The sequence below is a fragment of the Nocardia sp. bgisy118 genome (assembly GCF_057708605.1).
Map to the genome: position 1 here is coordinate 1 of NZ_JBYISM010000004.1, position 55,712 is coordinate 55,712.

Genomic DNA, 55,712 nt, shown 5'->3' on the forward strand with positions numbered 1-55,712 from the left:
GTCCCGTTCGTCTCCCCCCCCCCCGACGTCCCGGATTTCCCGGCCGGTGCTCAGACGTGGGCGGCCGCGAAGTCCGCGGCGGGCCACATCGCCCAACCGTAGTTGCCGTGCGCCGCCGGATCGAAACCGCCGCCGCACACCGGGTCACCGCCGGTGCAGTAGTTGGCGGTGCGCCAGGCGTACAGCCCCGGCACGTTCCATCCGATCAGGCGGACCGGATCGCCGAACAGCAGCACCGCGGCGATCCTCGATTCCAGCTCGTACGGCAGGACGTACATGCCGGGCAGCACGGTCACGATGCCGGTGCCGAGCACGCCGTGCGTGACGACCGCGCCCTGCGAGTAACCGACCAGAATGAACCGCTGATCCGGGCACATCGCCGCCTGGGCCATGATGTGCGCGGTCATGTCCCGCGTGCCATCGCTCACCGAGGATGGAACGAGCAGGTCCGCCGGGTAGTTCACCGGATACGCGGTGGAGTCGACCGGAAGCGTTTGGAGCAGTGTGCCGTACAGCGGATCGCCGACCACACTCCCCAACCACCCCGGTTCCCCGGTACCTCGGGCCACGACCACGTCCACTGCCGCACACGCGTCGGCTGACGCCGGTGTGCCGAGACTTGTCGCCGCTCCGACCCCCGCTACGAGCAATAGCACTGCGAATGCCCTTGCCAGAGGCCTCTTTCGGAACAGATTTACCTTCCGGTTCGCCATGATGATCACCCACTCACGCCGTTGTGAGAACACCGAGTGATGGTTGTCAGTGACAATCACTCGGCTATATCCGCGAAGGTAAGAACGGCAGTGAGTTGCGTCAAGCAACTCAATCCAAGCGAGACCGAGTCATCGCACAATCGTTGTGCGAGTGGGTTGCCCGGCGCGGCGAGGACGCTACGGGACGAGAACCGCTGCGCCCGTGAACCGCCCGTGCGCCAGGTCGGCGAGCGCCCGATCCGCCCTGTCCAGGGAGTACCCCTGCGTCGTCACGGTTATCCGGTGTTTTTCGGCCAGGGCCAGGAACTCCCGCGCATCGGCGCGAGTGTTCGCCGTGACCGAGCGAATTTCCCGCTCCTGGAACAGGTGTCGCTGATAGTTCAAGGCCGGGATGTCGCTCAGGTGGATCCCGGCGATCGCGAGCACGCCGCCGCGGTCCAGCGCCTCCAGCGCGGGCAGTACCAGCTCGCCGACGGGCGCGAACAGAATCGCCGAATCCAACGGCGCCGGTGGCGGTTCCGCGGCGCCCTGCACCGAGGCGGCGCCGAGCTCGCGGGCCAGCTCGCGAGCGGCCGGATCGCGGGTCATGACGTGCACTTCGGCGCCGCGAGCCAGTGCGACCTGTGCCGCGATGTGCGCGCTGCCGCCGAAGCCGTAGATGCCGAGCCGCCCGCCCTCGGGAAGGGAGGCGCGTTGCAGCGCGCGGTAGCCGATGATGCCCGCGCACAGCAGCGGCGCGGTCTCGGCGTCGTGGTACCCGGAGGGCAAGTGGTGCGCGAAATCGGCGGGGACGGTGGCGAACTCGGCGTAACCGCCGTCGGCGTCCCAGCCGGTGTAGCGCGACTCCGGGCAGAGGTTCTCGGCGCCGCGCAGGCAGTAGCGGCAGGTTCCGCAGGTGTGGCGCAGCCAGGCGATGCCGACCCGGTCGCCCGGCGCGAACGCCCGCCCGGCCGACGCCGTCACCTCGGGACCCAGCGCGACGACTTCACCCACCACTTCGTGGCCGGGCGTCACACCGACCCGATGCACCGGGAGGTCGGCCTCGGCCACATGCAGATCCGTGCGACACACCCCGCAGGCGAGCACGCGCACCAGCAGTTCTCCCGCGCCCGGCTCGGGCGCGGGTTCGCGCACCAGATCGATCGGCCCGTCGTCGATCGGGCCGGGGCGGCGGACACGCCACGCGATCATCGGTTCACTCCGAATCACCTCTTCGCGATGTGACGGGCTCGGACCAGTCTGACACGATCTCGCCGCGGCGGGCGCACTCCCGGCTACTCCCCCGGCCGGACCGGCCACGTCGCGCGTCCATCGTCGCACCGAGCCAGAAACGAGCGGCTCGGCACCGGCTGGACGTCCGATCTCCCAGACGATGCCGCGATCGCGGCGAAGTCCACTCGCTCTCACCCGGCCAGGCCAACGGCCGGACAATTCCGCGGCGATGTGGCGTTCGCGGGGCTTCGTGCTAGCGAACGCAGAGCGACGGGGCGGCGATCGAATTCTGGGCGCGCATCGGCGAGGTGACGGGCACGACGATCGGCGCGGGGTCGGCGGCGGCCGAGTAGAGCCGCACGCCGGTCTGACGTTCGCCGGAATCGATTGTCACCCCGATGATCTCGGCTTCGTGCCCGTACGCGTCGGTGATCCGCGCGATGAACGGTCCCGTTCCGGCCCCGACGAGAGTCCAGTAGTTGTCCATGCCGCGCGTCAGCTCGCGCCACTGCTCGCCCGCCTCGTCGCGCAGCGCGACCTGGCGGATCGGGTTGCCGGTGCCGGTGATCAGCAGGGACAGCCACCCTCTCGTCGAATCCGGTTTCACCGCGTAGCCGAGTTCGGGGGCGGGCTCGGGATCCCGCACCAGCCGATAGCTGATCTGCGCGACGCCGTCGGCGCGGTCGGCGATCCGGTCGAACGCGGCGATGCTCAGATCCAGCTGCCCCGGAGCGCATCCCGGGCAACGATCGGCGACGAGCACGCGTACCGCTCCGTGCGGACCGCGGACGTCGAGGTGGCCGCCGCACAGGTCGGCCCGGCCGAACTCCGCGGTGGACAGCCCGGCGTAGAGTCCGTCGGCGGGGAGGTCCTCGAACGAGCACGCGACTGTCGACTTGGACGAGTAGTACCGCGCTTCACCCGGCATCGGCGGCAGCGGCGGCCAATGTCGCGCGGGCACACCGGAACTGCCTCCGGTCGCAGGCGACCACGTCGGGAGGGTCTGCACGCCGCCATCCGTTGCCGGCTCGCACGTGACCGCTTCGGGCCGCGTCGCCCACACCGCGACGCCGACCACCGCGATCACCGTGCCGACGACCGACCACACCCAGCCCATCCGAAAATTACGCTGCCGTATCGGTATTCGATGCACGGCCGTCCCCGGCTTCCAGCTCGCCCCGCTCGCGGACTGTCGATCCTGACTCGACAAGGAAACCAGCAGAATTCATACCGCGCGGCCCGAACGGAAATTCTTCAGTGTGCAAGGCTCGAACCAGGGCAAACCACAAGCAAATAGCCAGGATTCACGCGGGGGCGGGACCGCGGAACCGGAAAAGATCCGATGCCCCTCGGGCGTACCTCCGCGTCCGCTCCGGCCGCGCGACGAGCTGTCGACGAAATCGGCCCGACAGCGCCCCCTAGGAGCTGGCCCGCTCCAGCTCCGCGTCCATCTCGGACAGCTGGTGGTCCATCCGATCGCGCTTGGCGCGCAGATATCGGATGTTGTGCTCGGTCGGGGTCGATTGCAACGGCACCCTGCGCACCACCGCGATGCCGTGTTCCTCTAGCCCGGCCTGTTTGGCCGGGTTGTTGCTCAACAGGCGCACCGAGCGAACGCCGAGATCGGCGAGCACCTGCGCGCCCGCGGTGTAGCGGCGCGCGTCCACCGGCAGCCCGAGCGCCACGTTGGCCTCGACCGTGTCGGCGCCGAGGTCCTGGAGCTCGTAGGCGCGCAGCTTGTTCAGCAGTCCGATGCCGCGCCCCTCCTGGCCGCGCAGATACACCACCACGCCGCTGCCCTCGGCGGCGACCGCGTGCAGTGCGGCGTCGAGCTGGTCGCCGCAGTCGCAGCGCAGCGAGCCGAGCGCGTCGCCGGTTAGGCATTCCGAATGCAACCGCGCCAGCACGGCGTCCCGGCCGGGGTCGCCGAAAACCATGGCGAGCGCCTCGGTTCCGGTGAGCTCGTCGCGGTAGCCGACGAGGCGGAACTCGCCGTACTTGGTCGGCATCCTGGTCTGCACCACCCGGGTCACCGTCCGCTCGATCCGGCGGCGGTACTCGATCAGATCGGCGATCGAGATGATCGGCAGTCCGTGAGCGCGCGCGAACTCCCGCAGTTTCGGCAGCCTGGCCATGGCGCCGTCGTCGCGTACGACCTCCGCGATCACCCCGGCCGGGCGCAGTCCGGCGAGGCGGGCGAGGTCCACCGCCGCCTCGGTGTGCCCCGGCCTGCCGAGCACGCCGCTCGGGTGGGCGCGCAACGGGAAGACGTGACCGGGGCGGGTGAGTTCATGCGCCTCGGTGCGCGGGTCGGCGAGCGTGCGCAGCGTGTGGGCGCGGTCGGCGGCCGAGATGCCGGTGGCGACGCCGTGCGCCGCGTCGACCGACACGGTGTACGCGGTGCCTTTCGGATCCTCGTTGACCGCGGTCATGGGCGGCAGCAGCAGGCGATCCAGGTCGGGTCCCGCCATCGGGGCGCACAGCACGCCGCTGGTGTGGCGGACCAGGAACGCGATGGACTCCGTGGTCGCCAGTTCGGCGGCGAGGATCAGATCACCCTCGTTCTCGCGGTCCTCGTCGTCCACGACGACCGCCATCCCGCCCGCGGCGATCGCCGCGATCGCCGTCTCGACCGGATCCAATGTCCGCTGTCCTGCGAATTCGGTACGCATGACCACCTCCTCCTATATGACTAGTAGAAATATCCCTAATCGATATAGGAAGCGGCAGTCCCGCTCAGCGGGCCGCGATCAGGACGCGCGGCGCCCCTTGCCCTTGGCGGCACGCTTGGGGCGCCCGCCCTCGGCGAGCTTGTCGACATCGGCCAGCAGCTCCCGCGCGAAGTCCCGCTCGGCCTCGTAGTGGCGCACGCACCAGCGCAGCACCGCGCCGGGGTAGGCCCAGTCCGGGTTCTCCTCGGCGCCCTCGGCGTCCACCTCGGCGAGCTTGCGCATCCGCTCGGCGTAGCCGATGTGCTCGGTGAGGATCTCGCGCAGCCGGTCCGGTTCGGCGAGGTGGCCGAGCCAGGCCCGCAGCATCACGCTGTGCTTGAGGACGGGCGCCTCCACCGGGGCGTGGTTGACCCACTGCGCAGCCGCCGCGCGCCCTGCCTCGGTGATGGAGTACATCCGCTTGCCGCGCACGCCGTCGTCCTGCAGCACGGTGCGCGAGGTGGCGTAGCCGTGCTTCTCGAGCCGCTTGAGTTCGGCGTAGATCTGACTGAACGACGGGCTCCAGTAGAAGAACTGGAGGCTCCAGTCGGCCCATTTCTTGAGATCGTAGCCGGACAATTCCTCGGCGTGCGAGAGCATTCCGAGCACCGCCCAGCTCGTCGTCGGCAGGTCGGGCACCCCGGCGTCCACGGGAACAGACTTGGCATCGGTCACGCTAGGACTATATCGCCTAGGCATATGACAGGTGAGAAATCCCGTTGAGTGGGATTCACGCGGCATCGATCCGGGTCCGGTGTGACAGGTTTCACAACACGTATCACCAGAGCATCGGAGGGCGATCCATGTCCACCATTCCCCGCGACCCCGAGACCACCGAAAGTCCGGGCGTCGTATCCGAATCCGCCGACAACACCGGACGACTCGACGGCGCGCCGCGCGGCAGGATCTTCGCCGTGCTGGCGGTCATCGTGCTGTTCACCGAGGTCGCCCCGATGCAGTACACGATCGTGGCCGCCGCGCTGCAGAAGATCGCGCCGACCTTTCCCGGCGTCGGGGCGAACATCAACTGGGCGATCATCGTTTTCGGCCTCGTCGGCGCGGCCGCCTCGCCGCTGATCGGCAAGATGAGCGACGTCTGGGGCAAGAAGCGGATGTTCCTCGTCTGCGGCGTGCTGTTCATGCTCGGTTGCGCGCTAGACGCGATCACCTCGAGCTGGGCGCTGTTCCTGATCGGGCGCGGCCTCCAGGCGACCGCCATCGCGACCGCCGTGATCGCCTACGGCTTGATCCGGGATCTGATGCCGCGCAAGTACGTTCCGATCGGCCTCGGCATCACCGCGACGGGTCTCGGCCTCTCCGCCATCGCGGGTCCGCTGCTCGGCGGTTTCCTGGTCGACAACTACAGCTGGCGCGCGATCTTCTGGTGCCTCGCCGGGTTCACGCTGCTGATGCTGCCGCTGGTCTACTTCGTGGTGCCGGAGTCGAAGCTGCGCGTGCCCGAACGCATCGACGTCCTCGGCGCGGTGCTGCTGTCCGCTGGCGCCGGGCTCACCCTGATCTACCTGGACAAGGGCCAGGACTGGGGCTGGAGCAGGCCGACGACGCTGGGCTGGCTGGCCGCGGGTCTCGTGCTGCTGATGCTGTTCGTGGTGATCGAGAACCGGGTCAGCAGGCCGATCATGGACATGCGCCTGCTGTTCCACCCGAGGGTGGCGCTGGTGCTCGCGGGCGCGCTGTTCGCGTCGTTCCTGATCGGCGTGCAGTCCTACGCGCTCGGCTACATGACGCAGACGCCCGACCAGGCCACCGTCACCGCGGGCGTACAGCAGGCCACGCTGGCGCAGATCCAGCAGCAGACCGGGCAGCCGCTCCCGCCCGAGGCGGTGCAGGTGACCCTCGATCCGGGCTACACCTACGGAAACGGTTACACCCTTTTGGAATTCGCGGTGCGCATCGCGCTGCTGCAAGCCGTGCTCGCGATGCTGTGCGGCGCGCTGGCCGGCGCGCTGGCCCGCCGGATCGGCGCCCGGCTGCCGCTGATCACCGCGCTCGCGCTGTTCGTCGGCGCGGGGGTCTGCTACGCCGTGCTCCCGCACACCTGGGTGACCTTCCTCTGGGTGAGCGCCGCGTTCGGCATCGGCTTCGGGTTCTACTACGCGGCCATGCCGATCCTCATGGTCGAGGCCGTCCCGCAGGAACAACAGGGCATCAGCCTGGGCATGCTCGGGGTCATGCAGTCCATGGGCGTGGCGATCGGCCTGGCGATCGTCACCGCGTTCCTGAACGCCAGCCCGATGCGGGCGCTGGTCACCGTCGCCGGTCAGCCCGCGCCGCCCAGCCCGATCCCCGACATCTTCGGCGACCGCGGCTACGAACTGGGCTTCTGGGTCGCGGCGGGCGCCGCGGCGCTCGCCCTGCTCATCGCGCTGATCATGCGACACGGCCGCACACCGGCGACCGGCGGCACCGCCTACTGATGCCGACGCTCGTGGCGGGGCCGGTCACCGACCGGCCCCGCCCTGTGTCACTCCGGCGCGCTATTGCTCAGGTAGCGATACTCCGCCTCGGCGATGGTTCCGAAATCCACCGCGGTGAGCCGCGCGGTCAGAGCGAAGACGTCGTCCTCGGCGCCGAACCCGATCCCGTCCTCTTCGGGCAGCGGAACCCCTTCCTCGGCAACCGTTTCCCCTTCGACGACGAGCACGTCGCGCACAACCGCGCCGTCGACGTACCAGCCGATGCCGTAGGTGTCGGTCGCTCCGTTCAGGATGAACGTCAGCACCCGTCGTCCTTCGGCCAGGCGCGGCGTCAGCGTCTCGTCGTAGAGCGCGCTGATCCACGGATCGGCGAGCACGGTCCAGCCGCCGACCGTCGCGACCGCGTAATCGGCCGCAAAGCTGCTGCTGAAAACCTCGTCGCCCGAACCTGTTTCGCCCGATGCCAACGGCGCGCCCGGCAGCGCTGCCAGCACGTCGGAGCCGATCTCCCCCTCCACCAGCAATCCGGCGGCATTCCAGCCCATACTCTTCTCTCCTTGCCCTCGGTGACGGGGCGACAACCCCGGGAGTAGTGTGCTGCCCATGTCGCGGACGCGCATCATTCGCATCGCTACCCGATCCAGCCCCATGGCGCTCGCGCAGGCCGAGCACGTGGCGGCGCTACTCGCCGGGCTGGGGGTGGACAGCGAGCTGGTGAAGGTGACCACCGCGGGCGACCGCTGGATGGGGGATCTGTCGAAACTCGGCGGCAAGGGGGCGTTCGTCAAGGAGATCGACCTCGCGCTCCAGACCGACCAGGCCGACCTCGCGGTGCACTGCCTCAAGGATATCCCCGGCGACATCCCGGTGCCGGAAGGCTTGGCCTTCGCCGGATTCCTGGCCCGCGAGGACGTGCACGACGCGGTGATCACCGCGAGCGGCGCGCCGCTGGCGGAGCTGCCGGAGGGCACCGTGGTCGGCACCAGTTCGGTGCGCCGGACGGCGCAGCTGAAGCTGCATTTCCCGCATTTGACCGTGAAACCGTTGCGGGGCAACGTGAACACCCGGCTGGCGCGGCTCGAGGAGGGGCACGTCGACGTGCTCATCGCGGCGGTGGCCGGGCTGCATCGGGTCGGCCAGGAACACCGGATCACCGAGACCCTCGACCTGGACACCATGTGCCCACCGGTCGGCGCGGGCGTCATCGCGCTGGAGTGCCGCGCCGACGACGCGTGGCTGCTGGACGTCGGCGGCGAACTGGACCACCCGGAGACGCACCGGCATGCCGATGCCGAACGCGCCATGCTGCACGCCCTCCAGGGCCACTGCAACTCTCCCATCGCCGGGTACGCCACCACCGACGCCGCGGGACGACTCACCTTGCACGGCAAGGTCTTCGACAGCGACGGCAGCCGATGGCTGGACGCCAAACACTGGGGGGTGCCGGAGGACCCGAAGGCGCTCGGCTTCTTCGTCGGCGCCGACCTGCTCCGCCAGGGTGCTCGCGCGCTCATCGATTCCATCCCGCACTGATCCGGATCTGGTCATCTCAGCTACCTCTTCCACACGGCCTTTCGTGCCCGGCTCAGCGGTTGGCTCACTGATCAATACTCGTCGTCGGCACTCGTCCGCCCCCTGACGATGAGCGCCATTGCTTCAACCATCGCCTGTTCGTGACCGTCGAAGGTCAGGTTGTCGTGCGGATGTCGAGGCGCCGCGGAACTTTTCGCCGTGGTGTCTACGCAAGCACGGAATTCGAGGTTGGTATCGCAGAGCTTGTTTGTCGCCCAACGGCACGCCCGAGTCGGGGATGGTGCGGTCGATGAGGACGACGTCGGCGCGCTGACAGGCGGCGAGTTCGTCGCCGATGCCGCGTGTGACGAATCACAGCGTCGATGCACAACACGCTGAGGGTGCGGGTGGCGGGCCGGCTCGCGCGGGCGGCCGCGGTTGCGGGCGCGTTGGGAGGTGGCGCAGCCGCAGGTGCACGCGCTGGTAAACGCTGGCGCGCCGGTGAGCTTGCGGGTTGGAATCTGTTGCCGGGCAAGTCATCCGGCGGCCGGGGCGAGGAACTGCTGGCCTCAGGGGTGGAGGCGATAGTGTCTTCAACGCATTTGCGTGAGAGGAGTGGCGGTGGCGGACGAGTCGATCGAATCGTTGAGCGAGACCGGGCGTGTGGAGCAGGCGACGGAGGCGGATCTGGAGAAGATCCTCGACGAGGACATTCGCTCTTGCCTCGATGACGACACCAAGGTGCACCGTGGTGACTTGAGGATCGACGGTGATCTCGGCATCTACGACGGCGCGCTCATCGTATTGGGGAACCTGTCGGCGACGGGCTCGGTCGCCACCGATGAGACCGCCAGCCTCATCGTGACCGGCTCGGTCGAGTGCAGGCATCTGTACCTCGAGGGCAATCTCGAGATTCAGGGGAACGCAACGATGCGGGGCGTCGTCTACGGCTTCTACGAAGCGGGGATCTCCGGGGTGTACGGGACGACGAAAGCCAAGGTTGGCCTCATCGGGAATCACTGCTGGGAGTGCCGAAAGGAGGAGTATGAAGTCGGAGGCACGTTCTCGAACTTCCGCACGGGAAGCTTCACCGGCGATCCAGAAGCGCTCCGCCGGGTGGTCGGCGAGCGTGCCTTCCAGGGGCTTGGCATGTTGCTCGGCTTGACCCAGGTGGAACCGAAGGAACGAAACTCCGCGTGGGGGCTCTCGCTGTTTCGCGATATGTGACCCGAATCCTGCACGAGCAGGGGATTGATCGGCACCCTGCGGAACAGCATGAGCCCCGGCCCGGCGCTGGACGGCGACATGATCTCGTCGCCTGGGGCGGACTGCATTTGCAGTCCGGGCTGGCAGCGTCCGATCCACCGCGCGATCGGCTCATTCCACCGCGGCCTTGGCCCGCGGCCAGATGCGGGCCAGAGCGATCAGGTGCGCGAGCTCGGCGTCGAAATCATGCGCGACCACGGGCAATGGCGGTGCTGCTCCGGCACGGGTGGGCGGTAGACCCGTCTTCCTGGCCTGCGCCGCCCGCATCAGCCGGTGGGCGTAGTCGGCAAGCCCCCGGTCCGATTTCGGCTCTCGCACGGTATTGCGTTGCGTTGCGCCGGTTTCGGCCGGGAGGTAAGCGCCTAGGTGGAGCATTGCGTCGCGGATCTCCACGGTCATCCGCAGTAGACGGGTGGCTGGATCCGAGCCGTGCCGTACATCGACGGGCATGACGATCTCCGGGACCGCCGCGGTGAGATCACGCCACAGCGGCAACAGTCGACGGCAGGTTCTGGTGGCGCGATCCATACCCGCGCGCTGCACCAGCTCCCCGACCAGCGGTATCGCGAGCAGTGTCGAATCGATCGCGACCCACAGGGCGAACGCAGCCTGAACCAGCGACAGTTGTGGTCCCTCGAGCCATCCAGTGGCCGGCTGGGAAAGTGAGAGTGCCAGCGCACCCCAGAGAACGGCATTGCTGCCGATCAGGCCGATGCCTACGATCCGCGCCGCGGGCGGCGTCTCGGCATCGCGAAGTGTGCCCAGGCATCTGCGAGTGAACACGACCGTGTTGTAGGTGAATGGTATGGCGAAGGCGCAACCGATGCCCAGTGCATCCCGTATGAGGCGCAGGTCGACCGATCGTCCCGAGTATCGGGCCGATGCCGCGGTCAGGACTACCGAGGCCGTCGCGGCCAAGGCGAGCAGAGTGGCGGTGCGCTGGTGGCGCCTTACGGTATCCGGCTCGGCATCGGCGCTGACCAGCCGACCGATGACGTACAGGTATGTGGTGGTCATCAGAACGCAGCCCAGGGCAAGCTGATTCGCCGGGTCATCGAGGGTCGGCGACGACGCGCACCGGTACATCAGCAGGGCCGCGATGCTCCACAGGCCCATGTGGTTCACGAGCCGATCGACAACAGCGCCGCCGACGAGCCAGAACCGAACCGCCAGGAGAACCGAGACGTAGCCGATCACTGCCCAGGCCACGACCCCCGGCATCGGAGACGACATCGACACATCCTCTTGGTCCGGCGGAACTCGTTGAATGGCTGAGGCTATTGGGAGACATGGCCTCGGTCCAGTCGCGTGTATTTCGCCGAGTTCTGGCGAGGTCAGGCTGGGAATTGGGAGACCCACGTGTTCTGAAAAGTGGTGAACAACCAGGTTCCGTTGGCGCGCACCGCCACTCGAGTCTGGATGGACTGCTCATCGCGACCAGGTTGCACGCCGGGTGGGCTCGGGCGCAGGCCCTGGGTGATCATGACCGCCGTATCGGGCGTGGGGAATCGGATGATCAGGGTGTGCGGTTCGGACATGTGGGTGCCCTTCATGAAGCCGTCGAAGCCCTTCTGCATCTCGATCGTAAGTTCTTCACGGCCCCGGATGAATTCGCCGATCACCGAAACGAAGTCGGCGTCGTCGGTGAAGGTCGCGGCGAATGCTTTCCCGCTACCGGCCGCCCATGCGGCCATCTGCGCCCGCAGGAGTTCGCGCAGCGCGGTCTCCGGGGCTGCCATGTCGTTGGTCATGTTTCACCTATCGGCGCGGCGCAGGCCGACATATTCGAGGGTGGCGAAGATCGCGACGAACGAGGCTCCGATGTGCAGGAAGACAATGCCCCAGCCGGTCAGTGGCAGCAGATCGGTGAAGGTGAGCAGCACCATTCCGACCGCAGACAGGGCGTTGACCGTCACTACCGTGACCGCCAGGGGCGCCGGGATCTCCGGATATCCCGCGAGGAGCAGCAAGGCGGCCGCGCCGCCCAGCATGGCGACACCGAATGGGATCGACCAGGTGGTCGGCAGGCCCAGGGGTTCGCGCAGGCCCGGCGCGACCGCCAGCAGGATCGCGCCGAATGCGCCTGTGCTCCAACCATCCACGCGAAGGACTGCGCGAAGTAAATCGTGACCGGTGTCGAGGACCGGAACTGTCGTTGTCGTCATGACGGCAACGCTGCCAGCGGTCGATCATGGTCTCAATGACCTCGGAGGTCATGGAGGACTTGATCGGCGCTTGGATATCCTGCGCGAATGACGCGATCGGCACAGCACTCCCCGGTGGGCGCACTCCTCCGCGAGTGGCGGCAGCGGCGGCGATTGAGTCAGCTCGATCTGGCACTGGCCGCCGACAGCTCCGCGCGGCATCTCTCCTGCGTCGAGACCGGCAAGTCCCAACCCAGCCGGGCCATGGTGTTGAAACTCTGCGAAGTCATGGCAGTGCCTCTGCGAGAACGTAATACGGTGCTGTTGGCGGGTGGGTTCGCGCCGGAGTACCGGGAGAGCAGTCTCGACGATGTGGAACTGGCAGCCGCGCGAGCAGCCTTGGACACCATACTGGCCGCGCACGAGCCGTATCCCGCGGTGGCGGTGGACCGCTACTGGAATGTGGTCGCCACCAACCGCGCGATGAGTCTGCTCGAGGACGAGATCCCCGAACATCTGCTGGCCGAGCCACGGAATATGTACCGCCTCGCCCTGCACCCGGCCAGTGCGTCCGCTTCCACGCACCTGGTCAATCACCGCGAAGTCCGAGACTTCCTCCTGGAAAACCTGTTTCGTCAGGTCCAAGCCACAGACGACCCGATCCTGCGCAACCTGTACGAGGAGGTCTCCCAGTACCCGGTGCCACCGAAGACCGAATCGGAAACGGCCGCAATGCCACCGAGTCCGTTCGCGGTTCCCCTGCGCATTCGCACCCAAAGGGGTGAGCTACGAATCTTCACCACAATGGTCACCTTCGGCGCACCCTCCGACGTCACCCTCTCGGAGCTGGCGATCGAATTGTTCTATCCGCTGGACGAATTCACGGCCAACACCCTCCGCGGCCTCTTCGAGACCACCATCGGCGACGCCCTACCCGCTTGAAAGATACGACCTGAGCTCGGCTGGTCGGCGGCAGGAGGGCCGACCGGTCCCAGCCTGTGCGGGCCGCCCGATCCGGGCCGAATCTCAGGCGGCGCTGGTCGATCTGAGCAACGAAGACGTCAACACCGCGCCGAACAGGCCCACTACCAGCGAAGGCGGGCACAACATCTCGAACTGCCGCTGTGGAGTTCTAGGCGATACCACCATTGGTCGAGCCGGCCATCGCGGCGGCAAATCCCGGGTGCGCCTCGACAACAACAGTATCCTCAGCCACTATCGGACGAAACCAAATGAAGGTATTTGCCCGACGATGGAGCATGGAAGCGACCAAAAGACCTGCAGGAATCCAGCCCGGAAATACCACGACTGCCAAGGAAACCATAACAGCGCTCGTCAGGCCCAGAATTCTGGCTATTACCAATCCTGCGACACAAAGCAACCCGACAATGACAATACTTCGAGCAATCCTCCGACACCTGCGAGACGACCGGAGGCAACGGTGGCACACCGGCCATTCACCACGGAGACAGGTGTTGATCTCGAGACGGTTGGGCCCCAAGCTGAACATCTTGTAAGCCAAGGTGCGAAACGTCGAGTTCGGCGTGAGCTGTTCCCGCCCGCGGGTGCCCTCGTGAAAAAGAACCACTTCGGACCGGCGACCGATCGCGGGGAGGCCATGCCTGCTGCATACATCCGGCAGGGGCTCGCAAAGCTCCACCTCGAATCGAATGCCCGAATCTCGCCACCCCTTCGACAGAGGCCGAGTTGCGGTGACCACGGGGACTGCGACAGGAACCACATCCACATCCGGGTATCGAGCCATCATTCCAGCCAGCCCCGTTGCCGACGCTCACCGAATATTTCGTCGACCAATCCGTTTGCACTCACGTGAATTCGACCTTGCTCAGCGTTAATATTCCGATAGCTGCTGACACATTCTTTCGCCCTGCCCGCTTGGGCAGATAGGTCTTTCATTGTAGTGCGAACTCGTCCAGGTCGTCCGGCTCTACCTTGAATTCTTCGGACACTGTCCCCCTCCTGACCAGTAGTGAAACACTTCCGTGAAGGACATGACCGTAGCACGAACCTACGATGCCGACGATCGACCAAATTCCGAGGTTACATCGCAGAAGGGCTGTCCAACCATAGAGCAACTGCTACCCCGGCTTTGGCTGACTCACGCGATCTGTTCGTAGTAGCACTGACCGGACTGGAGGCAGCGGTGGAGCTGGCCTCGTTTGTCGAGTCGTTGATTCGGCATCGGTTGTGGTGGGTGCTGGCGCCGAGCCTGGGTCCCGGGTCGCGGAGATCGTGTCGACCGAGTCCGAACGCGCCGAGTTGGAGGGTTGAGTGCGTAGACCCGATACGGCCGCAGGTCTGGCGTCGCAGGCGAGGATCGTGTCGGCCGCGGCCGGGAGCGGATCGAATTCTGCTGGTCCCCAACGGATCGGGCCGGATCGCGGCACGGTCCGCACGTGGGGTGATCTGGATCGATCGACGAGAGATCTGGTCCGAGTGGCCGAGTGCGGTTGCAGGAGTCTGGCTTCACGGATCGCCCGCGGTGGTCGAAGCGACGACCTCCGTTGGCAAAGCCTTTGCTGCCCTCGAGTTGGCGGTGGCAGAGAAGCGTGTGGCCTCCATCGATGACTGGCGGGTGGCACGAACTCCGGTTCACGATGCCTTCGGCAAATTCATCGGCTCGGCGCGCAGGGACTTGGATTTGTCGCCTGTTTCAGCCACCTTCTTCGACCACTATCCACCGCCGCCGGAGGAAGGCTAGACGTTGCGGCAACCGGTAGTTCCGGTTGCCGTCGCAGTACTAGGGTCGCCGGGCCCAACGGTCACAGCGCCGCCGGGATCGAATTGCCCGGCGCCGAACATCTCAGCGCCAGCGCGCGTGCCGCGGGAACAGCGCCCGGCCCGCCTCGTGGGCGACCTCGACGAGAACGCGCGCCAGCCGGGCGGTGTCCAGCGCGGGTCGCTCACCGCTGACCTGCCCGGACAGCGACAGCGCGGCCACCGCGGCGCCGCGCCCGCGCACCGGCACGGCCACGCACGCGATGCCGCTGACCGATTCCTCGTTGTCGACGGCGACGCCCTGGCGGTGCCGGATCCGGTTCAGCTCCCGGTGCAGTTCGCCTCTGTCGCAAACGGTCCGGGCGGTCAGCTGGGGCAGCCGGTCACGGAACGACGCTTCGACGATGCTGGGTTCCAGCGTCGCGAGCAGCGCCTTGCCCAATGCCGTGCTGTGCGCGGGCATGCGGCCGCCGAGCCGGGTCGGGATGGTCGCGGCCAGGCGTCCACCCGCCTTGTCGAGATAGAGCACCTCGCGCCCGTCGAGCACGCCGAGGTGTCCGACCATCCCGGTGCGCTGACACAGATCGTGCAGCAGCGGGCTCACCACATCGCGAATCTCGTTGTGGTCGGCGGCGAGTCCGCCCAGCTCCAGGGTGCGCATGCCGAGGCGGTAGCCGCCGGGAGCGTGCGCGAGCCAGCGCAGCCGGATCATCTGATCCAGGATGCGGTGCACCGTGGAGCGGGGCAGCCCGGTGCGTTCGGCGAGACCTAGCAGGGTCAAAGTCGGTGTCGCGCCGTCGAACGCATCTAGGATCAGCGTCATTCGTTCGATCATCGACACCGGCGGCTGGGCCGGCTTGGCGGTCGCACGACCCGTACCCGTCCACTCGCCGGACTCGGGATGGGTCAGCATCTCGACCGTCATGGCTCACCTCCATTGTGTAGCGACTCAAAGCTTAGAAGTATTTCGATTAGGCATGTGCAATTTCGGCACATGTGTTTGTGTCTCCCATCACAGTGCCGCGCCCGCGTCGAGCCTGAATCCCGGAAACTACGGAGATCGGTACGGATCTTTCTCGGTAGCCGGAACCCGTGCTTGACACCTCCGACACCCCGCCGCCTACGGTCATGACGAAACGGAATATTTCTAGTCGAAACTAGGAGCACCATGGCCGTCGATCTCGACTTCAAGGCCGTCCTGGGCCGATTCTGCACCGGCATCACCGCGATCACGGCGCTCGAAGGCGATCAGCCGCTCGGCTTCGCCTGCCAGTCGTTCTCCGCGCTGTCGCTGAGCCCGCCCGCTGTCGCACTCTTCCCGGCCCGCACGTCCACCACCTGGCCGCGCATCCGCGAGGTGGGCCGATTCTGCGTCAACATCCTGGCCGACGATCAGGAAGACGTGTGCAGGCAGCTGGGCCGCAGCGGCCAGGACAAGTTCGCCGACCTGCGCTGGCGCCGCTCCCCCAACGGCTCGCCGCTGCTCGAGGGCTCCATCGCCTGGATCGACTGCACCCTCGAGCGAGAGGTCGACGGCGGCGACCACACCATCGTCGTCGCGCACGTCACCGAGCTGAGCGAGCAGCGCGAGGCCGCGCCGCTGCTGTTCTACCGGTCCGGCTACGAGCGGCTGGCGGTGGTCTGAGCGGCTCCCGATCAGTGGGACCACGCCTACCGGCGCAGCGAGCGCCGTCACAGCATCGAAATAGCCCGGAACGACATAGGCCTGAGCGAAATACCTCTGGAGGACCCGACATCATGAGCACGGCGAACACCGACGATCAGGTGCGCGTGATCGACACCGGCGCCCCGCCCGCCCGCTACGCGCGCGGCTGGCACTGCCTCGGCCTCGCCGACAGCTTCCGCGACGGCAAGCCGCACACCATCACCGCGTTCGGCACCGAACTGGTGGTCTTCGCGGGCACGGACGGCACGCTCAACGTCCTCGACGCCTACTGCAGGCACATGGGCGGCAACCTCGGCGACGGCACCATCAAGGGCGACACCATCGCCTGCCCCTTCCACGACTGGCGCTGGAAGGGCAGCGGCCGCTGTGCGGCGATCCCGTATGCGCGCCGAGTGCCGCCGCTGGCCCGCACCAAGGCGTGGACCACTCTCGAACAGAACCGGCAGTTGTTCGTCTGGCACGACCCCGAGGGCAACCCGCCGCCGGAGGACGTCACGATCCCCCGCATCGAGGGCGCGTTCAGCGACGAGTGGAGCGACTGGACCTGGAACCAGATCGTCATCGACGGCGCGAACTGCCGCGAGGTCATCGACAACGTGGTCGACATGGCGCACTTCTTCTACGTGCATTTCGCGTTCCCGACCTATTTCAAGAACGTCTTCGAGGGCCACGTCGCCAGCCAGTACATGACCTCCATCGGTCGCGAGGACATGCAGGGCGAGCTGGCCAAGGAAGCGGGCGGCAAGAACGTGCTGCACTCCGAGGCGCACTACTTCGGCCCCTCCTACATGATCGACAACCTGGTCAACGAGTCCAACGGCCAGACGGTGGAAGCGGTGCTGATCAACTGCCACTACCCGGTGACCCCGACCAAGTTCGTGCTCCAGTACGGCGCGATCGTCAAGAAGCTGCCTGGTCTCGCGCCCGAGGAGGCCGACGCGATGGCGGTGCGGTTCGCGGGCGGGCTCGGCCGCGGCTTCGAGCAGGACGTGGCGATCTGGAAGCGCAAGACCCGCATCGACAACCCGCTGCTGTGCGAAGAGGACGGGCCGGTGTACCAGCTGCGTCGCTGGTACGAGCAGTTCTACCGGGACGTCGCCGAGGTGGACGAGAAGATGACCGACCGTTTCGAATTCGAGGTCGACACCACCCGCGCGATCAGCGCGTGGGAGGCCGAGGTCGCCGAGAATCTCGCCGCGCAGCGCGCGAGCAGCGAGGCCTGAGCGCAGCAGCATGGACGCCGTCATCTGTCAGGCCTGCGGAAACCGGGTCGCCGTCGTCAAATTCAGCCCCGCGCACACGAGCGTGCAGTGGACCGCCGCCGCGGCGGGACGCTGCGCGGAGCTGCGCGGCAACGGCGGCGGGCCCATGCCGGGGTGTGCCGCGCTACGCCGCAGCATCGACAACGCGGTCATCGCGGGCGCGCTGGGTCTCAGTACCCGAGAGCAGGATCTGTTGTGAGCGAGCGAACCAAGTACGCAGCAGCTCTGCTCACGGCGGAACCGAGCGCCGGCGAGGTGGAGTCGTGAGCATCCGGTTGCGCGTCGCGCGCGTGATCGCCGAGACCCCCGACGCGGTGTCGCTGGAACTGGTCGCCGAGGGTGAACGCCCCGCGTATCGGCCCGGCCAGTTCCTCACCCTGCGAATCCCCAGCGACCGTACCGGGTCGGTGGCGCGCTCGTACTCGCTGTCGAGCGCACCGCACGAAGACGGTCCGCTGAAGGTGACCGTGAAGCGGACGGCATCCGGCTATGCCTCGAACTGGTTGTGCGACAACGCCACCGAGGGTATGGAGTTCGAAAGCCTGCCCCCGGCGGGGGTGTTCACCCCGGCCTCGCTCGACGACGATCTACTGCTGCTCGCGGCAGGCAGCGGGATCACGCCGGTGTTGTCCATCGCGAAATCGGCGCTGGCGCAGGGACGCGGGCGCTGCACCCTGGTCTACGCCAACCGGGACGAGGGCTCGGTGATCTTCGCGGCCGAATTGGCTCAGCTCGCGGCGGCCCACCCGGACCGTCTCACGGTGGTGCACTGGCTGGAGACCGTGCAGGGCCTGCCCTCCGCGCGGCAGCTGGAGTCGCTGTTGGCGCCGTGGGCCGATCGCGCCGTGTTCGTCTGCGGGCCGGAGCCTTTCATGGATGCGGTCGAGTCGGCCGCCGCCGGGCTCGGCGTCGACCGGGTGCACTCGGAGCGGTTCCTGTCTCTCACCGGCGACCCGTTCGCGCCCGTACCCGCGGCCGACGCCGGGCACGAGGACGCGGCGGCCGTCACCGTCGATATCGACGGCGAAACTCACGAACTGGGCTGGCCGCGCGAGACGGTGCTGCTCGACGTGCTGCTGGCCCGCGGTATCGAGGCGCCGTACTCGTGTCGCGAGGGCGCGTGCAGCGCGTGCGTGTGCCGCCTGAGCGACGGCGAGGTGAAGCTGCTGCGCAACGACGTATTGGAGAAAGACGACCTGGCCGACGGCTATGTGCTTGCCTGCCAGGCGATTCCGGTCACCGACACGGTCCGGATCACCTATGACTGAGGAGAACCACCCCATGGCTGTCATCAGCTCGCTCGGTTATGTGAAGGTCGCGGTCAGCGATCCGCATGCCTGGCGCACCTTCGCCTTCGACGTGATGGGTTTCGCGGAGGGCAGCGGTCCCGACCCGGACGCGATCTACCTGCGCATGGACGAGCGCGGCGCCCGCTTGGTGCTGGTGCCCGGCGATACCGACAAGGTGCTCGCGGTGGGCTGGGAGGTCCGCGACCACCGTGCGCTGGCCGCCGCGCGAGACGCGGTGCGCGCGGCGGGAATCGAGGTTGCCACGCTCTCCGTCGAGGAGGCCGACGCGCGCCGGGTCGAGGAGGCGATCGCCTTCGCCGACCCCGCGGGGACGCCCGTCGAGGTGTTCCACGGCCCGGTGCTCGACCACAGCCCGGTCGTCACCCAGCACGGAAACCGTTTCGTCACCGAGGGACTCGGCCTCGGCCACGTCGTGCTGCCGGTGCCGGACCTGGACGTCGCGTTCCGCTTCTACACCGAGGTACTCGGCTTCCTGCCGCGCGGCGCGTTCCGGCTGCCGACCCCGCCGGAATACGGCCCGATGCGGGTGCGGTTCCTCGGCGTCAACCAGCGGCACCACAGTCTTGCGCTGATCCCCTCCGGCGGCAAGGAAGGCTCCGGGCTGGTGCACATCATGGTCGAGGTCGACGCGCTCGACGACGTGGGCCGCGCACTGGACCGGGTCGGCAAGGCCGGCTACCACCTGTCCTCCACGCTGGGCAGGCACACCAACGACAAGATGATCTCCTTCTACGTCCGCACCCCGGGCGGCTGGGATCTGGAATTCGGCACCGAGGGGCTGCTGGTGGACGAATCCACCTACACCGCGGAGGAAATCACCGCGGACAGCTACTGGGGCCACGACTGGTCGCGCTGACGAGCTCGAACCCGAAGTCAGGACAACTGAATTGAGAGAGGGGCCGTGCGTCGGGCCCGCAACCCTCTGCCCAGGGCCCGCCGCACGCTCTCGTCCTTCGAGTAACACTGCCTGCGCGACAGGCGATTTCGGAGCATTGACATCCCGGCTCACTCGATTCGGAGGTTGGCTCGTGTTCGATCCGGTTGTTTCCGATCTCGCCCGTGACGTAGTCGGTGAAGTGGTTCCGGCCGAGCTACCGGTGTTCGATGCTGTGAGCCGAGCGTACTTCAAATCTCCGAAGGCTACCCTGCATGGCAGGAGCAAAGCCGGCCCCCTCGGGTTCGGGCTGGCTGAAACCGCGACAATGCTGACACCCGCGGTGTTGTTCGCAGCCACTACCCTGCTGAACGCGTTTATCGACCCACTCGCCCAACGGACCAGTAATGTGCTGGTGCGCAAGGTTTTTGGAGTTTTCCAACGCCGCCGCGTGCATTCGCGCGAAGAGATCAGCCGAGCATTTCGCGCGTTGACACCCGCCCAGGAGTCCACGCTTCGTCAACTCGCGGTGACCTCCGCACAGGAAGCACATGCCGACCCGGAGATGTCGGAACGGATCGCCGACTTGCTGATCGCCAATCTGCGCGGCGTCGGCGCGGATGAGAACCGGCATGAGCAGTGATGAACGTCCTCCGGCCGCCGGCGGGCACCTCGCTGCGATTCGCGCTCCTGATCCTGCTGGTCGGCGCAAGTGGCCTGTTCATCTTCTATCAACTCTTCTTCCTTGCACCAGTCAGTCACAACTATTTCTTCTCGGTCTTCGGTCGCTGCTTCGCGGATCCGAGAATCGCCCTGCCCGACACCTACGAGACCGGGCGGTCGTTGCTGATCGAATGTCAGGCTCCCGCCTTTTACGCGAAACTGAAGTGGATCGGATCAGGATTCTTAGTACTGATCTCGAGCACGGCGGTGCTCTATCTACTACATCCGGTGCGGACCACATTGTGGAACGGGTGGGTGCGATACGAACCGAGTGCCTACAACGCTCACGTGCTGACGCACCTGCAGGAACTGGTCGACCAGATGGGGTTGAGGCGCGCGCCCCAGTGGTACGTCGCCGGACGGGGCAGCGCCTCGGCCGGAGGCAGCGTCTTCGGACTTCCGCGGCGGCGGCGAATCCGTCTGGACGCGGCGCTCGTCCGCGACTTGCACGACAACCCCGACACATTCGATGCGACGGTCCTGCACGAGCTCGCCCACCTGCGCAACCGCGATGTCGATCTCACCCAAGTAACCATTGCTCTGTGGTGGGCATTCGTCGCGGTTGTCGCGATGCCATTGTTCGTGCTCGCCGCATTCTCCGCCACCGACAGTTTCGACCGGTCGGCCGCCGCATCGGAGCTCACTGCCCACCTCGTGGATCGGCCGTTGCTGGTCACCGAAACGCTGGTGCTGACCGCTCTGGTCTTTCTGACCCGCAACTCGGTGTTGCGCGCCCGTGAGCTGCACGCCGACGCGACCGCTGCTCAGCACGACGGTGCAGATGAAGTGGTCCTGCGTCGCCTCTACCCGAAACGTTCCCGTGGTCGACTCGGTCGCTGGACAGGTTTCGTGCAGCTGCTGGGGACACATCCGATGCCCGCTGCCAGGATCGCCGCGCGCAAGCATCCCCACCTGGTGTGGCGTCCATCGTTGGTACAACTGTGGGCGGCCGGACTGGCCCTCGGGCTTTTGGCGGCAAATCTCGACCAGCTGGTCCAGCAGCTGTTCCTCGATGTTCTCGGACGAATCAACACCTTCCAAGGCGTGGCCCTCACCGGCACGGGCATCGGTGCGTTGTCGACGACGGTGCTGTTGATCTCGCTCTGGCAAAGCCGGGGTCCGACGGTCGACTGTCGAGTGTCACCGCGGGCGTGCGCGCTGCAGCCAATCGTCCTGGTGACAGGTCTAGTCGCAGGTCTTGCCGTGCCGCTGCTGACTTACCACCTGCGCAGCACCCCGCACGTATGGGCGTCTTCTCGATGGTGGAACGGTGATTTCACTCCGCTGATCCTTTCTGCTATCCCCCTCACCATCGGATTGATACTGCTCGCGCTGTGGTTCCGCTCGGCGATCGAGCCCGCTTCGTCGTCTCGACGACGAACACTGGGCCTGCTCGTCGCCGGTGCGGTCATCGCGAGCCCGTGGTTCGCGGCATGGTATGTCTCAGCTGATTGGCGGCGCGAGGAACAGACCGCTGGACTCGGGTGCTGGTGGGATGGGATCTCGACTGCTCAATTCGGGCAGGCGTTACGTTGCCCACCTGCGTTTCCGGTCTTGAATCTGGTCGAGATCAATCCGTTGACGCTTCTCGGTATCGTGCTGGTGTTTCTGGTTCCCCTTGGTCCACGAGCATCACAACGGGGGCATGTTGCGGCTGGAACCATCGCGGGACTTTCGGTGGTGGGGTTCGGAATCTGCCTTGCCTTCTGGGCTCAGGACGCGGTCCCCGCATCCGATCGCCGCATCGGCACGCCCGCCGGAGACGCTTTCCTCGACACGTTCTGGCACGCCTATCTCACTGCGGCAGTCGCACTTCAGGTCGTCGCAGCCCTCGCCGTACTCGTCCGATCGCGTGCTTTCCGGATGCGCGGCGCCGTTCTCGCCGCGTCGATCGCCGCGATCATCGGGACGGTCGGTCAACTAGCGACGTGGGCAACGGCCCGCTGCATCGACCTGTGGGGAACGAACCCCGCAAGCTGTGTGCCACCCCTATCCATGCCTCGGCTGGCCGCCGACCTCCACACGGTCATGCTCTACGGATGTTTGGCCTGCGTCCCCATCGTCACCCTCGCCGCGCTTCGGCGCCCACTGGTGGGGAAGCCGAACCATTTGCCAGCACGAACAATCGCCGGCGACATCGTGGTGGCCGGTGTTGTCATAGTCGTCCTCGTCGCCGTCATCGCGAATCTGCCAACTGCCGAGCGAGTATGGGTCAGGTGGGGAGCATGATCGACAGTGCGGACGAACGTGGGATGGCGATTCTCGGAATTGGCCCTGCGGATCGTCTGGCGCACAGGGGCTCTGCCGATTCACATCAGCCCGGAGAAGGTGTGAGTTCTGACCGCTGCCCGGTGGGCCTATCGTGGTGCGCGTGGAGGCAGTAGCTGAACTCGTGGAGAGGTGGAAGCCGCTGTGTCATACGAGGACAAGAAGCAAGCAGCGCACCGCGCTCTGGTGGACCGCGTCCTGAACGGGGAGGGCAGGGCATCTCGGGACCAACGCTCCCGCGCCTTCCGCAATGCCGATGTTCCACCGCCTTTGCAGGCGCTGATCGGCAAGGTCGCTACGAAGCCTGCGCAGGTCACCGATGCCGACTTCGCCGCGGCCAAGGCAGCCGGCTTCAGTGAGGATCAGCTCTTCGAGTTGGTCGTCTCCGCCGCGGTCGGCCAGTCCGCCCGGCGGTACGCCGCCGGACTCGCAGCCTTGGCCGAAGCAACCGGCAGCGGGGAGGCCGGGTGATGCGACTCGACATCCTCAACCGCGGTTACCGTCCCGGGATCAAGTTGTTGTTCACGCTGATCCGGGCGTTCTCCGGGCAGCCGGTGCCGGACGCCGCCAAGCTGGTCTTCTACCGGCCCGACTTCTACGGCGCCCTGGCGAAGGCGTTCACCCACGAAGCGATGCGGGGGCCCTCCGCCTGGTCGGTAGCCGACCGAGAGCTGATGGCGGCCTTCGTGTCGAAGGTCAACGACAGCGCGTTCTGCATCGGCGCGCACACCGCGACCGCGGGGCAGGCGTACCAGGACGGCGCGAAGGTTCGAGCGGTGCTGGCCGACGTGGAATCGGCCCCCATCGAGGACGGACTGCGGGCCACGCTGCGCATGCTCGGCAAGCTGACCCGGGAAGGAACGGTGAACGTCGAGGACATGCGAGATGTGCTGTCCGCCGGTGTCACACGCCGGCAAGTCGCGGACGCGCTGGCGGTCTGCGCCGCGTTCGATACGACCGACCGCCTCGCCGATGCCTTCGGTTTCGAAGTGCTGAGCCCCGCGGGCTTCGAGGCAGGAGCCAAGTACCTGCTCAAACGGGGCTACCGATAGGACCGCGGCTCTGCGCACGCCCCAGCCGAAGTCGACTCGACGAGCGCTGAGCTGCGCCGGGATACGCCCGGGTCGAGGCGCCGGACTCGCCGGCTCAAGCCGGGGTGGCCTCCCACTCGAACCCGTCCGGGTCGGCGAAGGCCCCGAAACCGCCGCCGATGACGACCCGGTGCGACCCGGCGCCCTCCGGCTTGACGCCGGCGTCCTTGGCCGCGGCACGGCGTCCGTAGAGCGCCAGCTTGACCGAAGACGGCGGGGTGTCGAACTCGACGTACTTGCTGCCGAAGCTCTTTCCCACGGCCAGGCCGCGGTCGACGTAGAACTGCTTGGTCGCCTTGACGTTGTCGACCCCGAGGAGCACCACGAGATCGTCGATCTCCCGGATGGCAGGCCCGGTGTCCTTCTTCGCCGACGTCGCGATCTTCCAGATCGCCCCGTCCGGGGCCTGAATGACGCCGCCGTATCCCCAGAAGCTCTTCTTGGCCGGCTTCAGCGTCGTCGCGCCCGCCTCGATGGCGGTGCCGATGAAGCTGTCGACGGTGCTCGGCTGCGACACCACGAGCGACAGGATGAAGCCTCGAAAGCCGGTCGTCGGCGCCTCCGAGGCGCGGACGCGCACCTTGTCGCCGAGACCGAACGCGGCGTCGTAGAAGGCCGCGGCAGCCGTGGGGTCGGACACCTCGAGGATGACGTAGTCGATGGCGGTCTGATCAGTGGTGATGTTCATGGCGACAACGCTAATTGCGGCGCGGTGACCAGCGCTTCTCGATTCCTGATCGGTTCGGCCGCCCGCGTCGCCGGGCACGACGGGTATGTCGATTTCGTCGACAGCCGCGGCATCGACGGACCTACGCCGAGGTTTCGGCTTCGGCCAAGGCGTGCAGCCACTCACGCGTGTAGCGCTCGGCGAGGAGGGGAAGGAAGTGGTCGAAGGTGGCGTGGTCGGCCATGTGGTCGTAGGCGGCTTGCAGGAACTGTTCGATGGCGGTCTCGGGGGCGACGCCCTCGAACTCGTTCGCCAGCCGGGCGGCGGCGGTCTGCAAGGCATGCCGCTGGTCGACGGACGGCTCGGCGGGGCGGTCGGCGGGCACGGGCGTCTCGGTCACGGTTCCTCCTCGTGACGGGTATGTGCACGGCGGCGCGGAGGGGCGCTCCACACCCGCTCGTCGAGTACCCATTCGCCCGCGCCGCTGCACCCGGACGACATAAAATGAGAACACGTTCTTGTCGAGCGCGCCGCCTCGTGCCAGGCTGAGCGCATGGATCTCGCCGCCATCGAAGCCGTGCGCCAGCTGAAGTACCGCTACTTCCGAACCCTCGATCTCAAGCTCTGGGCGGAGTTCGCCGACACGCTCGCCGTCGACGCGGTCGGACGCTACGGCACGCACGCGCTGGGCGAACCGCTCGCGCTCGACGGCCGCGCCGCCATCACCGATTTCATGCGCCAGAATCTCGGCCCCGGCATTCTCACGGTGCACATCGCCAACCATCCGGAGATCACCGTCGACGGCGACACCGCGACCGGGTCGTGGGCCTTCGAGGACACCGTCATCGCCACCGAGTACGGCGTGCTGATCCGCGGCGCCGGGTACTACGACGACCGGTACCGGCGCGACGCCGACGGGCGGTGGCGCATCACCGAGACCAGCTATCGGCGGATCTACGAATCCAGCCGATCGCTCGCCGATACGCCGAGCCACCGGCTGCTCAGCAACATGTGGGCCGACAAGGTCTGAACGGTTCGGCCGCGCGAAGAATCGGCACGGAAAACGAGCCCCCGCCACCGCAATACGTCCCGGTAGCGGGGCAACCGCTTGCGGCGACGGCGATTACGCGGAATAGTCCGTTCGGATACCCACCAGAAAGGTCCTACGATGGCAAACCGGTTCCGGCGGCGATCGTCGCGCGCGTTGGCGCTCGCCGCGGTCGCCCTGTCGCTGCTCGCGCCGACCGCCGGGGCCGCCGATACCGGGCCGCTGGCCTACATCCCGGTGGCGGGCGAGGGCGCGGTGGTCGTGGTCGACACCGCGACCGACCAGATCGTCAGCCGGGTCGAGGGAGTCGGACCGCAGGCATCCGCGGTGACGGCCTCCCGGGACGGACGCCATCTCTATGTCCAGGCGTTCAATCCACCGTTCGTCGGCGCCGACGACATTGTTGTCATCGACCGCGCCACCGACAGCGTTACCACCCGCATTCCGATCAGCGGGACGGACGGCATGACGCGACCGATCACCGATCCGGTCCGGGACCTGGTCTACGTGGTCACCGCCCGCCCGTCCATCGACGTGCTCAGTACGACGTCCAACACGCTGGTCCGCTCGATGCCGCTGCCGTCGCTGGCGCTCGCCGCCGCCATCTCTCCCGACGGTGAACGCCTCTACGCCGTGTTCGCCGACTCGACCGCCGCCGTGTTCGACCCCGAGTCGGGATTCCAACTCGGCGAACGCATTCAGATCGACGGCTCGGTGCCCGCGTTCGCCGCGGTCTCCCCCGACGGTCACAAGCTCTACGCGATGAACGCGCTGGGCGACAACGTCTCGGTGATCGACACGGTGTCCTGGCGGCGGCTCGGCGCCATCCCGCTGCCGCCCGGCAGCGCACCGGTGTCGGGCGCGTTCAGCCCCGACGGGGATCGGCTCGTGGTGGCCACCCCGGGCGCGAACGCCGTCCAGGTGGTCGACGTGGCGGCCGACCGCGTGACGAGCTCGGTTCCGGTGGACGCGCCGGTCTCGGTCGGCTTCACCGCCGACGGCGCCAAGCTTTACGTGGGCAGTCTCGGCCCCCAGGCCGGTCCGGTCATCGCGCCGATCGCGGGCTTCGACGCGACCTCGCTGCTCCAGCCCCTGGTGCGGGCGAGCAGCAGGCCGAGTTCGGTGATCTCCCTCGACGCGGCGACACTGCGACCGAGCGGATCGCCGATCGGCATCGGCGCGGCGCCCGGCGCGGGAGCATTCACGAACTGAGTCCCGAGTCCGGCCGAGATCGGTCCACTTTCGGGCCGCTGGCGCTGTACGAATGGTCACCGAGGTCGCATGCTGCAAGGCATGTCCTCGCTAGCGCCCGATGAATTCCGTTCCGAGACCGCCTATCTCAACACCGCCTCCTACGGACTGCCCTCGAAACGGGCGCTGACCGCGACGGCCGAGGTCAACGCCCGCTGGGCGGCGGGAAGGGGCGGCCCGATGACTCACGATTCGATGGTGCCGGAGCTGCGTGCTGCGTTCGCGAGGCTGCTGACCGGCGCGCACCCCGATCACATTGCGCTCGGCAGCGGCGTCGCCGGTCTGGTGGGTCCGGTGGCGGCCGCGCTGCCGCCCGGCGCGGAGGTGCTGCTCGCGGCGGGCGAATTCGCCTCGGTGTCTATGCCTTTCGTGCATCGCGGCGATCTGGCGGTGCGGGTGGTTCCGCTGGCGGAGCTGGCCGCGCAGGTGCGGCCGGAGACCGCGTTGGTGGCCGTGAGCGTCGTGCAGTCCGCCGACGGGCGTATCACCGATTTGGCCGAGCTGCGCGCCGCCACCGCGGCCAACGGCGCCCGGCTGCTGGTCGACGCCACCCAGGCGGCGGGCTGGCTGCCGCTGCGCTTCGCCGACGCCGACTACTGGGTCTGCGCGACCTTCAAATGGCTGATCGGCGCGCGCAGCGTTGCGTTCTTCGCCGCAGCGTCCGAGTCCACCGCCGCGCTGCGCCCGATCGGACCGAGCTGGTACGCCGCCGAGGACCGCTGGACCGAGCTCTACGATCCGCGCGCCCTGCCGGTCACCACCCGCCGCTTCGACGCGACCCCGGACTGGCTGGGCGTCGTCGCCGCGTCGGCCGGTCTCGGCCTGATCGAGGAGCTGACTGTCGAGAAGATCAACGCGCACAATCTCGATCTGGCCGACCGCTTCCGCGCCGGTCTCGCCGAACTCGGCCGAGAGCCGGTGCCAGGGCGTTCGGCGATCGTCGTGGTTCCTGGCGCGGGCGAACTCGCACCGCAGCTGGAGGAGGCGGGCGTGATCGCCTCGGCCCGGGCGGGCTCACTGCGTTTCGCGTTCCACCTCTACAACGACGAGACAGACGTGGACCGCGCGCTCAACGCACTGGGTTCCTGAGCAGAACGGGGCGGACTTGGACCGGGTACGGCGGTCGATCGCCGACGTCGTGCGTGCCGTGCGGTCGAAGGCGCCGACCGCGACCGTCCGATCGCTGGACACGGCACCCGCGCTCAGCTCAGTGTGAACGTCGCCGTACCCGAGATCTGCTCCATCTCCCTGTCGTTCGAGTCCAGCGCGACGATCCGAGCCTCCACCCGGCCGACGCCCGGCGCCGTGCCGAAACCGACGATCACGCCGTCCACCGTGTTCTGGACGACACCGTTCACGACGCGGTGCTGCTGCCCGTCCGCGTACCCGGTATCCAGGTTCTTGAAGCGCACGGCGACCTTCCAGTCCGAGCAGCTGTCCCCGGTCTGGGTGACCTTCACCCGCACGCCGAACGTGCCAGGCTTCTCCTGCTGCACGGTGACCGCGTCGATGATCGCCGAGCAGCTGGTCGGAACCAGGCGCGTCAGGGTCGGCGAGAACGGAAAGCCTGGGTCGTGCGGAATGGCGGTAGATGGCGCTGCGAGCCCGACCACTCCGGCAGCGGCCACCGCTGCGATGACACCGACACGGACCGAAAACTGTTGTAGCTGTTTGCGATTGAGAGTCACGCCCGGTTTGTCGGGTCACCAACAGCCGTTGTTACCACAGTAGTTGCGTTAGTGAAATCACTGTAACATCTGGAAACGATGCTGTTGATGATCTCATCGGCCAGGTCCGAAAGCCGTTACAGCTCAGAAGATCTCAGCTTCACCGCTGATCCGGCGGCAACGGCGACTGTTCCAGCCCGCAGAGATCCCGTCCCTGGGCGAACTCTGGTGCATCAACCACACAGCGCCAGTCGGGTGAGAGCCCGAAGTGCGTCGTCGATGGGATGGGGCTGCGGTTTCCCCGAGGGGTCGAGTTGGTTCCATCGCTGCAGGTTGACCGCGATGGACATTTGCCGTCTGCCGTCAGCGCTGGTCATGGACATCGCGCCGCCGCCCCAGACCGAACCCTCATGGCCCCAGTAGATGCCGTGACCGGGCACCGTCATCTTCTGCAGGCCCAGACCGTAGTCGAGTGTCTTTCCCTCGAAGGAGATGACCGGAACGGTACGTTGCATCTGCGCCAGCGACGCTCGACTGATGATTTCGCCGGCCAGCAGCAGCCCGAAGAAGCGGTTCAGGTCCGCGACGGTCGATATCAGCGAAGCCGCCGGCCCCACCCACGACATGTCGTAGACGCTGTAGTCGCGCGGCGGGTCGATCATGCCGAACCACGCCTCGTAGTGCAGTGAGTGCGGTCCGTTGATATGCGGTCCGGCCGGGAGCTCGGTGTCCCGCAGCCCGGCGCGCTCGATGATGTTGCGGGTGATGTATTTCTCCGCCGAGGTACCGGCAATCGACTCCAGGAGTTGGCACAGGAGCAGATAATTGGTGTTCGAGTACACCCCGGGTGTGCCACCCGGGGTCCCGGTAGCGGGCACAGAGACCCCCATCTCGATCAGCTCGATCGCGTGAAACCTGGTGAACCGGCTGTCATCCAGGCTGGTCGGTGTCGTTTTCGCCAGGGCGGGGAAGGCTGCGAGGGAAGGGTAGGCATGCGGGAGGTATTCGGCGAGGCCGCTGGTGTGGTCGATCAACATCCGGACCGTGATCGCCGCGCCTCGTTCGCCGGGAACCAGCCGCGGCAGGTAGTGGCCGATGGGCGTGTCGAGCTCGATTTCACCATCGTCGACCAGCTGCAACACAGCGGCGGCGGTGAACGTCTTGGTGATGCTGCCGACACGGTGTCCCATATCGGCCGTGACGGGGCGGCCGGTGGCGACATCGGCGACTCCGGCGGCGCCACGCCAGACTTGGTCGTCGTCGCGCACCTCGGCGAAAACTCCGGGCATGCCGGCGCGATGAACGGTCTCCAGTGCTGTCTGTAGCTTCTCGGGATCGAATGTGCTGGTCACGGCACCACTATCGACCGACCGCTCCCGCCCGGTATTGGAAAAAACTTCCCCATGCCCGGTGCCTCTGCTGGGCGATGGTGGGCAGATAGTGCGCCCTCAGTGCCCCCGGCGTGCGGTTGGCGAATATCGACACGTCTCGGCACAGATGAGCCTGATCGGTGTATCCGCAGTCCACCGCGACGTCGGCGGCGGGCCGCCCCGCCAGCAGACCGTCGACCGCGTACCGGAACCGGACCAGCATCGCCGCCCGCTTGGGTGTCAGGCCGATCTGGGACTCGAACCGCGCCCACAGCCGCTTGGGGCTCCATCCGAGGGATTCGGCGAGCTCACCGATCTTCACCTGGCCACAGGAGGTGAGTATGCGATTCCAGCTGGCGAGCACCTCCGGGTCAGGCGTCCGCATCGGCCTTTCACATTGCGCCAGAAACGATTTCGTCACGGCGAAACGTTCGTCCCAGGTCCGGGTGGACGCGAGTTGCTCACGCAGTCGCCGAGCCCGCGATCCCCACAGGTCTTCCAGAGCGACCACGCCCCGGCCCAAATCAGTTGGGGAAACACCCAACAGCGAATACGCCTGTATCGGCGACAAGCGAACCTCGATGCACTCTGCCCGCTCGCCACGAACACGCATGGCCTCCACGGGAAGCCCGACAACGAAGCCACCGAGGGTCCGCCGCCCGACAGCATCGTCGACGATCAGCCCGCGATCCCCGAATTCGATCACCACGGTGATCGCCGCTGTCCCGGCAACCCGAAGATCCAACCCCGCGCCACCCGCGTCGCGATAACCGATGATCGCGGCACCCAGCGGCACGGCATCGGCCGGACCTGCGAAATCCCACCCCACATCAGGCTCGCGGCCGGAATCCACAGTTCCCACCCGTCCAGGCTACGGAAAGGTGAGGACACCGCCATCGCTCACGCAGGCCCGTCCGTGCCGACGATGTCGACGCCTACACCGACGATCATGCCGCTGGGCGCGCGGGCCCACTGTGCTGCACCGTAGTAGTCCGAGGCCGAGATCTGCTGTTGCTCAGGACATTCTGCTATGCGGATGAGCGGACGGTCCTGCGGATCCGCCGCACATCGAACACGGGCCCACCGGGCGCGGCGCGAATCGGTCCATCATCCAATGCAAGTCGATAATGCTGCGGCAGGTCGGCCTCACGGCACCACCCGAACACCTGGTCGACGTCGGCAGCGGAGTTGCCGAAGACGGGTAAGGCCATCGGTCCTTCGGGACCGCCGAAAGCAAGCGACAGGCAACCCGCATCTGCGGTGGTCATGGTCAGGGAGCCGCGCCGATGGAGCTCTTCGATGTGCGAGAAGCGATCGGCGACCACGGACGAGCGCTCACCCGATGTTGTGGGGTGCATCAGCAAACCGGGTCGGGTCTCCCAGATTTGGTTCCACGCCGCTTCGTAGGGATCGGCCGAATGCACGCTCGGCTCACCGAAGTTCGGTTCGTCGTTGTGGTTGTGCACGATGGTTGCGCCCGCGTCGACACAGGCGAGAGTCGTCGCGACGATCTCCTCGACCGTACGCGGCACGTTGGGATTGACCTCCTTCGACGTCGACCCATTGATGGCGGCCTCGATCACCAGCGGCTTACCCCAACTCATTCGACCCCCATAGGCGTGTGACGTACGGGCGCAAGCATCGCTGGAATCGATCCATTGCGCAATATCCGCATTCGACCAGCGGCAGGGGTCGTGGATCACTTGCCGCACAAGCGATTCCGACACGCACATCAGCTTCGCGATCAACCCGCCACCACGTGTGGCTGGTTACAGCATCAACTTTCCTGGACGCGGCACTAGCCCGTGAATGGATCGCGGGCACCCCTAGCCGGCTACTGCGCTGTCCGGAGCAGCCACACCGCGATCAGTAGGGCGCACGCCCATGCCGTCATGCGGCGTCGAGGACTTCCATCACCTCGTCAACCCGCCAACGGAATTCGGGCTATCGCTTTCCACCAGTACCCGTGTTGGCGGCGTTCGAGCAGGACCATGACAACCTCCGCTACCTTTACGTCAACCCTGCGGATCATGGTGCTTGCTCTTTCAGACGTCGCAGCAGCCATTGCCGAAAGATCTTCGCTGGCTGGGTAAGCCACCGTTACATGTGGATCAGATGCCGAGTCTTTTATTGGCGCCTCGGGGAAGACAGATAAGGTTGCCGAACGTAGCGCGTCGCGAAGGCCTCGCACCCGCTCGGCTGGCGACACCTTGAATCCGATTGCACCACGTAGGTTACTGAGCTGCTCAATCGTCATCATAAAGGGTGATTGATCCTGGCCGACGCGGCGAGCAGCGGTGACTATCGAATCAAGCTGCTTCGGTGCATGCACTCCGCTGTATGAGATTCGGTCCAGCGTTAGATGCAGACCCTCCCTGGAGACGGGATAGAAGTACGTAGTTCCTATCGCTTGTTGGCACTCTTCGGTCAGCGAGTGGAGGTCCGAGGCATGCTCGAAAGTGATGAACCAGTAGTAGCCCAGGGTTCCTGCGCGACGATCGCGCCGTTCATCGTCCGCACTATTCATTGGGTCCACCAAGGCTATTCATACTCGCCAACGCCTCGCGTACAGCACGCAATTGTGCCGATTCTCCCCACCTGGCCGCGGCATCTTTCACGAACTCGGAGCCTCGGCGGCGGACTTGCAGCATCGGCTTACCCGGCGACACGTGGAGGGCGTCGAGCATGATCCCCGCCGCAGAATCCAAGTCAGCGTCTTTCGCTAGAACTTGCGACCGAGCCAAGTCGATCATGACGAGCGAACGACCCCACGGCGAGTTCGTGTCATTCATCTCGGGCAAAGCAAGCTCCACATACTGTTCGACCTTGTCCGGCATCGCCAAAGAGAGATACGAGGTGGCTGCGTTGCCGGCCACTTGTGCCGAGCTGTAACTCTCGAGCGAGATGCTGGAGGGAACCCCCTCCGGCGCACCGCTGTTCGTCAAGTGTTCGTAGGCCTGATCGACCGCGCGATGCACACCCTCTATATCGCCGAGCTTTCCCATTGCCCGCGCGACGCCATTGATCGCGAGGCGGGCACGCTGTGGCCCGGATCCAGCATGAGTCAGGCCGTCTTGCGCGTAGTGCAGCGCCCTATCGTACTGTCCCGCGTAGTACTCGCAGAAACTTTGCAGGCCGCGTGCCCATGCTAAGAGAGTGTTGTCCTGCGCATGCTCGCCGAGCTGGAAGGACTCCAGGCAATAGGCGCGGGCGAGCGAGAAATTCCCGCACCCCACAGCGACATAGCCGAGCAGCCCTGAGGTTTCGCATGCGATCTCGAACAGTCGACCCCGCTGTCCCGGATGACCGCACTCGTCGATGAGTTGATCGAGCCAGACCCGCTGCTTCTCGAGTGCCGGAACAAGCTCGGAGGGATCAACCGTTTCGTACTGGGCGATGCTCTCGCACGTGATGCTTTGCAACTGCCGAATGATCTCGGGATTGATCGACCGGCTCAGCTTGTGGACACGAGCGAGTATGGTGATCAACTCTTCACTGATTCCCTGATATGAGGGCGACGACTCACTCGCTTCCTTGTCCCTGGTGCGCGGCATGCTGATCATGTCGTCATCTGCAGGCGTCGCGCTTCCATCCGTTGGCCGACGGGCTGGACGCTGGTGCCGGATACGCCAGGCAGCCTCCCCTTCAGCGACGATCTGTTCGAACCGTATCCGGTCTTCGGGTGTCGCTTTGAAGTCGAGCGTGGTGTCCAGGATGGCCTGCGTGTTCGAACGCGGTTTTACAGAGCTGAGGCCAGTCCGCCAGTTGTTTACGGTTGTCGTCTCCAGTCCTAGCGAAGCAGCGAAATCCCGAACCGATCGCCTCATAGCTTCTTGCAGAGCTACGGCTTCGAAGCCAGTCCATGCCCGCCCTCTGACCATTGCCTTACCTTACGATTTGCGTCCTGACCTGGAGAAATGCGTACGTTAGGCCAACAGTACCCGACCATCACGCGGTTCCGCGTACCAACCACCAACGGGCACTTTTGAACGGTGCCCGGTACCAAGCCGACGCCGCACCCCGTCGGTCGGCGCACCCGCCCCGGTGAGCCGGAGCAGGTGGCGAAAGCCCTTGGTACCGGGCGCCTTGACCGATCCATTTGTCCGCAGGGAAGGTACTCCCCAATGCCCGACGCGACGCCCGCTATCCATCAACTCGCCACCATGACCCCGCCTGAAACCCACCAGGCGCCCAGGCAGCCCTTTACGATCGACCAGGCCCATGCGGTGATGCAATTCCACGTTGCTTGTCGAGCCAAGAAATGCCAGCGCAAAGCCGCTGCACTCCGTACTCTGATCGCAGATGGCCGAGTTGTGCCTTCCGCCAGTAGGCCACGGTGATCAGCATTGAGATTCCTCGCCCATCCCGGCGTATTCGGCACATCCACATCGAATTCGGCACCCTGACGTTGGACTACCAGGCTGGCGCCGAACAGGCGCAGAACGTGGCAGATCAACTAGCACAGGGCTTTCCGGAGCTGATGGTCACCATCGATGACGACGTGCGTGCCGATCTACCTCCGTTACCGTGTGCCGCTCTATGGGATTGAGCCTCAGAGCCTTCCACTTCATTGCCCAACGCCACCAGGTCCTCGCGGCTGATTCGCGAGCACTTTGCGCGGTCGCCCTGGAACGCTGCCGATCAAGACCTCGTCGCGGGCGCCGTGATCAACGGTAGGTTCAGTGCGGTCAATATCCCCGGCGGGGCCGAAACCACCGCGGGCACCGCGTTCACGATCCGCATGGCCGTCGCCAGCAGCGTCGCGTAGTTGTGGTCGCCGCGCGGGCTCGAGGTCACCAGATCCATGGCGTAACAAGGATCGCCGGTGATTTCCACCCGGTAGGAGCCTTCGGGGTGGGCGGGCTGGGGCCAGTCCGGGCACAGGTCGGGGCGCAGCCGGGTGACGTGTTCCAGCACCGTGACGATGCGCTCGCCGACCATGCCGCGGACCTCGAAACGTAGTGCGGCGGCGGTGCCTTCGGCGATGTGGCCGGTGGCGATGTCGAACGATTCGGGTGCGGGGACGCGCTCGTAGGTCTCGGTGACCGCGTCCAGCGTCACGCCGATGCCCGCGGCGAGCTGGCGCACCACGCTCCCCCACGCCAGCGAGAGCACGCCGGGCTGCAACAGCATCGGCGTCTCGTCCAGCGGTTTGCCGAAGCCCATGATGTCGACCATGACCGCGCGGTTGTCGTAGCTGGCGTAGTCGACGATCTCCATGCACCGCAGCTGATCGATGCGCAGGCAGGTGCCTGCGAGCGCGAGCGGCAGTAGATCGTTGGCGAAACCGGGATCGATGCCGTTCACCCAGAGCGACGAATTACCTTGCGCCGCAGCTTCTTGCACCGGCTTCAGCAACTCGTCCGGCAGCACACCGAACGGGTACTGGAAGAACACCGGCGCGCACGCGACCACGTTGACGCCCGCCGCGAGCAGCATCCGCAGGTCCTCGATCGCCTCGGGCAGCCGGTTGTCGGTCATCGAGCAGTAGACGACGCAATCGGGCCGGTCGGCCAGGACGGCGTCGACGTCGTTGGTGGCGGCGACGCCGACGGCACGGTCCAGACCGGCGAGGATTCCCGCGTCCGTCCCGGCCTTCGCGCCGGATACCCACACACCGGTCAGTTCCAGGTCGGGGTTGGCGATGATGCCCGCCAACGCGTGGCGGCCGACATTGCCTGTGCCCCATTGCACTACGCGATAGGTCATGTCACAGATCCGGGATCGGGAGGTCGAGGTTGGGGGTGATCAGGCCGCCGTCGGGCTCGAGCACCTTGCCGGTGAGGTACTTGCCCGCCGGGGACACCAGGTAGAGCGCGGCGGCGGCGATGTCCTCCGGTTCGCCGATGCGGTGCAGCGGCGTCTTGGTCTCCAGCTGGGTGCGCATGGCGTCGTTCGCCGCGACCACTTCGAGCGCCGAGGTGCGGATCGAGCCCGGTGCGATGGCGTTGACGCGGATGCGCGGGTTCAGGTCCAGCGCGGCAAGCCGGGTGTAGTGCGCGAGAGCGGCTTTCGCGGTGCCGTAGGCGGCGAAGGCACGGCCGGGCAACCGGCCCATGGTCGAGGTGATGTTGAGAATCGAACCGCCGCCCGCGGTTTCCAGGATATGTGGCACCGCGGCGCGCACCAGGGCGTGCGCGTTGCCGACGTTGAACGCGAACGCCTCGGCCATCGCCTCGGGCGTGGTGTCCAGCAGCGGGCACGGCAGCGCGCCGCCGACATTGTTGACCACGATGTCGAGCCTGCCGAACCGGTCCACCGCCGTGGCGGCCAGGCCCGCGGCCGCGTCGGCGTCGCTCAGGTCGGCGGGCACCACGTGGGCTCGCCTGCCCACGGCCGCGATCTGTTCGGCGACCTCGTCGAGCTGGCTCTTGGTCCTGGCCGCGACGAGCACGTCCGCACCGGCCTCGGCGAACGCGAGGGCGATGGCCCTGCCCAGCCCGCGTCCGGCGCCGGTGACGACGGCGACCTGCCCGTCGATGCGAAACCGATCGAGAATCATGCGCGCTCCGATCCAGTGTCGAATATTCGACACTGATTGTCCTATATTCGTCATCGTAAGTTCGACGACCGGACCGGCACAAGGGGAAGACCGATGCAGCACACCGAGCCCGACGAAGTCGCGCCCCGATCGCCCTCGCCACCGACCCGTCGCGTGGTCGAGATCGTGTCGCTGCTGGCGAGCGCGACGGAGCCGCTGCCCGTCGCCGCCATCGCCGAACGCCTCGGCATCGCCAGGGCCACGGCGACCGCGGTGCTCGCCGAACTCGACGCCGCGGACTGGGCGGTGCGCGTGCCCGACCGCGGCTATCGCATCGGGCCCGCGCTCGTCGCGCTGACCACGGCCCGCCTGCCGCGCGGGATCGGCGAGGTTCTCACCGAGCTGACCGCGAAGACGGGCTGTGGTGCGACGCTGAGCCGCATCGAACCCGATCACCTCACCGTGCTCGACGTCCGGCACGGACTGGACCGCACGGTGCCGGGAATCCCTGTCGGCCACCGGATTCCGCTCCAGTTCCCGGCGGGCGCGGCGGTCATGCCGTGGCGTTCGGCGGCCGAGCAGAACACCTGGCTGGCCACCACGGCCGAACCGGACCGGCGCACCGCGAGCGCCTTGCTCACGCTGGTGCGCGAGCGCGGCGTCGCGCTGTTCCGGCCGCGCGCCGACGACGCGGGCCTGGTCGACCTGCTCGCCGATCTGCTCACGGCCGTGGGAAGCGAACTGCTGCAACCGAATCTGCGCGCGCGGGCGCTGCGCCAGCTGGCCGCGCTCACCGCGCGCCCGTTCACCAGGAGCGAGCTGGACTCCGACGCCGACCTACCGCTGAGCTATCTCGCCGCGCCGGTGTTCGACGCGAACGGATCGGCGGCGTTCGAAGTGCAGCTCGGTCCGCTGCGGACCGGCACGACCAAACCACAGCGCGACGACTACATCGCCGCGACACTGGCCGCCGCACGAGCGCTGACGGCGGCCATCGCGGCGCGGTGAACGATCACGCGCGGTGAACGATCAGGCGCGGCGAGGACTCAGCAGCGGTGACCGACAGGCGCTGTGAGCGCTCAGCGGCAGTAACCGATCAGCGGAGCGAGGATCAGCGACAGTGAACGATCAGACGCGGCGAGCGCTCAGTTGGTCAGCGCGTGCTCGGCGCCGCGGTGCAGCGGCACCGGCGTGGTCTCGCGCGCGGTGTCCCTGCTGATGCCTTTGGCGGCCGAGTTCGCCTGTTCCAGTTGCGGTTTGCGATCGAAGAGGGTCTTGGTGAGCACGCACGCCAGGTCGGCGTCGAGGTCGTCGCGGACCAACAGGACGTTCGGGACGACGATGGTCGCCGCGTCGGCGGGCAAGCCGTAGGTGGCGGCGGGAATGGTGCCCGGTTCGTACACCGGGTTCACGGTGCGCAGGCGTGGGGCGAGGTCGGCGATGTCGAGGAAGCGGACCTTGTCGCGCGCCGAGGTGAACAGGTCGGTGATGCCGGGGGTGGGCAGGCCGCCGGAGAAGAACATGGCGTCGATCGAGCCGTCTTTCATGCCGTCGACGGTCTTGGTGAGATCGAGCCGCTGCGCGGAGATGTCGCGGTCGGGGTCGATGCCCGCGGCGGTCAGCACCCGCTGCGCGATGACCTCGGTGCCGGACTTCGGCGATCCGGTGGAGACGCGTTTGCCGCGCAGGTCCGCGACCGAATCGATGCCGGCCCCGGTACGCACGATCACCTGCGTGTAGTTCGGGTAGAGCCGCGAAAGCGCCTGCACCGGTTGCTTTTTGCCGTCGAAGCTGCCCGTGCCGAGCACGGCGTCGGCGGCGGTGTCGGCGAGCGAGAAGGCCACCTGGTAGGTGCCCGCCACCAGCTGCTGGATGTTCTGCACCGACGCGCCGGTCTCCGCCGCGGTGGCCTTCACCGTGCCGCCGGTGGCCTGCGCGACCTGCTCGGCGTAGGCGTTGCCGAGCGCGAAGTAGACGCCGGTGGCGTTTCCGGTCGCGATGCCGACGCGCGAATCCCGCGTCACCTCGCAGGTCACCGTGCCGCCCGCGTCGGTGCGCGGCGCGTCCTGGCGGCCACCGCAGCCCGCCAGCAGTCCGGCCGTCACGGTGGCGACGGCGACAATCGTTGCGACTCTTCTCACTTCGTCCTCCTTCGGGAGAGCATGGTGTACCCGGCGGCGGCCGCGAGCGCGGCGAGCCCGGCGATCAGCGCGGCGGGTTCCAGGTACAGCAGCGCCAGTCCGCCCGCCCCGGCGAGCACGCGCGCGGGCGCCGGGGCCGGGCCGATCCCCAGCAGCCAGCCGCCGCTCGCGGCGGCCAGGGCGGCGACGCCTGCACAGGCCACGACGCTCGTCCACAGCACGTCCAGCGCGGGGCCGGTGCCGAGCAGGTGTTCACCGGATTCGGTGAGCACGAACACGATCGGCACCAAGAACGCGGGCAGCGCGTACTTCAGCGCCTGCCACATGGTCGGCACCGTGCGGCCGCCGGTGACGGCCGACGCGCCGACCGCGGCCAGTGCGGTCGGCGGGGTGACCTCGGAGAGCACCGAGTAGTAGAAGACGAACATGGCCGCCGCGGGCGCGGGCACCTCCAGCGCGAGCAGCGCGGGCCCGATGATCGCCCAGCCGATGATGAACGAGGCGGTGACCGGCACCGCCAGACCGAGCAGCGCGAGGGCGATCGCGGCGAAGGCCACGGTGCACGCGAGCACGACGGTCTGGTTGTCCGACAGCGCCGAGGCGAATCGCACCAGCAGCGCGGCCAATTGGGCGCCGAGCCCGGTCTTGGTGGTCATCGCGGTGATCACGCCCGCGGCGGTGCACACCGCGACCACCGGAAGCGCGGAGCGGACGCCGTTGCCGAGCGCGTGGAAGACCGCTCGCGGCGAACGGGCCAGGCGGCGGGTGCGCGCGTCGAGGAACGACAGGGAGAAGGCCAGCGCGGTGGCGTAGACGACGGCCCGCGTCGCGCTGACGTCGAGGAGCAGCAGCACCACGATCACGATCAGCGACAGGAAGTGATAGCCGAAGCGGGCCAGCAACTTCCAGGCCGACGCGCCGCCGATCTCGACCGGACGCGTGCCGAGCCGCCTGGCGTCGATCTCCACCGCGAGCAGGATGCCCAGGTAGTAGAGCACGGTCGGGATCAGCGCCCACCCGAGCACGGTCACATAGGAGACCTCGAGATACTCGGCGACGATGAAGGCCGCCGCGCCGAGGGTGGGCGGCGACAGGATCGCGCCGACGCCCGCGGCGGCCAGCATGCCGCCCGCCTGCTCCGGCGGATACCCCGCGCGCCGCAGAATCGGCCAGGTCACCGCGCCCACGCTCACCGCCGTGGCGGTGCCGGAGCCGGACACCGTGCCGAGCAGGAAGCCGGAGGCCACCGCCGTGCGCCCGGCCGCGCCGCGCGAGCGGCGGAACGCCGCGACCGACAGATCGACGAAGAACTGCGCGGCGCCGGAGAATTCGAGCACTGCGCCGTACAGGGTGAAGAGCACGATGTAGGTGGCCGCGACGTCGAGCGGGGTGCCATAGAAGCCGCTGCCCGAGTTGTACAGCGCGTCGACGATCTGCGCGAAGTCCAGCCCCGCGTGCGCGATGGTCCACTGCTGCGGCAGCAGTCCGCCGTAGTAGCCGTAGGCGAGGAACGTCAGGCAGACCACGGGTAGCACCCACCCGGTGGTCCGGCGACAGGCCTCGAGCACCAGCACCAGCAGCACCGCGCCCATGGCGACGTCCACGGGATCGAGCAAGCCCTGCCGATCCAGGAACGCGTCGTATCCGCCACCGCCGGAACCGATGTCGAACGGCAGCACCGGATACAGGCAGACCGCCAGCGCCAGCGCCGCCAGCGCCCAGTCCAGCGCGCCCGGCCCGGAGGACCGGTCGAGCAGCCGCAGGCCCGAGCGATAGGCCAGGAACACCAGCGGCAGCGTGCCCGCGAGGAACACCACCAGGTAGTACTGGCTCCCCTGGGGCAGCGGCCGAAACACCTGCCACACCGCGAGGATCGCGATCGCGAAGGCCGCGACCGCGACCACCCGCTCGGGCCACCCGCTCAGTTCGCGGGCGGGACGCTCGGCGTCGTCCACCTCGAGCGTGTCGAGTGACGGCCGCTGCCGATCATCAGGCAGCTCCTCGTCGAGCTGCGGGTCCCGCGTGTCGGACATCGTGCGACGATATCAACGCGTCCCGTCCGATTCGCCCGATTTCACGACGGAGATTCGCTCGCGGCGCGCTCACCCCGAAATCTTTGCAGAATCATAAGGTTCGTACAGCACGACCGACCACGGCGTGCCCGGCGTCGCTTCGAGCGCGGCGCGGCGCTCGTGCGGCCCGGCGACGGGGTCCGCGAGCGCGACGCCCGCGCCGCGCAGCGCGGTGACGGTGGCGTCGAGGTCGGCGACCTTGACCGACAGCGCGGCCGCGTCCCCTTCCCGGTCGGACCCGGCCACCATGATTCGCGACGGCCCGACGTCGAACTGCGCCCACCGATCGCCGTCGACGAAGGTGGGCGCGACGCCGAACAGCGCGGTGAGCAGCGCGACGGTGGCGGGCAGATCGTCGGTGGGCAGGATCGTCCCGATCCGTTCGATGCTCATTCGTCGCTCCCGAAGGCTCGTCGGACGGCCGAAAACGCCGCGGCGGCAGCCGCTTCGGCGTCCGGCAGGTGATCGGCCATACTCACGAAACCGTGAAACTCCCCGTCGTAGCGAACCGTCTCGGTGGGGACACCCGCCGCGTGTAACCGGGCGGCGTAGGCCTCCCCCTCGTCGCGCAGCGGATCGAACTCCGCCGTGACGACGTGGGCGGGCGGTAGTCCGGACAGGTCGGCGGCGCGCGGCGGCGCGGCGTAGGGGTGATCCCGGTCGCCGCCATCGCCGAGGTACTGCTCCCAGTACCACCGCAGGTGCGCGGCCGTGGTGAAGTACCCGTCCGCGTTGTCCCGGTACGAGACGGTGTCGCAGGCCGGATCCAGCATCGGGTAGATCAGCAGCTGATGCGCCAGCGCGGGCCCGCCGCGGTCGCGGGACATCAGCGTCGCCACAGCGGCCAGATTGCCGCCGGAACTGTCGCCCGCCACGGAGATTCGGGCGGGATCGCCGCCGAGCTCGTCCGCGTGGCCGGCGACCCAGCGCACCACCGCGTAGGCGTCCTCGGCGGCCGCGGGGAACCGATGCTCGGGCGCCTGGCGGTAGTCGACCGACACCACGATCGCACCGACGCCGTTGGTCATCGTCCGGCAGAACCGGTCATGGCTGTCCAGGCTGCAAATCGTGAATCCGCCGCCGTGGCAGAAGACCACCACGGGCAGGCCGGGCCCGGCGTCGACGGGCCAGTAGATCCGCACCCGCACCTCGGGCGCCCCGTCCGGCCCCGGCACCGTCCGCTCCTCGACCCGGCCGACCGGGAGCGGCTCGACCGCCGCCGCGGGCCGCGCCGCCAGCAGGCGACGGGCCTCGGCAGCATCGAAGACCTCGGTGCCGAGCTTCGGGAAGCCGGCCGAGGCCAGCTCCACGATGGCGCGGGCTTCGGGTTTCAACGGCACGATCCGCTCCTTACTCCATGCCCGGCAGCTGCGCGCCGGGTGGAATGAACTGTCCGGCGGACAGGCCGCCATCGATCGCGAGTTCCGCGCCGGTGACGAAGGCCGAGGCATCCGAGGCCAGGAAGGCGACCAGATCGGCGACCTCGCCGGGCAGGCCGACGCGCCCGAGCGGAAGCGCCGGGAAGCTCCCCGGACCGGTGTTCAATCCGAGGTGACCGATCATCGGCGTGTGGATCGGACCCGGATGCACCGAGTTCACCCGGATGCCCGCGGGGCCGAGCTCGAGCGCCGCGGTCTTCGTCAGTCCGCGCAGACCCCACTTCGAGGCGCCGTACGCGGCGTGCCCCATCAGGCCCTGCAAACCGGCCTGCGAGGAGATGTTCACGATGGACCCGCCGCCCGCGGCGGCCAGCGGACCGGCCACGGCCTTGATGCCGAGGAAGGAGCCGACCAGGTTGACCCGCAGAATCCGTTCCAGCTCTTCGGCGCTGGTGTCGGTCAGCGCCTTGGTGGTGTAGATCGCGGCGTTGTTCACCAGCACGTCGAGGCGGCCGAAATCGCGTTCGGCGGTCTGCACCGCCGCCGCCCACTCGGCTTCGCTGCTCACGTCGTGCGCCACGAAACGCGCCGCGTCGCCGAGGGATTCGGCTACGGCCTTGCCTTCGTCGGCCAGCACGTCGGTGATCACCACGCGGGCGCCGAGCTCGACGAACAGCCGAGCCTCGGCCTCGCCCTGCCCGCGCGCCGCGCCCGTGATGATCGCGACTTTCCCGTCGAGGGAGGTCATCTCACTCCTCGTTCTTCCGGCTGTAGTGTCCGTTCCGGCTCGCTGCGCTCGCTCGGAAGTGCGGAATCACCGTCTCGCCCCAGTGCCGGATGGTCTCCAGGCAGGCTTCCTGCGGCACGGTGCCCATCTGGATCAGGCACAGGATCTCGTCGGCGCCCGCCGCCTTCAACCGTTCGACGTAGGCGATGGCGTCCTCCGGCGAGCCGTAGGCGTGCTCGGCGTTGAACACCGAGGTCGCGCCGGTCTTCACCGGGATCTTGGCCTCGTGCAGGTAGGCGACGTGGTCGTCGGCGGCCTGCTTGATGGCGGCCAGCTCGTCGGCGTTGGGGTCGACGGCCTCGTCCGGCACGGGGCCCGCGCCGTACCAGTGCTTGATCGACTGCGCGAAGAACCGCTGGCCGCGCGCGCCGATCTGCTGCGCCTTCTCGCGATCCTCCAGCACGATCGTCGGGCACAGCGCCGCGAAGTGATCGTTGACGACGGTGGAGACGAACTTCTCGCCGGTCCGTTCGGCGATGGCCTGGTCGTAGGTGCGGCGCAGCTCGGCGATCTCCTCGACGCCCGCGAAACCGAGGACCAGCGCGCCGATTCCGTAGTCGGCGGCCAGCTTCAGGGTGTCCTTCTTGGTGCACGCCATGAACAGCGGCGGGTGCGGTAGCTGGACCGGGCGCGGCAGCATCGGGTGCGGGTCGATGTCGAGCAACTCACCGTGCCACTCGAATTCGCCCTCGGGGTCCTGCCAGGCCTTGCCGATGATGCGCAGCGACTCCTCGACCTCCTGGTAGGTGCGGTCGGGGTCGACGCCGCACATGGAGGTCTCCTGCGGGGTCGCGCCGCGGCCCGCGCCCAGGTTCACCCGGCCGTTGGAGAGCACGTCGAGCATGGCGGCGCGTTCGGCGGCGCGCACCGGGTGGTTGAAGTTGAACGGCATGCAGACCACGCCGTGCCCGATCCTGATGCGTTCGGTCTGCGCGGCCACCCAGGTGAGAAAGATCTCCGGGGCGCTCATGTGCGCGTACCACTTCAACCCGTGATGCTCCACGGCCCAGACGGTGTCGAAGCCCATCTCCTCGGCGAGCACGGCCTGCTCAACGCAGTCGCGCAGCACCTGCCGTTCGTGCTCGGCCGACGGGTCGGTCATCTGCGCCTCGAAGATCATCGAGAACTTCATGCATTGCCTCCACTTCTCAATATGCCTAGTAGGAATATTTCCGATGCTGCCGTGGAGGTCAGGTGCATGTCTCGCTGGCTGAGACTGCGCACCCCCGCGCCGATGCCGGAGACCTAGCTTCGAAGCGAGGCAGCAGAAAGGAAGGACCGCAGTGGGTCGACTCGAAGGCAAGGTCGCGCTGATCACCGGTGGCGCGCGCGGGATGGGCGCCGAACACGTGCGCCGCTTCGTCGCCGAAGGCGCGCGGGTGGTGTTCGGCGATGTGCTCGACGAGCAGGGCGAGCAGCTGGCGGCCGAGCTCGGCGCGGCCGCGCGCTACGTGCACCACGACGTGACCAGCGAAGCCGGCTGGACCGCGGCGGTGACCGCCGCGACCGAGACGTTCGGCAAGCTCGACGTGCTGGTGAACAACGCGGGCATCTTGCGCTTCCAGAGCATCGCGGACATGAGCCTCGCCGATTTCAGCACCATCCTGAACGTCAACGTGACCGGCACCTGGCTGGGCATCAAGACCGCAGCCCCCGCGCTCACCGCGGCGGGCGGCGGCTCCATCGTCAACATCTCCTCGGTCGAGGGTTTCATCGGCGCGGCGGGGCTCTCCGCCTACAGCGCGAGCAAATTCGCGCTGCGCGGCGTCACCAAATCGGCCTCCCGCGAGCTGGGCAAGGCGGGCATCAGGGTGAATTCCGTGCACCCCGGCGGCATCGCCACGCCGATGACCGCCAACGCCTCCTCCGGCGTGGACGGCGACAAGTTCTTCGCCGGACTGCCGATCCCGCGCTGGGGCAGGCCGGAGGAGGTCACCGAGGCGGTGGTCTTCCTGGCCTCCGACGCCGCGGGCTACTGCACCGGCACCGAGGTCGTCGTCGACGGCGGCATGCTCACAGGCGCAGGCTACTGAACGAGAAAGGCAGACCGATGTCTCAGCAGAAGACCACCGAGGCCGCCTACGACGTGGTGGTCGTCGGTTCCGGCGCGGCGGGCATGACCGCCGCGCTCACCGCCGCCTACCGCGGCCTTTCGGTGGTGCTGATCGAGAAGAGCCGCAGCTTCGGCGGTTCCACGGCGCGCTCCGGCGGCGGGGTGTGGATCCCGAACAACCCCGTGCTGGTGCGCGAGGGCGTGCCGGACAGCCCCGATCTGGCCCGCGTCTATCTGAAATCCGTGGTGGGCGACCGGGTTCCGCAGGCCAAGCAGGACGCCTTCCTGGACAACGGCCCGCGGATGATGACGTACCTGAGCGGCCGCACCCCGCATCTGGAATTCGTCTACGACCGCGGCTACTCCGACTACCACCCGGAACTGCCCGGCGGCCTGGCCCAGGGGCGCAGCATCGAGCCCGCCATCGTCGACGGCCGCCTGCTCGGCGACGACCTGGCGCTGATCAACCAACCGACGATGTCCGGCCCCAAGGGAATCGCCTTCACCGTCAGCGACTTCCACGATCTCAACATGATCGCGCGCACCTGGAAGGGCAAGCGCACGGCCATGAAGGTCGGCGCCAAGGCGGTCGCGAACAAGCTGCGCGGGCGCCTGCCGCTCAGCCTCGGCAAGGCGCTCGTCGCCCGGCTGTGGCTGGCGCTGCGCGACGCGGGGGTGCCGGTGTGGCTGAACACGCCGCTCACCGAGTTGCTCACCGAGGACGGCGCGGTGGTCGGCGTGCGCGCCGAGCGCGACGGCGCGCCGATCGTGCTGCGGGCCCGGCGCGGTGTGGTGCTCGCCGCGGGCGGCTTCGAGCACAACCTGGAGATGCGCAAGCAGTTCTTCGCCGAGCCGGTGAGCACGGACTGGACCGTCGGCGCCACCGAGAACGTCGGCGACGGCATCCGCGCAGGCGAAGAGGTCGGCGCCGCACTCGATCTCATGGACGACGCGTGGTGGGGCCCTTCGGTGCGCAACCCCGACGGCCCGCCGTTCTTCTGCCTGGCCGAACGCTCGCAGCCCGGCGCCATCATGGTCAACGACGCGGGCGAGCGGTTCACCAACGAATCGGCCAGCTACGTCGACGTGGTGCACACCATGTACGAGCGGAATGCGTCCGGAATCGGCCACGTGCCAGCGCATTTCATTATGGATCAGCGCTTCCGCGACCGGTACCTGTTCCTCGGCACCTTCCCGAAGCAACCCATTCCGCAGAAGTACTTCGACGCGGGCATCATCAAGAAGGCCTACACCCTCGCCGAACTCGCGGCGCAGATCGGCGTTCCGGCCGACGCCCTCACCGCCACCGTCCAGCGGTTCAACGGCTTCGCGGCGGCCGGGCGCGACGAGGACTTCCACCGCGGCGAATCCGCCTACGACCGCTACTACGGCGACCCCACCGTCACGCCGAACCCGTGTCTGGCGCCGATCGATAAGGGGCCCTTCTACGCCGTGGAGATGGTGCCGGGCGATCTCGGCACCAAGGGCGGCCTGGTCACCGACGAGCACTCCCGGGTGCTGCGCGCCGACGGTGCGCCGATCGCGGGACTGTATGCGGCGGGCAACAATTCGGCCGCCGTCATGGGCAACAGCTACGCGGGCGCCGGCGCCACCATCGGCCCGGCCATGGTGTTCGGCTACATCGCGGCCAACCACCTGGCCGATCTCGACCAGGCCCAGGCGTGAAAGGACACGACATGGACAGAGTCAGCGGTAAGACGGTCATCGTGACCGGCGGGGCGCGGGGCATGGGCGCGGCGTTCGCGCGCAAGCTCGCGAGCCAGGGCGCGTCGGTGGTGATCACCGACGTGCTCGCCGAGGAGGGCAAGGCGGTCGCCGCCGAACTGGGCGAGCGGGGGCTGTTCCTGCCGCTGGACGTGACCGACGAAAGCGCTTGGCAGTCGGTGGTCGCCGAGGCCGAGCGGGCCTTCGGCCCCGTCTGGGGCCTGGTCAACAACGCGGGCATCGTGCACGTCGACCCGATCGAGAAGCTCGCCGAAGCGGACTACCGCAAGGTGATCGACGTCAACCAGGTGGGCGTGTTCCTCGGCATGAAAGCCGTTGTGCCATCGATGCGCCGGGCGGGCGGCGGCTCCATCGTGAACATCTCCTCCATCGGCGGCATCATCGCCTTCTCCAACATCCTCGGCTACGTCGCGTCCAAATGGGCGGTGCGCGGCATGAGCAAGGCGGCGGCGCAGGAGTTCGGGGCGGACGGAATCCGGGTCAACTCGGTGCATCCCGGCGTCGTCGCCACCGAGATGACCGCCGCGTCGGATCGCTCGAACTCGATGGTGCACGATCAGCCGCTGCCCCGCGCCGCCACGCCCGACGAGCTGGCCAACGTGGTGCTGTTCCTGATCTCCGACGAGTCGGCGTACTGCACCGGCGCGGAATTCGTCGCCGACGGCGGCTTCACGACCAAATGACACGAGGACAACTGCTGTGAAGAACTTCCAGGACAAGGTCGCCGTCATCACCGGCGCCGGTGCGGGGATCGGGCGGGCGCTCGCGCTCGAATTGGCGCGCAACGGTGCGCGTCTCGCGCTGTCCGGGCGCGACCTGGCCAATGTCAGCGAGACCGCCGCGCTGTGCGAGCGGGAGGGGGCGAAGGCGCGCGCCTACAAGCTCGACGTCACCGACCGCGCCGCGTTCTACGCGCACGCGGAGGAAGTGCAGGCCGAATTCGGTCCGGCCAACCTGCTGGTCAACAACGCGGGCGTCTCGCTGACGGCCACCGTCGAGGAACTCAGCTGGGAGGACTTCGAATGGATCGTGAACATCAACTTCTGGGGCGTCATGCACGGCACCAAGGCGTTCCTGCCGCAGGTAATCGCCTCCGGTGACGGCCACATCGCCAATGTCTCCAGTATGTTCGGCCTGGCCGCCTGCCCGAGCCAAGGCGCCTACAACGCAACGAAATTCGGTATCCGCGGCTTCACCGACGCGCTGCGCCAGGAGATGAAGATCGCCGGACACCCGGTCGGGGTGAGCAGTGTGCACCCGGGCATGGTGAAGACCGAGATCGCATGGAAGGCCCGCGCGGGCGGCGACCGTGACCGCGATGCCCTGGCCGCCAACTTCGATCGGCTCGCCAAGACCACCCCCGAGGCCGCGGCGAAGATCATCCTGCGCGGCATCCAGAAGGACAAGGCCAAGATCCTCGTCGGCGCAGACGCCCGCGTCATCGATCTGCTCCCCCGCCTCTTCGGGTCCGGCTATCAGCGAATCATCACGGCTCAGATGAAGAACGAGGTCAACTGAGCAAACAGGGCGTTACGGGCGCGGCAACCGGTGGCAAGCTGGAATTGTGCGTGCTCAGGATGTCCGAATCGGGGAACTCTACGTAATCGAAGTGCCCCATCGGTTGCCCGCGCGCGCCGCCAGGGTGCGCGCCGGTGAGTGGGAACTGTGGCGGCTGCGCGGTTGTCGCTTCCGCGCGGTCGTCACCGCGCTCGACACCACCGTGCGGCCCGCCGTCGTCGAAGCGCTCCGGGTGACGCGCCACAGCGTCACCCGGGTCGACCTGTCCGCCGACCAAGCCGCCGCCCTCGGTCTCCCCGACGGCCGATTCCACTTGCTGGGCATGATCTTCGACGACGACGGCCACCCCATCGAACTGCCCGACCTCGAGCCGATCCACGCGTGCGTCCGCTGGCTCTACCCTCTCGCCGAACAACGCCCGCCCGGCACACACCGTGACATCGACTTCCACCCCGCGCTGTGAAGCACATCGAAAACGTTGTGCCCGTGGATCATTCATATCAGCAGCGGCCCACACCGGATGATTTCGCGCTGGACAGGAACTCGGCCACGGGCGGGAGCACGTCGCGGGAGCGGTCCCAGCAGCCTTGGTGGTCGGCGTCGGCGACGGAGAAGAAGCGCGCCTCGTCGGTGCGCTCGGCGAATTCTCGCATCGGCTCGTGCCAGGGATCGGCCGTACCGGCGTACATGAGTACCGGTATCCCGGCTGTGGCAACGCCGATATGCAGGCCGGGTTCACGAGAGAACATCGCGTAATTGGCGCGGAACGCATCTCGCACGCCGGACGCGATCAATGCGGCCTGGTACGGATCGGCAGCGGCGGCCTGCTCCATTACCGGGTAGGCATCGGTGTCCGGCGGCAGACCCAGTTCGGCGAGGGTGGGCTCGACCGCGGACCGGAATCCGCCGACGGGATCGAAACCGCCCGCCACCAGGCACGTCAACCGCTCCGGTGCGTGGGAGGCGACCGCGTACCCGGTCATGGCGCCGAGCGAGTATCCCCAGAACGCGGCACGGTCGACACCCACGTCATCGAGAACGGCCGTCACCGACTCCACTCGGCGTTCCAGTCGATAGTCCTCGGCACGCGTGGGCGCGTCACTGTCGCCCAGACCCAGCGGATCGACCGATATCACCGTGAAATCGGAGACGAGAGCTCTGGTGTACCCGCTGATCTGGAACGCAACGGACTTGTCACCCGCACCGTCCATCCGGACTCACCACCCCGCGTCGAATACGCCACCACGCAACTGGTCGAAGACATCCGAGAACCGCTCGAAGCGCTGACCGACTGGGCCAGGATCGCAGCCCCCGCTATCAGCGCGGCACGCAGCAGCTTCGACAACCGAGAAAGAAACAGCTCCAACCCATTACAGGACACGACTTAGGCCGGATCGCCTGCGGCGCGCAGGAGTTTGGCGGCGAGGGTGCGCAGGTGGTCGGCCATCTCCGGCGGGTCGCGGACTTCGAAGGGGAGGTCGAGGTGGGCGATGCGCAGGGCGGTCCATTCCAGGGAGTCCGCGGTGGTGCGCAGCAGGCAGGTGTTCTCGTCGAGGGGCTGGACTTCGGCGGTGCGGACCCGGAAGCGGTCGGCGAGCTCGGCGGCGGAGGCGTGCACGAGTAATTCGACGTGCTGGACCGGGCGAGCCAGGGCGAGCGAGCGGATGACGAAGGCGGCGGGCAGGTCTCGCGGCGGGCAGCGGAGGCCGATGGGCAGCGGGGACGCGATGCGATCGACGCGGAAGGTGCGCCAATCAGCGCGGTCGACGTCCCAGGCGACGAAGTACCACCGGCGCCCGGCCGACACCAGGCTGTGCGGCTCGCCAGCCTGCGTGACTCGGCGTCGTCTTTGTCGCGGTAGGGCAATGAGGACCGGAACCGTCCTCATTGCCGCCTACCGTGGCGCCGGTGAACGCAGAGACCATGGAGATCATCGGCGCCAGGGTGCACGTGGACGGCGGCAATACGGTGATCGTCATCGAGCACGACCTCGAGGTGGTCGAACGGGCCGACTGGGTCATCGACCTGGGGCCCGAGGCGGCAAGCACGGTGGCGAGATCGTTTTCGCGGGGACTACGTGGAGCGCGCGCCCCGAGCCGGCGGACGACGCGCGGCGGGTTCGGCTCACCGAGAGCGGCGCTCGTCCTGCTGAACGGGACGACGGGTACGCACCTCCGACGCGCACGGGCAGGCTGAAAGGCGCGTCGATGCTGTGCCATTCGCCCGGCACGCCGGTGTGCCGTTCATCGGGCACGCCGGTCGTCGGCCCGCGTCCCCGCCGACCGCGGTGGTGAGTCGAGAACGTGAACCCGAAGGAGTGACATGACGATCGGAGTGGAGCCCGTGGAGCGACCCGAACGCGCCGCCCTGGAGAGCACCGCACCGTCCGTTGCCGAACTCGACGGCACCTGCGCGCTGGGCCGTGACCGCATCGGCGGCAAGGCATGGAGCGTCGACCACATGCGGGCGCTCGGCCTGCCGGTGCCGCCCGCGTTCGCCGTCACCACCGAGGGCTGGGCCGACTTCCGCGCGCGGGGTGCGCTGAGCGAGGAGATCTGGCTCCAGGTGCGGGCAGGCGTCGCGGCGCTGGAGCGCGGCACCGGGCGACGCTTCGGCGACGCCCAGCGCCCGCTGCTGGTGTCGGTGCGTTCCGGCGCCGCGGTGAGCATGCCCGGCATGATGGACACCGTCCTCAACCTCGGCATCAACGACGAGGTGGAGCGGGCGCTCGCCGCCGAGACGCGCAACCCGGGGTATGCCGCGGACACCCACCGCCGATTCCGCTCGCAGTACCGCGAGATCGTGCTCGGCGACCCGCAGGGCGCGGTCCCGAGCGACCCGTGGGAGCAGCTGCGCGGCGCGGTCGCCGCGGTCTTCCGGTCCTGGGATTCCGCGCGGGCCAAGACCTATCGCCGCAGCCGCGGCGTCTCCGACGACCTCGGCACCGCGGTGACGGTGCAGGCCATGGTGTTCGGCAATCTCGACGCGCTCTCCGGCACCGGCGTGCTGTTCAGCCGCAACCCGAACACCGGCGAGCGCGTCGTGTTCGGCGAATGGCTGGTCGGCGGTCAGGGTGAGGACGTGGTCTCCGGCCGCACCACCCCGCGCCCGCTCGACGAGCTCGCGGTCACCATGCCCGACGTGCACGAGCAGCTGCTCGCCGCCGCCGACCTGCTGGAACGCGACGGCCGCGACATTCAGGACATCGAATTCACCGTGGAATCCGGCAGGCTCTGGCTGCTGCAATCGCGGCCCGCGAAGCGCTCGGCCCGCGCCGCGGTGCGCGCCGCGGTCGCCATGGCGAGCGAAGGGCTCATCGATCCGGCGACGGCGCTGCGCCGCGTCGACGCCGAGCAGGTGCGCACGGTGCTGCGACCGGCCTCCGGCGCGGAGACCGATCGGCCGCCGCTGGCCCGCGGCGAGTCGGCCTGCCCCGGCCTGGCCTCCGGCGTCGTCGTCACCGATCCCGACGAGGCCGAAACCCGCGCCGCGGCAGGCGAAGACGTTGTTCTCGCACGGCCGACCACCAGCCCCGACGATCTGCACGGCATGATCGCGGCGCGGGCCATCGTCACCGAACTCGGCGGCGCCACTTCGCATGCCGCGCTGGTGAGCCGGGAACTGGGCAGGCCGTGCGTGGTCGGCTGCGGCCCTGGCGTGGTGGCGGCGCTCGCCGGACGCGTGGTCACCGTGGACGGTGGCGCGGGCGCGGTGTGGCTGGGCGAGATCACCGGAAAGGCCGTGGAGCAGAGCGTGATCGAGGACGTGGCGCAGCTCGCCCGCTGGGCCGCGGTGGCTCCTGACGAACTGGTCGGCCTGCTCGCCGAACGGTCCGCCGACGCCGAAAACCCCTCTTCGGCAACGCATTCGACCGAGAATGGACGAATGACAGCAGGGACCTCGCCTGCGTCCGATCACGCTCTGCCGCACACCACCCCGCGCGACGGCCGGACGCAGCAGCACGCCACCCCCGTTCACCTCCCCGCCTCCGACCTCGACCTGCTCCGCCTGATCGGCATCAAGGGCCGGGTCAACCCCGACGCCGTGGCCGACAGCCTCGCGGACGCTGCGGCCGAGACCGCCTGTGCGGATCTCGTCGTCCGCGGACTGTGCGCGGCCACCCCGGTCGGCGTGCGGCTCACACCCGAGGGCCGCGGCGAGCTCGCCCGCCTGCTCACCGCGGAGCGCGAAACGGTGGATGCCACCGTGATCGCGGCGGCCTACGACGAATTCTGCGTGTACAACGCCGAACTCAAGGAGATCATCACCGCCTGGCAGATGAAGGACGCCGCGACCGTCAACGACCACGCCGACATCGCCTACGACACCGCGGTGCTGGACCGGCTGCGCGCCGCGCACGGCCAGGTCGCGCCGCTGGTGCGCCGGATCGGCGAGATCGCGCCGCGGTTGTCGCGCTACGCGGGCCGCCTCGAACGCGCGGTGGAGCGCATCGACGGCGGCGATCACACCTGGGTGGCGCGTCCGATCATGGACAGCTACCACACCGTGTGGTTCGAGCTGCACGAAGATCTCATCGGCCTGTGCGGGCTCAATCGCGCCGACGAGGCCGCGGCGGGCCGGGCCCACTGACGCCATGCACACCGACAGTTCCCCGCGGCGATGGGTCGAGTTCGCCGAGATCGACAACGTTCGCGACCTCGGCGGGCTGCCCGTGCCCGGTGGCGGCGTCACCCGCTTCGGCGCGGTGTACCGCGCCAGCACCCCGCAGCACCTGACCGAGGACGATCTGGTCCTGCTGACCGGCCGGGTGGGTCTGCGCACCCTGATCGACCTGCGCAACCCCGACGAGGTCGAGCGGGAAGGCTATGGCCTGCTCACCGGCGCCGACGTCCGGCTGGTCAACCTGCCCGTGCGCAAGGCGGCGGCGACCACCGTCACCCCCGCCGATCTCGTACCCGACGCCAAGCACTACGACCTGGTGTCGCTCTACCGCGAACTCCTCGACGGCAGCGTCGCATCCGTGCTCGCCGCCGCGCGGCTGATCACCGACACCGATCGGCATTCGGTGGTCTTCCACTGCGCCGCGGGCAAGGACCGCACCGGCGTCCTGGCCGCGGTGCTGCTGGACGCCGTCGGCGTGCCCGCGGAGGTGATCGCGGCGGACTACGCCCTGTCCGGCGAGCGGATGGCGCGGGTCCGCGCCCGCCTCGACGCGCTGCCGTCGTATCACGGGCTGCCCCCGGTGCGCACCGGGATCCTGGCGGTGCAACCCGATGTGATGATCGCGTTCCTCGAACGGCTCCGGGCCGACCACGGCGGCGCGGAGGGTTGGCTGCGCGCGCACGGCCTCGGTGACCGTGAGCTGGCGGATCTGCGCCGGGTGCTCGTCGAGAACTGACCGCTCGCTGGTTCCGCGCGGTCCGCGGCTCGGGCCAACCCGGCCCGCCGCGGCCCGCGCGGCGGGATCATGGTCATATGGCGACGCGCGAAGTGGTGCGAGCGGGCCGGTTCACCAGGATCTACGACCCCAGCGCGGGCGAGGCACACCCGTGGTACATCAACGACCACACGATCGTCCAGGACCGGGACGGCGGCTGGCACCTGTTCGGTATCACCCACCGCGAACCCGCCGATCCGTTCCACGAGATCGAGTTCGCGCACGCCACCGCGCCGGACCTGCACGGTCCATGGACCAAACGGGAGCCCGCGCTCCGGGTCGATCCCGGCTACCACGGCGAAACCCACCTCTGGGCGCCATACGTGATCCGTTCCGGCGCAACGTATTTCATGTACTACGCCGCGGGCGGCGCCGACCGGACCAGGGCGGCGATCAATCTGGCCACCTCCACCGACCTGGCCCACTGGGAGCGCGCGCCGGGCGGGCCGCTGTTCCGCGACGGCTACGACGCCCGCGATCCGATGGTGCTGCGCATCGGCGAGAAGTGGGCGATGTACTACTGCGCGACCGGCACGCCCGCGGGCGGTCATCACGTCGTCGCCTACCGGCTCGGCACCGACCTGTGGCACTGGGGCGAGCGGCACATCGCCTACGCCGATCCGACGATCGGCACCGAGGCGGGCAACACGGAGTCGCCGTTCGTGGTGCGGCACGAAGACCGCTGGTACCTGTTCGTCGGTCCGCGGCCCGGCTACGTCGGCACCGATGTCTTCCGCAGCGACAACCCTTTTCGCTTCCGCATCGGTGACAAGATCGGCCACGTGGCCGCGCACGCCGCCGAGGTCGTCCGCGACGCGGGTCGCTGGTGGGTCACCAGCGCCGGATGGGGGCAGGGCGGTGTGCATCTCGCGCCGCTGACGTTCCCGCCGCCGCCCGCGGGCGTCGCCGTGCCGCGCTGACCGAGACGCGCCGCGCAGGCTCCCCGCTCGGTGACGATCCCGGCTCCGATTCGCCGAAAGAGGCCGATTCGGCTGGGTGGCCTGGTATCTGTTGAGCGAGTCGACTATCCGCCCACCCACCGCGGGGAGGTAACGGCATGGCCCGTATCGGCGTGATCAGTGTTTCCGACGGCCGCGACTATGTGCACACCGGCATCGCGGACTTCATCCGGACCACCGAGGACCGCCTCGTCGACGCCCTGACGGCGGCGGGGCACGAGGTGGTGCGCGGCACGGAGATCATCAGCGACAACGCGCTGGCCGGATCGGTGGCGCGCGAGGTGTCCGCGGCGGGCGTCGATCTCACCGTGCTGCACTACGCGGTCTGGGCGTTCCCGCACTTCAGCATGCTCGCCGCGGGCGCGATTCCCGGACCGCTGCTGTTGCTGTCGAACATCGATCCGGTGCAGCCCGGCATGGTGGGGATGCTCGCCGCGGGCGGCGCGCTGGACCAGATCGGCCGCGCGCACACCCGGCTGTGGGGCGATCCAGCGGATGCCGCGCTGATCGAGGCGATCGGGGTGCGGGCCACCGCGGCCGCGGCCGTCTCGGCGTTGCGCGGCAGCACTTTCGGACGCATCGGCGGGCGGCCGATGGGCATGAACACCGCCGTCGCGAACACCGATCAGTGGCAGCGGTTGTTCGGCATCGACGTCGAGGAGATCGACCAGTGGGAGATCGTGCGGCGGGCCGAGAGCGCCGACGCCGGTGAGGCGAAGGCCGCGCGGGAGTGGCTGGAGCGCCACGCCACGGTGCACTACGACGGCGCCAAACTCACCCCGGAGCTGCTCGAGCGCCAGATCCGCTCCTATCTGGCGATGCGCGAGCTGATCGCGCTGTGGCGGCTGGACTTCTCCGGCATCAAGGGCCAGCCGGAACTCACCCAGTATTTCGCGACCATGGACGTCACCGAGGCGTTCCTCAACGACCCCTACGACTGGAACGGGCCCAAGGACACCCACGTCTGCGCCACCGAGGCCGACATGGATGGCGCGCTCACCATGCAGCTGCTCAAACACCTCGCGGGCACCCCGGTGCTGTTCGCCGACGTCCGGCACTACCACGCCGACCGCGACATCTGGGATCTGTGCAATTCGGGCCAGCACGCGACCTGGTTCGCCGCCCGCAGCGCCGATCCGGCGGAGAACCTCGCCAGGGTGCACCTGTACCCGGAGGTGTTCTTCTTCCCCGCGGGCGGCGCCTCGGTGCACCATCTCGCCGCGCC

At 68.0% G+C, this 55,712-nt stretch carries 59 protein-coding genes (1 of these 59 running past the window's edge); 30 read left to right on the top strand and 29 right to left on the bottom strand.

The features are described 5' to 3' along the window. Positions 1-50: 50 nt before the first annotated feature. From AC3EO7_RS05785 to AC3EO7_RS05805, 5 genes are all read right to left on the bottom strand, one after another. A complete protein-coding gene (locus tag AC3EO7_RS05785) occupies positions 51-656 on the bottom strand; it encodes a cutinase family protein (protein ID WP_435590621.1) in 606 nt (201 codons plus the stop codon). Between the two features lie 234 nt (positions 657-890). Next, positions 891-1,904 carry a zinc-binding alcohol dehydrogenase family protein gene (locus tag AC3EO7_RS05790; RefSeq protein WP_431970422.1) on the bottom strand — a complete coding sequence of 338 codons (1,014 nt, stop codon included), beginning with the start codon at positions 1,902-1,904 and terminating at the stop codon, positions 891-893. A gap of 274 nt (positions 1,905-2,178) precedes the next feature. Next, positions 2,179-3,042 (bottom strand): expansin EXLX1 family cellulose-binding protein, encoded by an 864-nt coding sequence (locus AC3EO7_RS05795; RefSeq protein WP_431970424.1) that lies wholly within the window; start codon positions 3,040-3,042, stop codon positions 2,179-2,181. A gap of 301 nt (positions 3,043-3,343) precedes the next feature. Further along, a complete protein-coding gene (locus AC3EO7_RS05800) occupies positions 3,344-4,597 on the bottom strand; it encodes a bifunctional 3,4-dihydroxy-2-butanone-4-phosphate synthase/GTP cyclohydrolase II (RefSeq protein WP_435590622.1) in 1,254 nt (417 codons plus the stop codon). A gap of 78 nt (positions 4,598-4,675) precedes the next feature. Continuing rightward, positions 4,676-5,311 carry a PadR family transcriptional regulator gene (locus AC3EO7_RS05805; RefSeq protein ID WP_431972562.1) on the bottom strand — a complete coding sequence of 212 codons (636 nt, stop codon included), beginning with the start codon at positions 5,309-5,311 and terminating at the stop codon, positions 4,676-4,678. A gap of 128 nt (positions 5,312-5,439) precedes the next feature. On the opposite strand from AC3EO7_RS05805, the gene AC3EO7_RS05810 reads away from it, so the two are divergent. After that, complete coding sequence (locus tag AC3EO7_RS05810; RefSeq protein WP_435590623.1) at positions 5,440-7,074, top strand: MFS transporter; 1,635 nt, start codon at positions 5,440-5,442, stop codon at positions 7,072-7,074. A gap of 47 nt (positions 7,075-7,121) precedes the next feature. On the opposite strand, the gene AC3EO7_RS05815 is transcribed toward AC3EO7_RS05810, so the two are convergent. Then, positions 7,122-7,619, bottom strand: a complete 498-nt coding sequence (locus tag AC3EO7_RS05815; RefSeq protein WP_431972564.1) for a hypothetical protein — start codon at positions 7,617-7,619, stop codon at positions 7,122-7,124. A gap of 58 nt (positions 7,620-7,677) precedes the next feature. Here AC3EO7_RS05815 and hemC point away from each other — a divergent pair, with 58 nt between their 5' ends. Then, complete coding sequence (gene hemC / locus AC3EO7_RS05820) at positions 7,678-8,607, top strand: hydroxymethylbilane synthase (RefSeq protein ID WP_431972565.1); 930 nt, start codon at positions 7,678-7,680, stop codon at positions 8,605-8,607. 600 nt (positions 8,608-9,207) lie between these two features. Continuing rightward, a complete protein-coding gene (locus tag AC3EO7_RS05825) occupies positions 9,208-9,813 on the top strand; it encodes a bactofilin family protein (protein WP_435590624.1) in 606 nt (201 codons plus the stop codon). Positions 9,814-9,963: 150 nt separating this feature from the next. On the opposite strand, the gene AC3EO7_RS05830 is transcribed toward AC3EO7_RS05825, so the two are convergent. The 3 genes from AC3EO7_RS05830 to AC3EO7_RS05840 form a co-directional block, all read right to left on the bottom strand. Beyond that, entirely contained in the window at positions 9,964-11,085 is a 1,122-nt protein-coding gene (locus tag AC3EO7_RS05830; protein ID WP_435590625.1) for an MAB_1171c family putative transporter, read from the bottom strand. Between the two features lie 101 nt (positions 11,086-11,186). Continuing rightward, on the bottom strand, positions 11,187-11,603 hold the full coding sequence (locus tag AC3EO7_RS05835) for an SgcJ/EcaC family oxidoreductase (RefSeq protein ID WP_431972568.1): 417 nt from the start codon (positions 11,601-11,603) through the stop codon (positions 11,187-11,189). Positions 11,604-11,606: 3 nt separating this feature from the next. After that, positions 11,607-12,017 (bottom strand): hypothetical protein, encoded by a 411-nt coding sequence (locus tag AC3EO7_RS05840; protein ID WP_431972569.1) that lies wholly within the window; start codon positions 12,015-12,017, stop codon positions 11,607-11,609. 87 nt (positions 12,018-12,104) lie between these two features. Between AC3EO7_RS05840 and AC3EO7_RS05845 the strand changes: the two genes are divergently transcribed. Then, positions 12,105-12,938, top strand: coding sequence for a helix-turn-helix domain-containing protein (locus AC3EO7_RS05845; RefSeq protein ID WP_435590626.1), 834 nt, complete (start codon positions 12,105-12,107; stop codon positions 12,936-12,938). Between the two features lie 190 nt (positions 12,939-13,128). Here the strand turns inward: AC3EO7_RS05845 and AC3EO7_RS05850 are convergent, their stop codons facing one another. Continuing rightward, positions 13,129-13,320, bottom strand: a complete 192-nt coding sequence (locus tag AC3EO7_RS05850) for a hypothetical protein (protein WP_431972571.1) — start codon at positions 13,318-13,320, stop codon at positions 13,129-13,131. A gap of 1,179 nt (positions 13,321-14,499) precedes the next feature. On the opposite strand from AC3EO7_RS05850, the gene AC3EO7_RS05855 reads away from it, so the two are divergent. Further along, positions 14,500-14,718: a hypothetical protein gene (locus AC3EO7_RS05855; protein ID WP_431972572.1), complete on the top strand. Its 219-nt coding sequence runs from the start codon at positions 14,500-14,502 to the stop codon at positions 14,716-14,718. A gap of 102 nt (positions 14,719-14,820) precedes the next feature. On the opposite strand, the gene AC3EO7_RS05860 is transcribed toward AC3EO7_RS05855, so the two are convergent. Further along, a complete protein-coding gene (locus AC3EO7_RS05860) occupies positions 14,821-15,660 on the bottom strand; it encodes an IclR family transcriptional regulator (RefSeq protein ID WP_431972573.1) in 840 nt (279 codons plus the stop codon). A 243-nt stretch (positions 15,661-15,903) separates the two neighbouring features. Here AC3EO7_RS05860 and AC3EO7_RS05865 point away from each other — a divergent pair, with 243 nt between their 5' ends. The 9 genes from AC3EO7_RS05865 to AC3EO7_RS05905 all read left to right on the top strand — a co-directional run bounded on the left by AC3EO7_RS05865 (position 15,904) and on the right by AC3EO7_RS05905 (position 23,911). Further along, positions 15,904-16,380, top strand: a complete 477-nt coding sequence (locus AC3EO7_RS05865) for a flavin reductase family protein (RefSeq protein ID WP_431972574.1) — start codon at positions 15,904-15,906, stop codon at positions 16,378-16,380. Between the two features lie 113 nt (positions 16,381-16,493). Further along, positions 16,494-17,645, top strand: a complete 1,152-nt coding sequence (locus AC3EO7_RS05870; protein ID WP_435590627.1) for a 3-ketosteroid-9-alpha-monooxygenase, oxygenase component — start codon at positions 16,494-16,496, stop codon at positions 17,643-17,645. A gap of 10 nt (positions 17,646-17,655) precedes the next feature. Next, on the top strand, positions 17,656-17,883 hold the full coding sequence (locus tag AC3EO7_RS05875) for a hypothetical protein (protein WP_431972576.1): 228 nt from the start codon (positions 17,656-17,658) through the stop codon (positions 17,881-17,883). A 64-nt stretch (positions 17,884-17,947) separates the two neighbouring features. Further along, the gene (locus AC3EO7_RS05880) at positions 17,948-18,952 is read left to right on the top strand and encodes a 2Fe-2S iron-sulfur cluster-binding protein (protein ID WP_431972577.1); all 1,005 of its coding nucleotides are present in this window, start codon (positions 17,948-17,950) and stop codon (positions 18,950-18,952) included. Positions 18,953-18,965: 13 nt separating this feature from the next. Continuing rightward, entirely contained in the window at positions 18,966-19,850 is an 885-nt protein-coding gene (locus AC3EO7_RS05885) for a VOC family protein (RefSeq protein ID WP_431972578.1), read from the top strand. A gap of 172 nt (positions 19,851-20,022) precedes the next feature. Then, positions 20,023-20,511 carry a hypothetical protein gene (locus AC3EO7_RS05890; protein ID WP_435590628.1) on the top strand — a complete coding sequence of 163 codons (489 nt, stop codon included), beginning with the start codon at positions 20,023-20,025 and terminating at the stop codon, positions 20,509-20,511. After that, a complete protein-coding gene (locus AC3EO7_RS05895; protein WP_435590629.1) occupies positions 20,511-22,820 on the top strand; it encodes a M48 family metalloprotease in 2,310 nt (769 codons plus the stop codon). The genes AC3EO7_RS05890 and AC3EO7_RS05895 overlap by 1 nt, the downstream gene beginning before the upstream one ends. Before the next feature lie 183 nt (positions 22,821-23,003). Further along, the gene (locus AC3EO7_RS05900; RefSeq protein ID WP_431972581.1) at positions 23,004-23,330 is read left to right on the top strand and encodes a hypothetical protein; all 327 of its coding nucleotides are present in this window, start codon (positions 23,004-23,006) and stop codon (positions 23,328-23,330) included. Then, entirely contained in the window at positions 23,330-23,911 is a 582-nt protein-coding gene (locus AC3EO7_RS05905) for a carboxymuconolactone decarboxylase family protein (protein ID WP_431972582.1), read from the top strand. Before AC3EO7_RS05900 ends, AC3EO7_RS05905 begins: the two co-directional genes overlap by 1 nt. Before the next feature lie 94 nt (positions 23,912-24,005). On the opposite strand, the gene AC3EO7_RS05910 is transcribed toward AC3EO7_RS05905, so the two are convergent. After that, positions 24,006-24,638, bottom strand: coding sequence for a VOC family protein (locus AC3EO7_RS05910; RefSeq protein WP_431972583.1), 633 nt, complete (start codon positions 24,636-24,638; stop codon positions 24,006-24,008). Between the two features lie 121 nt (positions 24,639-24,759). After that, on the bottom strand, positions 24,760-25,017 hold the full coding sequence (locus AC3EO7_RS05915) for a three-helix bundle dimerization domain-containing protein (protein WP_431972584.1): 258 nt from the start codon (positions 25,015-25,017) through the stop codon (positions 24,760-24,762). Positions 25,018-25,170: 153 nt separating this feature from the next. On the opposite strand from AC3EO7_RS05915, the gene AC3EO7_RS05920 reads away from it, so the two are divergent. From AC3EO7_RS05920 to AC3EO7_RS05930, 3 genes are all read left to right on the top strand, one after another. Beyond that, positions 25,171-25,647, top strand: a complete 477-nt coding sequence (locus AC3EO7_RS05920; RefSeq protein ID WP_431972585.1) for a nuclear transport factor 2 family protein — start codon at positions 25,171-25,173, stop codon at positions 25,645-25,647. 138 nt (positions 25,648-25,785) lie between these two features. Next, positions 25,786-26,877: a YncE family protein gene (locus AC3EO7_RS05925; RefSeq protein WP_431972586.1), complete on the top strand. Its 1,092-nt coding sequence runs from the start codon at positions 25,786-25,788 to the stop codon at positions 26,875-26,877. Between the two features lie 81 nt (positions 26,878-26,958). Next, complete coding sequence (locus AC3EO7_RS05930; RefSeq protein ID WP_435590630.1) at positions 26,959-28,005, top strand: aminotransferase class V-fold PLP-dependent enzyme; 1,047 nt, start codon at positions 26,959-26,961, stop codon at positions 28,003-28,005. 113 nt (positions 28,006-28,118) lie between these two features. Here the strand turns inward: AC3EO7_RS05930 and AC3EO7_RS05935 are convergent, their stop codons facing one another. From AC3EO7_RS05935 to AC3EO7_RS05960, 6 genes are all read right to left on the bottom strand, one after another. Next, positions 28,119-28,544 carry a hypothetical protein gene (locus tag AC3EO7_RS05935; RefSeq protein ID WP_435590631.1) on the bottom strand — a complete coding sequence of 142 codons (426 nt, stop codon included), beginning with the start codon at positions 28,542-28,544 and terminating at the stop codon, positions 28,119-28,121. A gap of 272 nt (positions 28,545-28,816) precedes the next feature. After that, a complete protein-coding gene (locus AC3EO7_RS05940) occupies positions 28,817-29,935 on the bottom strand; it encodes a serine hydrolase domain-containing protein (RefSeq protein ID WP_435590632.1) in 1,119 nt (372 codons plus the stop codon). Between the two features lie 7 nt (positions 29,936-29,942). Then, positions 29,943-30,815, bottom strand: a complete 873-nt coding sequence (locus AC3EO7_RS05945; protein ID WP_435590633.1) for a helix-turn-helix domain-containing protein — start codon at positions 30,813-30,815, stop codon at positions 29,943-29,945. Positions 30,816-30,981: 166 nt separating this feature from the next. Next, the gene (locus tag AC3EO7_RS05950) at positions 30,982-31,701 is read right to left on the bottom strand and encodes a 3-keto-5-aminohexanoate cleavage protein (protein ID WP_435590634.1); all 720 of its coding nucleotides are present in this window, start codon (positions 31,699-31,701) and stop codon (positions 30,982-30,984) included. A gap of 173 nt (positions 31,702-31,874) precedes the next feature. Next, positions 31,875-32,480, bottom strand: coding sequence for a 2'-5' RNA ligase family protein (locus tag AC3EO7_RS05955; protein ID WP_435590635.1), 606 nt, complete (start codon positions 32,478-32,480; stop codon positions 31,875-31,877). Beyond that, entirely contained in the window at positions 32,473-33,834 is a 1,362-nt protein-coding gene (locus tag AC3EO7_RS05960) for an NsdA family TPR-like regulatory protein (RefSeq protein WP_488186256.1), read from the bottom strand. Before AC3EO7_RS05960 ends, AC3EO7_RS05955 begins: the two co-directional genes overlap by 8 nt. Positions 33,835-34,289: 455 nt before the next feature. Here AC3EO7_RS05960 and AC3EO7_RS05965 point away from each other — a divergent pair, with 455 nt between their 5' ends. Beyond that, positions 34,290-34,502, top strand: coding sequence for a hypothetical protein (locus tag AC3EO7_RS05965; protein ID WP_435590636.1), 213 nt, complete (start codon positions 34,290-34,292; stop codon positions 34,500-34,502). Positions 34,503-34,594: 92 nt separating this feature from the next. Here the strand turns inward: AC3EO7_RS05965 and AC3EO7_RS05970 are convergent, their stop codons facing one another. Next, entirely contained in the window at positions 34,595-35,662 is a 1,068-nt protein-coding gene (locus AC3EO7_RS05970) for an NAD(P)H-dependent amine dehydrogenase family protein (RefSeq protein WP_435590637.1), read from the bottom strand. A 1-nt stretch (position 35,663) separates the two neighbouring features. Continuing rightward, a complete protein-coding gene (locus tag AC3EO7_RS05975; RefSeq protein WP_431972303.1) occupies positions 35,664-36,455 on the bottom strand; it encodes an SDR family oxidoreductase in 792 nt (263 codons plus the stop codon). 93 nt (positions 36,456-36,548) lie between these two features. Between AC3EO7_RS05975 and AC3EO7_RS05980 the strand changes: the two genes are divergently transcribed. Continuing rightward, on the top strand, positions 36,549-37,442 hold the full coding sequence (locus AC3EO7_RS05980) for a helix-turn-helix domain-containing protein (protein WP_431972304.1): 894 nt from the start codon (positions 36,549-36,551) through the stop codon (positions 37,440-37,442). A 137-nt stretch (positions 37,443-37,579) separates the two neighbouring features. Here AC3EO7_RS05980 and AC3EO7_RS05985 read toward each other — a convergent pair whose 3' ends face one another. The 6 genes from AC3EO7_RS05985 to AC3EO7_RS06010 all read right to left on the bottom strand — a co-directional run bounded on the left by AC3EO7_RS05985 (position 37,580) and on the right by AC3EO7_RS06010 (position 43,945). After that, positions 37,580-38,575, bottom strand: a complete 996-nt coding sequence (locus AC3EO7_RS05985) for a TAXI family TRAP transporter solute-binding subunit (RefSeq protein ID WP_431972305.1) — start codon at positions 38,573-38,575, stop codon at positions 37,580-37,582. After that, positions 38,572-40,608: a TRAP transporter permease gene (locus AC3EO7_RS05990; RefSeq protein WP_435590638.1), complete on the bottom strand. Its 2,037-nt coding sequence runs from the start codon at positions 40,606-40,608 to the stop codon at positions 38,572-38,574. The genes AC3EO7_RS05985 and AC3EO7_RS05990 overlap by 4 nt, the downstream gene beginning before the upstream one ends. Positions 40,609-40,677: 69 nt before the next feature. Continuing rightward, complete coding sequence (locus AC3EO7_RS05995) at positions 40,678-41,040, bottom strand: VOC family protein (protein WP_435590639.1); 363 nt, start codon at positions 41,038-41,040, stop codon at positions 40,678-40,680. Beyond that, entirely contained in the window at positions 41,037-41,987 is a 951-nt protein-coding gene (locus AC3EO7_RS06000) for an alpha/beta hydrolase (protein ID WP_435590640.1), read from the bottom strand. Before AC3EO7_RS06000 ends, AC3EO7_RS05995 begins: the two co-directional genes overlap by 4 nt. A gap of 10 nt (positions 41,988-41,997) precedes the next feature. After that, a complete protein-coding gene (locus tag AC3EO7_RS06005) occupies positions 41,998-42,774 on the bottom strand; it encodes a glucose 1-dehydrogenase (RefSeq protein ID WP_435590641.1) in 777 nt (258 codons plus the stop codon). Position 42,775: 1 nt separating this feature from the next. Then, entirely contained in the window at positions 42,776-43,945 is a 1,170-nt protein-coding gene (locus tag AC3EO7_RS06010; RefSeq protein WP_435590642.1) for an LLM class flavin-dependent oxidoreductase, read from the bottom strand. A 151-nt stretch (positions 43,946-44,096) separates the two neighbouring features. On the opposite strand from AC3EO7_RS06010, the gene AC3EO7_RS06015 reads away from it, so the two are divergent. From AC3EO7_RS06015 to AC3EO7_RS06035, 5 genes are all read left to right on the top strand, one after another. After that, positions 44,097-44,846 carry a glucose 1-dehydrogenase gene (locus tag AC3EO7_RS06015; protein ID WP_435590643.1) on the top strand — a complete coding sequence of 250 codons (750 nt, stop codon included), beginning with the start codon at positions 44,097-44,099 and terminating at the stop codon, positions 44,844-44,846. 17 nt (positions 44,847-44,863) lie between these two features. Next, positions 44,864-46,552, top strand: coding sequence for a 3-oxosteroid 1-dehydrogenase (kstD, locus tag AC3EO7_RS06020; RefSeq protein ID WP_435590644.1), 1,689 nt, complete (start codon positions 44,864-44,866; stop codon positions 46,550-46,552). Between the two features lie 11 nt (positions 46,553-46,563). Beyond that, a complete protein-coding gene (locus AC3EO7_RS06025) occupies positions 46,564-47,295 on the top strand; it encodes a glucose 1-dehydrogenase (protein ID WP_431972313.1) in 732 nt (243 codons plus the stop codon). Positions 47,296-47,311: 16 nt separating this feature from the next. Further along, the gene (locus tag AC3EO7_RS06030) at positions 47,312-48,130 is read left to right on the top strand and encodes an SDR family NAD(P)-dependent oxidoreductase (protein WP_435590645.1); all 819 of its coding nucleotides are present in this window, start codon (positions 47,312-47,314) and stop codon (positions 48,128-48,130) included. A gap of 91 nt (positions 48,131-48,221) precedes the next feature. Then, positions 48,222-48,593: a hypothetical protein gene (locus AC3EO7_RS06035; protein WP_431972315.1), complete on the top strand. Its 372-nt coding sequence runs from the start codon at positions 48,222-48,224 to the stop codon at positions 48,591-48,593. A 37-nt stretch (positions 48,594-48,630) separates the two neighbouring features. Here AC3EO7_RS06035 and AC3EO7_RS06040 read toward each other — a convergent pair whose 3' ends face one another. After that, positions 48,631-49,341 carry an alpha/beta fold hydrolase gene (locus tag AC3EO7_RS06040; RefSeq protein ID WP_431972316.1) on the bottom strand — a complete coding sequence of 237 codons (711 nt, stop codon included), beginning with the start codon at positions 49,339-49,341 and terminating at the stop codon, positions 48,631-48,633. Between AC3EO7_RS06040 and AC3EO7_RS06045 the strand changes: the two genes are divergently transcribed. Then, positions 49,306-49,518, top strand: a complete 213-nt coding sequence (locus tag AC3EO7_RS06045) for a winged helix-turn-helix transcriptional regulator (RefSeq protein WP_431972365.1) — start codon at positions 49,306-49,308, stop codon at positions 49,516-49,518. The genes AC3EO7_RS06040 and AC3EO7_RS06045 overlap by 36 nt on opposite strands. On the opposite strand, the gene AC3EO7_RS06050 is transcribed toward AC3EO7_RS06045, so the two are convergent. Continuing rightward, a complete protein-coding gene (locus AC3EO7_RS06050; RefSeq protein WP_435590646.1) occupies positions 49,515-50,018 on the bottom strand; it encodes a WYL domain-containing protein in 504 nt (167 codons plus the stop codon). The two genes, AC3EO7_RS06045 and AC3EO7_RS06050, sit on opposite strands and share 4 nt — an antisense overlap. A 20-nt stretch (positions 50,019-50,038) precedes the next feature. On the opposite strand from AC3EO7_RS06050, the gene AC3EO7_RS06055 reads away from it, so the two are divergent. The 5 genes from AC3EO7_RS06055 to AC3EO7_RS06075 all read left to right on the top strand — a co-directional run. Beyond that, a complete protein-coding gene (locus tag AC3EO7_RS06055; RefSeq protein WP_435590647.1) occupies positions 50,039-50,326 on the top strand; it encodes a hypothetical protein in 288 nt (95 codons plus the stop codon). A 126-nt stretch (positions 50,327-50,452) separates the two neighbouring features. Next, positions 50,453-52,720 (top strand): pyruvate, phosphate dikinase, encoded by a 2,268-nt coding sequence (locus AC3EO7_RS06060; protein ID WP_431972318.1) that lies wholly within the window; start codon positions 50,453-50,455, stop codon positions 52,718-52,720. A gap of 4 nt (positions 52,721-52,724) precedes the next feature. Next, complete coding sequence (locus AC3EO7_RS06065) at positions 52,725-53,489, top strand: tyrosine-protein phosphatase (protein WP_435590648.1); 765 nt, start codon at positions 52,725-52,727, stop codon at positions 53,487-53,489. 77 nt (positions 53,490-53,566) lie between these two features. Further along, on the top strand, positions 53,567-54,448 hold the full coding sequence (locus AC3EO7_RS06070; protein WP_431972320.1) for a glycosyl hydrolase family 32: 882 nt from the start codon (positions 53,567-53,569) through the stop codon (positions 54,446-54,448). A 137-nt stretch (positions 54,449-54,585) separates the two neighbouring features. Beyond that, on the top strand, positions 54,586-55,712 hold the 5' portion of the coding sequence (locus tag AC3EO7_RS06075) for an L-fucose/L-arabinose isomerase family protein (RefSeq protein ID WP_435590649.1). It continues 304 nt past the right edge of the window; only the first 1,127 of its 1,431 coding nucleotides appear in the window; it begins with the start codon at positions 54,586-54,588; the stop codon falls past the right edge of the window.

Coding starts and splice junctions, on each gene's coding strand:
- AC3EO7_RS05790 (WP_431970422.1), bottom strand. CDS start 1,904: ATGATCGCGTGGCGTGTCCGCCGCCCCGGCCCGATCGACGACGGGCCG.
- AC3EO7_RS05795 (WP_431970424.1), bottom strand. CDS start 3,042: ATGGGCTGGGTGTGGTCGGTCGTCGGCACGGTGATCGCGGTGGTCGGC.
- AC3EO7_RS05800 (WP_435590622.1), bottom strand. CDS start 4,597: ATGCGTACCGAATTCGCAGGACAGCGGACATTGGATCCGGTCGAGACG.
- AC3EO7_RS05810 (WP_435590623.1), top strand. CDS start 5,440: ATGTCCACCATTCCCCGCGACCCCGAGACCACCGAAAGTCCGGGCGTC.
- AC3EO7_RS05815 (WP_431972564.1), bottom strand. CDS start 7,619: ATGGGCTGGAATGCCGCCGGATTGCTGGTGGAGGGGGAGATCGGCTCC.
- hemC (WP_431972565.1), top strand. CDS start 7,678: ATGTCGCGGACGCGCATCATTCGCATCGCTACCCGATCCAGCCCCATG.
- AC3EO7_RS05830 (WP_435590625.1), bottom strand. CDS start 11,085: ATGTCGTCTCCGATGCCGGGGGTCGTGGCCTGGGCAGTGATCGGCTAC.
- AC3EO7_RS05835 (WP_431972568.1), bottom strand. CDS start 11,603: ATGACCAACGACATGGCAGCCCCGGAGACCGCGCTGCGCGAACTCCTG.
- AC3EO7_RS05840 (WP_431972569.1), bottom strand. CDS start 12,017: ATGACGACAACGACAGTTCCGGTCCTCGACACCGGTCACGATTTACTT.
- AC3EO7_RS05845 (WP_435590626.1), top strand. CDS start 12,105: ATGACGCGATCGGCACAGCACTCCCCGGTGGGCGCACTCCTCCGCGAG.
- AC3EO7_RS05850 (WP_431972571.1), bottom strand. CDS start 13,320: ATGGTTTCCTTGGCAGTCGTGGTATTTCCGGGCTGGATTCCTGCAGGT.
- AC3EO7_RS05860 (WP_431972573.1), bottom strand. CDS start 15,660: ATGACGGTCGAGATGCTGACCCATCCCGAGTCCGGCGAGTGGACGGGT.
- AC3EO7_RS05865 (WP_431972574.1), top strand. CDS start 15,904: ATGGCCGTCGATCTCGACTTCAAGGCCGTCCTGGGCCGATTCTGCACC.
- AC3EO7_RS05870 (WP_435590627.1), top strand. CDS start 16,494: ATGAGCACGGCGAACACCGACGATCAGGTGCGCGTGATCGACACCGGC.
- AC3EO7_RS05875 (WP_431972576.1), top strand. CDS start 17,656: ATGGACGCCGTCATCTGTCAGGCCTGCGGAAACCGGGTCGCCGTCGTC.
- AC3EO7_RS05885 (WP_431972578.1), top strand. CDS start 18,966: ATGGCTGTCATCAGCTCGCTCGGTTATGTGAAGGTCGCGGTCAGCGAT.
- AC3EO7_RS05895 (WP_435590629.1), top strand. CDS start 20,511: ATGAACGTCCTCCGGCCGCCGGCGGGCACCTCGCTGCGATTCGCGCTC.
- AC3EO7_RS05905 (WP_431972582.1), top strand. CDS start 23,330: ATGCGACTCGACATCCTCAACCGCGGTTACCGTCCCGGGATCAAGTTG.
- AC3EO7_RS05910 (WP_431972583.1), bottom strand. CDS start 24,638: ATGAACATCACCACTGATCAGACCGCCATCGACTACGTCATCCTCGAG.
- AC3EO7_RS05920 (WP_431972585.1), top strand. CDS start 25,171: ATGGATCTCGCCGCCATCGAAGCCGTGCGCCAGCTGAAGTACCGCTAC.
- AC3EO7_RS05925 (WP_431972586.1), top strand. CDS start 25,786: ATGGCAAACCGGTTCCGGCGGCGATCGTCGCGCGCGTTGGCGCTCGCC.
- AC3EO7_RS05930 (WP_435590630.1), top strand. CDS start 26,959: ATGTCCTCGCTAGCGCCCGATGAATTCCGTTCCGAGACCGCCTATCTC.
- AC3EO7_RS05955 (WP_435590635.1), bottom strand. CDS start 32,480: ATGAATAGTGCGGACGATGAACGGCGCGATCGTCGCGCAGGAACCCTG.
- AC3EO7_RS05960 (WP_488186256.1), bottom strand. CDS start 33,834: ATGGTCAGAGGGCGGGCATGGACTGGCTTCGAAGCCGTAGCTCTGCAA.
- AC3EO7_RS05970 (WP_435590637.1), bottom strand. CDS start 35,662: ATGACCTATCGCGTAGTGCAATGGGGCACAGGCAATGTCGGCCGCCAC.
- AC3EO7_RS05975 (WP_431972303.1), bottom strand. CDS start 36,455: ATGATTCTCGATCGGTTTCGCATCGACGGGCAGGTCGCCGTCGTCACC.
- AC3EO7_RS05980 (WP_431972304.1), top strand. CDS start 36,549: ATGCAGCACACCGAGCCCGACGAAGTCGCGCCCCGATCGCCCTCGCCA.
- AC3EO7_RS05990 (WP_435590638.1), bottom strand. CDS start 40,608: ATGTCCGACACGCGGGACCCGCAGCTCGACGAGGAGCTGCCTGATGAT.
- AC3EO7_RS05995 (WP_435590639.1), bottom strand. CDS start 41,040: ATGAGCATCGAACGGATCGGGACGATCCTGCCCACCGACGATCTGCCC.
- AC3EO7_RS06005 (WP_435590641.1), bottom strand. CDS start 42,774: ATGACCTCCCTCGACGGGAAAGTCGCGATCATCACGGGCGCGGCGCGC.
- AC3EO7_RS06010 (WP_435590642.1), bottom strand. CDS start 43,945: ATGAAGTTCTCGATGATCTTCGAGGCGCAGATGACCGACCCGTCGGCC.
- kstD (WP_435590644.1), top strand. CDS start 44,864: ATGTCTCAGCAGAAGACCACCGAGGCCGCCTACGACGTGGTGGTCGTC.
- AC3EO7_RS06025 (WP_431972313.1), top strand. CDS start 46,564: ATGGACAGAGTCAGCGGTAAGACGGTCATCGTGACCGGCGGGGCGCGG.
- AC3EO7_RS06040 (WP_431972316.1), bottom strand. CDS start 49,341: ATGGACGGTGCGGGTGACAAGTCCGTTGCGTTCCAGATCAGCGGGTAC.
- AC3EO7_RS06050 (WP_435590646.1), bottom strand. CDS start 50,018: ATGAGGACGGTTCCGGTCCTCATTGCCCTACCGCGACAAAGACGACGC.
- AC3EO7_RS06060 (WP_431972318.1), top strand. CDS start 50,453: ATGACGATCGGAGTGGAGCCCGTGGAGCGACCCGAACGCGCCGCCCTG.
- AC3EO7_RS06065 (WP_435590648.1), top strand. CDS start 52,725: ATGCACACCGACAGTTCCCCGCGGCGATGGGTCGAGTTCGCCGAGATC.
- AC3EO7_RS06070 (WP_431972320.1), top strand. CDS start 53,567: ATGGCGACGCGCGAAGTGGTGCGAGCGGGCCGGTTCACCAGGATCTAC.